The 48,260-nt window shown below is 73.7% G+C and carries 47 protein-coding genes; 19 read left to right on the forward strand and 28 right to left on the reverse strand.

Going from position 1 to position 48,260, the window contains the following annotated elements:
- Positions 1–190 precede the first annotated feature (190 nt).
- From QSK00_RS29705 to paaA, 8 genes are read right to left on the reverse strand one after another with little or no spacing between them, the layout of a single operon-like run.
- Positions 191–1,069: an enoyl-CoA hydratase-related protein gene (locus tag QSK00_RS29705; RefSeq protein WP_285597039.1), complete on the reverse strand. Its 879-nt coding sequence runs from the start codon at positions 1,067–1,069 to the stop codon at positions 191–193.
- Positions 1,066–1,464: a hydroxyphenylacetyl-CoA thioesterase PaaI gene (gene paaI, locus QSK00_RS29710; protein ID WP_285597041.1), complete on the reverse strand. Its 399-nt coding sequence runs from the start codon at positions 1,462–1,464 to the stop codon at positions 1,066–1,068. The genes QSK00_RS29705 and paaI overlap by 4 nt, the downstream gene beginning before the upstream one ends.
- Positions 1,461–3,485, reverse strand: a complete 2,025-nt coding sequence (gene paaZ / locus QSK00_RS29715; protein ID WP_285597043.1) for a phenylacetic acid degradation bifunctional protein PaaZ — start codon at positions 3,483–3,485, stop codon at positions 1,461–1,463. Before paaZ ends, paaI begins: the two co-directional genes overlap by 4 nt.
- Before the next feature lie 10 nt (positions 3,486–3,495).
- Positions 3,496–4,569: a 1,2-phenylacetyl-CoA epoxidase subunit PaaE gene (gene paaE / locus QSK00_RS29720; protein ID WP_285597045.1), complete on the reverse strand. Its 1,074-nt coding sequence runs from the start codon at positions 4,567–4,569 to the stop codon at positions 3,496–3,498.
- Positions 4,569–5,060 (reverse strand): 1,2-phenylacetyl-CoA epoxidase subunit PaaD, encoded by a 492-nt coding sequence (paaD, locus tag QSK00_RS29725; protein WP_285597127.1) that lies wholly within the window; start codon positions 5,058–5,060, stop codon positions 4,569–4,571. The genes paaE and paaD overlap by 1 nt, the downstream gene beginning before the upstream one ends.
- 5 nt (positions 5,061–5,065) lie before the next feature.
- Positions 5,066–5,980: a 1,2-phenylacetyl-CoA epoxidase subunit PaaC gene (gene paaC / locus QSK00_RS29730; protein ID WP_285597047.1), complete on the reverse strand. Its 915-nt coding sequence runs from the start codon at positions 5,978–5,980 to the stop codon at positions 5,066–5,068.
- Positions 5,977–6,321, reverse strand: coding sequence for a 1,2-phenylacetyl-CoA epoxidase subunit PaaB (gene paaB / locus QSK00_RS29735; RefSeq protein WP_026204343.1), 345 nt, complete (start codon positions 6,319–6,321; stop codon positions 5,977–5,979). Before paaB ends, paaC begins: the two co-directional genes overlap by 4 nt.
- A gap of 2 nt (positions 6,322–6,323) precedes the next feature.
- Positions 6,324–7,280, reverse strand: a complete 957-nt coding sequence (gene paaA / locus QSK00_RS29740) for a 1,2-phenylacetyl-CoA epoxidase subunit PaaA (RefSeq protein ID WP_285597049.1) — start codon at positions 7,278–7,280, stop codon at positions 6,324–6,326.
- Between the two features lie 101 nt (positions 7,281–7,381).
- Between paaA and QSK00_RS29745 the strand changes: the two genes are divergently transcribed.
- Positions 7,382–8,077, forward strand: coding sequence for a glycerophosphodiester phosphodiesterase (locus tag QSK00_RS29745; protein WP_285597053.1), 696 nt, complete (start codon positions 7,382–7,384; stop codon positions 8,075–8,077).
- An 8-nt stretch (positions 8,078–8,085) separates the two neighbouring features.
- Here QSK00_RS29745 and QSK00_RS29750 read toward each other — a convergent pair whose 3' ends face one another.
- Complete coding sequence (locus tag QSK00_RS29750) at positions 8,086–9,519, reverse strand: HNH endonuclease signature motif containing protein (RefSeq protein WP_285597055.1); 1,434 nt, start codon at positions 9,517–9,519, stop codon at positions 8,086–8,088.
- A gap of 118 nt (positions 9,520–9,637) precedes the next feature.
- Here QSK00_RS29750 and QSK00_RS29755 point away from each other — a divergent pair, with 118 nt between their 5' ends.
- Both QSK00_RS29755 and QSK00_RS29760 read left to right on the forward strand, forming a co-directional pair.
- Positions 9,638–10,489, forward strand: a complete 852-nt coding sequence (locus QSK00_RS29755) for a 3-hydroxyacyl-CoA dehydrogenase family protein (RefSeq protein ID WP_285597057.1) — start codon at positions 9,638–9,640, stop codon at positions 10,487–10,489.
- Positions 10,490–10,508: 19 nt separating this feature from the next.
- Positions 10,509–11,000, forward strand: a complete 492-nt coding sequence (locus QSK00_RS29760) for a hypothetical protein (RefSeq protein ID WP_285597059.1) — start codon at positions 10,509–10,511, stop codon at positions 10,998–11,000.
- Positions 11,001–11,007: 7 nt separating this feature from the next.
- On the opposite strand, the gene QSK00_RS29765 is transcribed toward QSK00_RS29760, so the two are convergent.
- Together QSK00_RS29765 and QSK00_RS29770 are read right to left on the reverse strand one after the other, a co-directional pair.
- A complete protein-coding gene (locus QSK00_RS29765; protein ID WP_285597061.1) occupies positions 11,008–11,718 on the reverse strand; it encodes a TIM barrel protein in 711 nt (236 codons plus the stop codon).
- On the reverse strand, positions 11,715–12,851 hold the full coding sequence (locus tag QSK00_RS29770; RefSeq protein ID WP_285597063.1) for an aminotransferase: 1,137 nt from the start codon (positions 12,849–12,851) through the stop codon (positions 11,715–11,717). Before QSK00_RS29770 ends, QSK00_RS29765 begins: the two co-directional genes overlap by 4 nt.
- A 77-nt stretch (positions 12,852–12,928) precedes the next feature.
- Here QSK00_RS29770 and QSK00_RS29775 point away from each other — a divergent pair, with 77 nt between their 5' ends.
- Complete coding sequence (locus QSK00_RS29775; RefSeq protein ID WP_285597065.1) at positions 12,929–14,569, forward strand: flavin-containing monooxygenase; 1,641 nt, start codon at positions 12,929–12,931, stop codon at positions 14,567–14,569.
- On the opposite strand, the gene QSK00_RS29780 is transcribed toward QSK00_RS29775, so the two are convergent.
- Complete coding sequence (locus QSK00_RS29780; protein ID WP_285597067.1) at positions 14,530–15,333, reverse strand: SAM-dependent methyltransferase; 804 nt, start codon at positions 15,331–15,333, stop codon at positions 14,530–14,532. The two genes, QSK00_RS29775 and QSK00_RS29780, sit on opposite strands and share 40 nt — an antisense overlap.
- A gap of 83 nt (positions 15,334–15,416) precedes the next feature.
- Here QSK00_RS29780 and QSK00_RS29785 point away from each other — a divergent pair, with 83 nt between their 5' ends.
- Positions 15,417–16,046, forward strand: coding sequence for an acyltransferase (locus tag QSK00_RS29785; RefSeq protein WP_285597069.1), 630 nt, complete (start codon positions 15,417–15,419; stop codon positions 16,044–16,046).
- A gap of 12 nt (positions 16,047–16,058) precedes the next feature.
- Here the strand turns inward: QSK00_RS29785 and QSK00_RS29790 are convergent, their stop codons facing one another.
- Both QSK00_RS29790 and QSK00_RS29795 read right to left on the reverse strand, forming a co-directional pair.
- Positions 16,059–16,889, reverse strand: coding sequence for an alpha/beta fold hydrolase (locus QSK00_RS29790; RefSeq protein ID WP_285597071.1), 831 nt, complete (start codon positions 16,887–16,889; stop codon positions 16,059–16,061).
- Entirely contained in the window at positions 16,880–17,773 is an 894-nt protein-coding gene (locus QSK00_RS29795; protein ID WP_285597073.1) for a LysR family transcriptional regulator, read from the reverse strand. The genes QSK00_RS29790 and QSK00_RS29795 overlap by 10 nt, the downstream gene beginning before the upstream one ends.
- An 82-nt stretch (positions 17,774–17,855) precedes the next feature.
- Between QSK00_RS29795 and QSK00_RS29800 the strand changes: the two genes are divergently transcribed.
- Complete coding sequence (locus QSK00_RS29800; RefSeq protein WP_285597075.1) at positions 17,856–18,743, forward strand: DMT family transporter; 888 nt, start codon at positions 17,856–17,858, stop codon at positions 18,741–18,743.
- 283 nt (positions 18,744–19,026) lie between these two features.
- On the opposite strand, the gene ppdK is transcribed toward QSK00_RS29800, so the two are convergent.
- Positions 19,027–21,702 (reverse strand): pyruvate, phosphate dikinase, encoded by a 2,676-nt coding sequence (gene ppdK, locus QSK00_RS29805; RefSeq protein ID WP_285597077.1) that lies wholly within the window; start codon positions 21,700–21,702, stop codon positions 19,027–19,029.
- Positions 21,703–22,101: 399 nt separating this feature from the next.
- Here ppdK and aceE point away from each other — a divergent pair, with 399 nt between their 5' ends.
- The 3 genes from aceE to lpdA all read left to right on the forward strand — a co-directional run bounded on the left by aceE (position 22,102) and on the right by lpdA (position 28,098).
- Positions 22,102–24,822: a pyruvate dehydrogenase (acetyl-transferring), homodimeric type gene (gene aceE / locus QSK00_RS29810; RefSeq protein WP_285597078.1), complete on the forward strand. Its 2,721-nt coding sequence runs from the start codon at positions 22,102–22,104 to the stop codon at positions 24,820–24,822.
- Between the two features lie 57 nt (positions 24,823–24,879).
- Positions 24,880–26,214, forward strand: a complete 1,335-nt coding sequence (locus QSK00_RS29815; protein WP_285597080.1) for a 2-oxo acid dehydrogenase subunit E2 — start codon at positions 24,880–24,882, stop codon at positions 26,212–26,214.
- A 96-nt stretch (positions 26,215–26,310) separates the two neighbouring features.
- Positions 26,311–28,098, forward strand: coding sequence for a dihydrolipoyl dehydrogenase (lpdA, locus tag QSK00_RS29820; RefSeq protein WP_285597082.1), 1,788 nt, complete (start codon positions 26,311–26,313; stop codon positions 28,096–28,098).
- Positions 28,099–28,169: 71 nt separating this feature from the next.
- On the opposite strand, the gene QSK00_RS29825 is transcribed toward lpdA, so the two are convergent.
- The 4 genes from QSK00_RS29825 to QSK00_RS29840 are packed head-to-tail and all read right to left on the reverse strand — an operon-like array spanning position 28,170 to position 31,070.
- On the reverse strand, positions 28,170–29,063 hold the full coding sequence (locus QSK00_RS29825; RefSeq protein WP_285597083.1) for an SMP-30/gluconolactonase/LRE family protein: 894 nt from the start codon (positions 29,061–29,063) through the stop codon (positions 28,170–28,172).
- A gap of 46 nt (positions 29,064–29,109) precedes the next feature.
- A complete protein-coding gene (locus QSK00_RS29830) occupies positions 29,110–29,520 on the reverse strand; it encodes a DUF1707 SHOCT-like domain-containing protein (protein ID WP_285597085.1) in 411 nt (136 codons plus the stop codon).
- Between the two features lie 47 nt (positions 29,521–29,567).
- Complete coding sequence (locus QSK00_RS29835; RefSeq protein WP_285597087.1) at positions 29,568–30,341, reverse strand: SAM-dependent methyltransferase; 774 nt, start codon at positions 30,339–30,341, stop codon at positions 29,568–29,570.
- Positions 30,342–30,350: 9 nt separating this feature from the next.
- Positions 30,351–31,070, reverse strand: coding sequence for an SDR family oxidoreductase (locus QSK00_RS29840; protein ID WP_285597090.1), 720 nt, complete (start codon positions 31,068–31,070; stop codon positions 30,351–30,353).
- Between the two features lie 71 nt (positions 31,071–31,141).
- On the opposite strand from QSK00_RS29840, the gene QSK00_RS29845 reads away from it, so the two are divergent.
- Positions 31,142–31,768 carry a TetR/AcrR family transcriptional regulator gene (locus tag QSK00_RS29845; RefSeq protein ID WP_285597092.1) on the forward strand — a complete coding sequence of 209 codons (627 nt, stop codon included), beginning with the start codon at positions 31,142–31,144 and terminating at the stop codon, positions 31,766–31,768.
- On the opposite strand, the gene QSK00_RS29850 is transcribed toward QSK00_RS29845, so the two are convergent.
- Genes QSK00_RS29850 through QSK00_RS29865 form a run of 4 tightly spaced genes read right to left on the reverse strand, consistent with a single transcriptional unit; the run spans position 31,735 to position 35,379 of the window.
- Positions 31,735–32,196: a cupin domain-containing protein gene (locus tag QSK00_RS29850; RefSeq protein WP_285597094.1), complete on the reverse strand. Its 462-nt coding sequence runs from the start codon at positions 32,194–32,196 to the stop codon at positions 31,735–31,737. The genes QSK00_RS29845 and QSK00_RS29850 overlap by 34 nt on opposite strands.
- Entirely contained in the window at positions 32,193–33,125 is a 933-nt protein-coding gene (locus QSK00_RS29855) for an NADP-dependent oxidoreductase (protein WP_285597096.1), read from the reverse strand. Before QSK00_RS29855 ends, QSK00_RS29850 begins: the two co-directional genes overlap by 4 nt.
- Positions 33,126–33,135: 10 nt before the next feature.
- Positions 33,136–34,083, reverse strand: coding sequence for a LysR family transcriptional regulator (locus tag QSK00_RS29860; RefSeq protein ID WP_285597098.1), 948 nt, complete (start codon positions 34,081–34,083; stop codon positions 33,136–33,138).
- A 15-nt stretch (positions 34,084–34,098) separates the two neighbouring features.
- Positions 34,099–35,379, reverse strand: a complete 1,281-nt coding sequence (locus QSK00_RS29865) for an acetyl-CoA hydrolase/transferase family protein (protein ID WP_285597100.1) — start codon at positions 35,377–35,379, stop codon at positions 34,099–34,101.
- 85 nt (positions 35,380–35,464) lie between these two features.
- Between QSK00_RS29865 and QSK00_RS29870 the strand changes: the two genes are divergently transcribed.
- The 3 genes from QSK00_RS29870 to QSK00_RS29880 all read left to right on the forward strand — a co-directional run bounded on the left by QSK00_RS29870 (position 35,465) and on the right by QSK00_RS29880 (position 36,918).
- On the forward strand, positions 35,465–35,773 hold the full coding sequence (locus QSK00_RS29870) for a tetratricopeptide repeat protein (protein ID WP_285597101.1): 309 nt from the start codon (positions 35,465–35,467) through the stop codon (positions 35,771–35,773).
- Positions 35,774–35,917: 144 nt separating this feature from the next.
- The gene (locus tag QSK00_RS29875; protein WP_285597103.1) at positions 35,918–36,097 is read left to right on the forward strand and encodes a hypothetical protein; all 180 of its coding nucleotides are present in this window, start codon (positions 35,918–35,920) and stop codon (positions 36,095–36,097) included.
- Positions 36,094–36,918 carry a tetratricopeptide repeat protein gene (locus tag QSK00_RS29880; RefSeq protein ID WP_285597105.1) on the forward strand — a complete coding sequence of 275 codons (825 nt, stop codon included), beginning with the start codon at positions 36,094–36,096 and terminating at the stop codon, positions 36,916–36,918. The genes QSK00_RS29875 and QSK00_RS29880 overlap by 4 nt, the downstream gene beginning before the upstream one ends.
- Here the strand turns inward: QSK00_RS29880 and QSK00_RS29885 are convergent.
- Together QSK00_RS29885 and QSK00_RS29890 are read right to left on the reverse strand one after the other, a co-directional pair.
- Positions 36,831–38,585, reverse strand: coding sequence for an acyl-CoA dehydrogenase (locus QSK00_RS29885; RefSeq protein ID WP_285597131.1), 1,755 nt, complete (start codon positions 38,583–38,585; stop codon positions 36,831–36,833). The genes QSK00_RS29880 and QSK00_RS29885 overlap by 88 nt on opposite strands.
- Positions 38,586–38,691: 106 nt before the next feature.
- Entirely contained in the window at positions 38,692–39,420 is a 729-nt protein-coding gene (locus tag QSK00_RS29890; RefSeq protein ID WP_285597107.1) for a FadR/GntR family transcriptional regulator, read from the reverse strand.
- 123 nt (positions 39,421–39,543) lie between these two features.
- On the opposite strand from QSK00_RS29890, the gene QSK00_RS29895 reads away from it, so the two are divergent.
- Together QSK00_RS29895 and QSK00_RS29900 are read left to right on the forward strand one after the other, a co-directional pair.
- Positions 39,544–40,971, forward strand: a complete 1,428-nt coding sequence (locus QSK00_RS29895; protein WP_285597109.1) for a glutamine synthetase family protein — start codon at positions 39,544–39,546, stop codon at positions 40,969–40,971.
- A 1-nt stretch (position 40,972) separates the two neighbouring features.
- Entirely contained in the window at positions 40,973–42,004 is a 1,032-nt protein-coding gene (locus QSK00_RS29900) for a carbon-nitrogen hydrolase family protein (RefSeq protein ID WP_285597111.1), read from the forward strand.
- 6 nt (positions 42,005–42,010) lie between these two features.
- Here the strand turns inward: QSK00_RS29900 and QSK00_RS29905 are convergent, their stop codons facing one another.
- The gene (locus QSK00_RS29905) at positions 42,011–43,267 is read right to left on the reverse strand and encodes a PucR family transcriptional regulator (RefSeq protein WP_285597113.1); all 1,257 of its coding nucleotides are present in this window, start codon (positions 43,265–43,267) and stop codon (positions 42,011–42,013) included.
- Between the two features lie 146 nt (positions 43,268–43,413).
- Here QSK00_RS29905 and lipP1 point away from each other — a divergent pair, with 146 nt between their 5' ends.
- Together lipP1 and QSK00_RS29915 are read left to right on the forward strand one after the other, a co-directional pair.
- On the forward strand, positions 43,414–44,346 hold the full coding sequence (gene lipP1, locus QSK00_RS29910) for a LipP1 family hormone-sensitive lipase (protein ID WP_285597115.1): 933 nt from the start codon (positions 43,414–43,416) through the stop codon (positions 44,344–44,346).
- 5 nt (positions 44,347–44,351) lie between these two features.
- Positions 44,352–45,848 carry a flavin-containing monooxygenase gene (locus QSK00_RS29915; protein WP_285597117.1) on the forward strand — a complete coding sequence of 499 codons (1,497 nt, stop codon included), beginning with the start codon at positions 44,352–44,354 and terminating at the stop codon, positions 45,846–45,848.
- Positions 45,849–45,852: 4 nt separating this feature from the next.
- Here QSK00_RS29915 and QSK00_RS29920 read toward each other — a convergent pair whose 3' ends face one another.
- Both QSK00_RS29920 and QSK00_RS29925 read right to left on the reverse strand, forming a co-directional pair.
- Positions 45,853–46,197: a hypothetical protein gene (locus tag QSK00_RS29920; protein ID WP_285597119.1), complete on the reverse strand. Its 345-nt coding sequence runs from the start codon at positions 46,195–46,197 to the stop codon at positions 45,853–45,855.
- 44 nt (positions 46,198–46,241) lie between these two features.
- Positions 46,242–47,030, reverse strand: coding sequence for an enoyl-CoA hydratase/isomerase family protein (locus QSK00_RS29925; protein ID WP_285597121.1), 789 nt, complete (start codon positions 47,028–47,030; stop codon positions 46,242–46,244).
- Between the two features lie 111 nt (positions 47,031–47,141).
- Between QSK00_RS29925 and QSK00_RS29930 the strand changes: the two genes are divergently transcribed.
- Together QSK00_RS29930 and QSK00_RS29935 are read left to right on the forward strand one after the other, a co-directional pair.
- Positions 47,142–47,564 carry a group I truncated hemoglobin gene (locus QSK00_RS29930; protein WP_285597123.1) on the forward strand — a complete coding sequence of 141 codons (423 nt, stop codon included), beginning with the start codon at positions 47,142–47,144 and terminating at the stop codon, positions 47,562–47,564.
- Positions 47,561–48,085, forward strand: coding sequence for a GrpB family protein (locus QSK00_RS29935; protein ID WP_285597125.1), 525 nt, complete (start codon positions 47,561–47,563; stop codon positions 48,083–48,085). The genes QSK00_RS29930 and QSK00_RS29935 overlap by 4 nt, the downstream gene beginning before the upstream one ends.
- The last annotated feature ends 175 nt before the right edge of the window (positions 48,086–48,260 follow it).

Here is a 48,260-nt window from a genome sequence, read left to right on the forward strand (position 1 = left end):
CGGCGACCGACACAACGACGCCCTCCGCGCCCTCAAACGACGCCTCGCCCGCGTCGTGTTCAACCTGCTCCTACAGACCGAACACACCCCAACCCCCGCTGCCGCTTGACATAGGAGCAGCTCGCGGACGGCGTCGCGCCGCGAGTGCGGCGGAGTGTGTCGCCGGTGGCGCACGGTGCCGCACTCGCGGTCAGGCCGGGGGCTCCACGTCGTCGGGGACGCCGGGCCAGGGGTCGACGAGGCCCAGGTAGTCGCCGGGCGCGGCCGTGAACGCCGGCGGCCGCTTCTCGAGGAACGACGTCACGCCCTCGGCCGCGTCCGGCCCGGCGCCCAGGGCGGTGATCACCCGCGTGTCCATCCGGTGCGCGTCCCACGGCGAGTCGGCGCCCAGCATCGACCACATCATCCGGCGGGTCAGCGCGACCGAGGTGCCGGACGTGTGCTCCACGATCTCCGCCGCGAGTGCCCGCACGGTCGCAGCGAGCTCGTCGTCGGGGACCACCCGGGAGACCAGCCGGCCGGTGAGCGCCTCCGCCGCGGGGAACACCCGCCCCGTCGCGACCCACTCCATGGCCTGCGAGATGCCGACGATCCGCGGGAGGAACCAGCTGGAGGCGCCGTCGGGGGCGATCCCGCGGCGGGCGAAGACGTAGCCGAAGCGGGCGGACTCCGCGGCGATCCGGACGTCGGCCGGCAGGAGCAGCGAGGCCCCGATCCCGACGGCGGGTCCGTTGACCGCCGCGATCACCGGCTTCACGCTCGCGGCGACCCGGAGGACCGCGACGCCGCCGAGGTCGCGCGGCACCCCGTCGATCGTCCCGGCCAGTCGCCGTCCGTCCCCGGCTGCCTCGTGGTCGAACGTCGAGCCGCCCCGCCCGAGGTCGGCACCCGCGCAGAAGGCCCGGCCGGCACCGGTGAGCACGACGACGCGCACGGCGTCGTCGGCGTCGGTCACGTCGAACGCGGCGACGATCTCCGTCGCCATCTCCGGGGTGAAGGCGTTCATCCGGTCCGGGCGGTCGAGCGTGATCGTCGCGATCCCGTCGGCCACCTCGGTGCGCACGCTCACGAGCGGAGCACCCGCGAGCGGCCGCGGAACTCCGCGATCACCCGCCCGTCGGTGGGCCGGGTGATCGTCACGTCGTAGACGCCGGACCGTCCGTAGACGGTCCGCTCGGTCGCGACGGCCTCGAGCACGTCGTTCTCCCGCGCCGAGGCGACGAACGTGATGTCGCCACCCGCGGCGACGGTGACCGGGCCGGGGGAGTTGCACGCGCAGGCGAACGCGGAATCGGCGAGCAGGAACAGGTAGCCGCCGTGACACATGCCGTGCCCGTTGACCATGTCGGAGGTGACCCGCATGGTCAGCCGGGCCTCGCCGTCGGCGGCGGCGTGCAGTTCCATGCCGAGCTTGCGGGATGCGGCGTCGTCGTCCCACATCCGCTTGACGGAGGCGGCGATCATGACTGCTTCGCCACCAGCGTGAGGACGTCGTACCGCGCGACGGAGTCGCCGTGCTGGTTCGTGACGTCGGCGTCCCAGCGGACCTCGCCGTACGCGGCGGTGTCGCGTGGCGTGATCTGCTTGGCGGTCAGCGTGATCGTCAGCTCGTCGTCGAACTTCACGGGAGTGAGGAAACGCAGCGCGTCGATCCCGAAGTTCGCGAGCACGGGCCCGGGCGCCGGGTCGACGAACAGCCCGGCCGCGAACGAGACCACCAGGTAGCCGTGGGCCACCCGCTCCCCGAAGAACGGGTTCTGCGCCGCGGCGTCGGCGTCCATGTGCGCGTAGAAGGTGTCGCCGGTGAACTCGGCGAAGTGCTCCACGTCCTCGAGGGTCACGCGGCGCGGGCCGCCGACGACGGTGTCGCCGAGACGCAGCTCCTCCAGGTGCTTGCGGAAGGGGTGGACGTCGGTCACCCGACGCTCGGTGCCCGGCACCCACCGCCCGGTGATCGCGGTCAGCATCTCCGGCGACCCCTGGATCGCGGTGCGCTGCATGTGGTGCGCCACGCCGCGGATGCCGCCCATCTCCTCGCCCCCGCCGGCGCGTCCGGGGCCGCCGTGGACGAGCTGGGGCATCGGGGAGCCGTGGCCGGTCGAGCTCCTGGCGTCGGTCTGGTCCAGCACCAGCAGCCGCCCGTGCCACGGCGCGACCCCGAGCACGACCTCGCGCGCGAAGTCGGCGTCCCCGGTCACGACCGACCCGGCCAGCGACCCCTGCCCGCGCGCCGCGAGCTCGATGACCTGCGCCGTCGAGGTGTAGGGCACCAGCGAGGACACCGGGCCGAACGCCTCGACCTCGTGGACCGCGGCGGAGTCGGGGTCGGCGGCGAGCAGCACGGGGGAGAGGAACGCGCCGCGCTCGGCGTCGGCGTCGGTCACGTCCACGGTGTCGGGCGACCCGAACAGCACCCGCGAGCCGTCGAGCAGCGCCTTCAACGACCGTCGGACCTCCTCGCGCTGCTCCAGCCCGGCCAGCGCGCCCATGCGGACGTCGGGGTTCGACGGGTTCCCCACGACGACGCGGCGCAGCTTCTCGGCGACGGCCTCGCCCACCGCGTCGAGGTGCTCGGCGGGCACGAACGCGCGCCGGATCGCGGTGCACTTCTGCCCGGCCTTGACCGTCATCTCCGTGACGAGCTGGCGCACGTACAGGTCGAACTCGGGCGTCCCCGGCGTCGCGTCCGGGCCCAGGATCGAGCAGTTCAGCGAGTCGGCCTCCGCGGTGAAGCGGACGGCGCGCGCGGCGAGGTTCGGGTGCGTCCGCAGCTGCCGGGCGGTCGAGGCCGAGCCGGTGAAGGAGACCAGGTCCTGCTCGGTGAGGTGGTCGAAGAGGTCGCCCACCGATCCCGCGACGAACTGCACGGCGCCGTCGGGCAGGAGGCCGGAGTCGACGATCAGCCGGACCAGACCCGCCGTCAGGAAGGCGGTGGGGGTGGCGGGCTTGATGATCGACGGGACGCCGGCGAGGAAGGCCGGCGCGAGCTTCTCCAGTGGGCCCCAGCAGGGGAAGTTGTAGGCGTTGACCTGGACGGCGACGCCGTGGAGCGGGGAGAGCACGTGCTGGGCGAGGAACGAGCCGTCCTTCGACAGCGGCTCGACGTCGCCCTCGACGAGGACGGAACCCGCCGGCAGCTCGCGCTTGCCCTTCGACGCGTAGGCCTGCAGGACGCCGATGCCGCCGTCGACGTCGAACTTCGAGTCGCCGAGGGTGGCGCCGGTGCGGGCGGAGAGGGCGTAGAGCTCCTCGCGGTGCTTGCGCAGGTGCCCGGCGAGCGCCTTGAGCAGCGACGCGCGCTGGTGGAACGACAGGTCACGCAGCGCGGGCCCGCCGGTGCTGCGGGCGTACGCCGCCGCCCCCGCCAGGTCGAGGCCGTCGGTGGAGAGGCGGTCCACCTCCTCCCCGGTGACCGCGTCGAACATCGGCCGGCCCTCGCCCGACCCGGCCTGCCAGCGTCCCGCCAGATAGCTCTCGACCGTCACGGACAACCCCTCAGACGTCGTAGTCGATGGTCAGTTCGTCGGAGACCGGGACCGACTGGCACGTCAGCACGAACCCGGCCTCGACCTCCTCGGTCTCCAGCGCGAAGTTGCGCTGCATCGCCACCTCGCCGGTGACGACCCTGGCCCGGCACGTCCCGCACACGCCACCCCGGCAGGCGAACGGGAGGTCGGAGCGGACCTTCTGCGCGGCGTCCAGGACGAACGAGTCGGCCGGGACGGTCGCGGTGACCTCGCGACCGCGCAGGATGATCCGCGCGGTCGCGCCCTCGGCCGGGGCGTCCTCGTGCCGCACCGGCTGCGGTGGCGGGGTGTCGACGTAGAACAGCTCCGCGTGCACCTTCTCGCGCGGGACGCCGAGCTCGGCGAGCTGCTCGCGCGCGCCGGTCACCATCTCCAGCGGCCCACACAGCCACCAGTGGTCGACCTGCGGGGTCGGGACGAGGTGCGTGAGCAGCGTCCGCAGCTTCTCCCGGTCCAGCCGGCCCGCAAAGATCTCGGCCTCGACCGGCTCGCGGGAGAGCACGTGGTCGAGCTGGAACCGCGCGCGGTAGCGGTCCTTCAGGTCGGCGAGCTCCTCGGCGAACATGACGGTGTCGGCCCGGCGGTTGCCGTAGAGCAGCGTGACGTGGGTGTCGGGGTGGGCGGCCAGGACGGTCGCGGCGATCGAGAGCACCGGCGTGATGCCCGAGCCCGCGGCGATGAGGGTGTGGTGCTCCCCGGGCTGCGGGTCGGGCGTGAAGCGACCGTCCGGCGGGCCGACCTCGAGGGTGTCGCCGACCGCCAGCCGGTCGACCAGCATCTCCGAGAACAGCCCGGTCTCCACCCGCCGCACCCCGATCCGTGGCGCCGCGCCCTCGGGCGCGCAGATCGAGTAGGAGCGGCGCTCCGTGGAGTTCGGACCGTCCTGGGAGAGCGTCAGGTACTGCCCGGCCCGGAAGGCGTAGTGCTCGCGCAGCGCCGCCGGGACGTCGAAGGTGATCGCGACGGCGTCGTCGGTGAGGTGCTCGACGGCGGCCACGCGCAGCGCGTGGAAACCGGTCTCGACGGCCGTGGTGGCGGTCATCAGATGTCCTTCATGTGCTCGAACGGCTCGGAGCAGGCCCGACAGCGGCGCAGCGCGGTGCACGCGGTGGGCCCGAAGCGGGAGAGCTCCTCGGTGTCGGCGCTGCCGCAGCGCGGGCAGTCCACGCGCTTCGGCGGGGCAGCCAGCGTGAGCGGCACCGGGCCGGTCGAGCGCGGCCCGATGTGCGCCGGCGGCGCGACCCCGGCCTCCGCGAGCTTGCGGCGGCCCTCGTCGGAGATGAGGTCGGTGGTCCACGGCGGGGTGAGGGTCACCCGGACCTCCACCGTCCCGAACGCGCTGAGGGTCGAGCGGAGGTCGGCGGCCATCGCGTCGAGGGCGGGGCACCCGGCGTAGGTCGGGGTGATGGTGGCGACGATCCGCCCGTCGTCGTGCACGACCGACCGCAGCACACCGAGGTCGGCCAGGGTGAGCATCGGCATCTCGGGGTCGGTGACCTGGGCGGCCGCCTCCCACACGTCGGCGGTCACCACGTCGCTCACCACGTCGCGTCCGGGTGAGCGCGGGCCAGCGACTGCATGACGGCGAGTACCTGCCCGAGTTCCTCGGTGTGCACCCCGTCCCGGCCCCCGCGACCTCCCACCAGCCCGACGGCCGGTCGGGTCGGCTCGGTCAGGGTCGCGACCGGCAGGACCTGCGCGAGGTCGGCGTCCACCGTGCCCCGCAGCGACGCCGGGTCGACGGCCACGCCCGCCTCGACGAGCCGGGTCTCGACGGGGTGCGCGAGGAACAGCTCCGTGACGAACGGCCAGACGTCGTCGAGCCCGGCCTGCATGCGCCGGTGGGACTCGTCGGTCCCGTCGCCGAGCCGCACGACCCAGCCGGCCGCGTACTCCCGCTGGTAGGCGAGCTCGGGGACGGCCTTGGCCGCGACGGCGGCGAGGACCGGGTCGGCCGAGCCGCGCAGCGTCGTCATGAGCGCGAGGCGCCACGAGGAGTAGACGAGGATCCAGGCCATCGTCCGGCCGAAGTCCCCGAGGTCCATCTCGGCGAGCGTGACGTTGCGGAAGGAGCGGTCGTCGCGGAAGTAGGCGAGGACGTCCTCGTCGGAGAGGCCGGCGGCGAGAGTCGGCGTCCGGAAGCGTGCCGCGGCGCCGAGGTGACCGGCGCGCGAGAGCAGCACGCGGGCCTGGCCGAGCAGGTCGAGCGCGATGTTCGCGAGCGCGACCTCCTCCTCGAGCTCCGGGGCGTGGGTGGCCCACTCGGAGAGGCGCTGCGAGGCGACGAGGGCGTCGTCGGCGAGCATGAGGCAGTAGGCGGCGAGGTCGTCGCGATCGACGCCGTCCGGCGCCGGAGCGGTGACCTCGACGACCGTCTCGTCGAAGCCCGCGCCGTACGCCCAGCGGCCGTCCTGATCGGCGTCGGCCAGGCCGTCGAAGACATGATCGTTCACAGGTGCGGCACGTCCTCGGGGATCTCGTAGAACGTGGGGTGGCGGTAGACCTTGTCGCCCGACGGCGCGAAGAACGGGTCCTTCTCGTCGGGGCTCGACGCGGTGATCGCGTCGGCGCGCACCACCCAGATCGACACGCCCTCGTTGCGCCGCGTGTAGAGGTTGCGGGCGTTGTGCAGGGCCATGTGGTCGTCGGGGGCGTGCAGCGACCCGACGTGCACGTGGTTCAGCCCGCGCTTGCCGCGGACGAACACCTCGTAGAGCGGCCACGTGCGGTCCGGCGTGACGCCCGGCCGGATCTCGGGCTCGCCCTCGGGATGCGCGGTGACGTCGTCGGCCATGCTCACGCTGCTACCCCTTCCCGACGTCGGGTCTCCTGCTTGGCGGCGTAGGCGGAGGCGGCGTCGCGGACCCACTGCCCGCCCTCGTGCGCGGCGCGGCGGTGGGCGAGGCGCTGGGCGTTGCACGGGCCCGCGCCCTTCACGACGGCGGTGAACTCGTCCCAGTCGATCTCGCCGAAGTCGTAGGACCCGCGCTCGGCGTTCCAGCGCAGGTCCGGGTCGGGGAACGTGACCCCGAGCTTCTCGGCCTGCGGCACCGACATGTCGACGTAGCGCTGGCGCAGCTCGTCGTTGGTGTGGCGCTTGATCCGCCACGCCATCGACTGCTGCGTGTTGGGGGAGTCGCCGTCGGCGGGGCCGAACATCATCAGCGAGGGCCACCACCAGCGGTTCACCGCGTCCTGCACCATCTCGCGCTGGGCGTCGGTGCCCGCCATCAGCGTCATCAGCAGCTCGAAGCCCTGGCGCTGGTGGAAGGACTCCTCCTTGCAGATCCGCACCATCGCCCGCGCGTAGGGGCCGTAGCTGGACCGGCACAGCGGGACCTGGTTGCAGATCGCGGCGCCGTCGACCAGCCAGCCGATGACGCCGATGTCGGCGTAGGTCAGCGTCGGGTAGTTGAAGATCGAGGAGTACTTCTGCCGCGAGTCGATCAGCTTCTCGGTGAGCTCGGTGCGGTCGACGCCGAGGGTCTCGGTGGCCGAGTACAGGTACAGCCCGTGACCGGCCTCGTCCTGCACCTTCGCGAGCAGGATGGCCTTCCGGCGCAGGCTCGGGGCGCGGAGGATCCAGTTGCCCTCGGGTTGCATCCCGATGATCTCGGAGTGCGCGTGCTGGGCGATCTGGCGGATCAGCGTCTTCCGGTAGCCCTCGGGCATCCAGTCGCGGGGCTCGATCCGGCCCTCGGCGGCCACGGTGGCGTCGAACGCCTCGGCCAGCTGCTGCTCGTCCCGGTCCACGTGCCCTCCCGAATGTTCGTTCGGTTACCGATGGTGCCCGACGGCGGGTCCCGACGCAAGCCGTTCGCCTCCTCGTCATCCCGCTCTGGTCGGATGCGGGGATGCCCGAGGTCATCGCCCACCGGGGAGCGTCCGCCGACGCCCCGGAGAACACGCTCGCCGCGATCACGGAGGCCCGCCGGCAGGGCGCCGACGGCGTCGAGGTCGACGTGCAGCGCACCGCCGACGGGGTGCTGGTGCTCCACCACGACGCCACTCCGCGCCGCACCACCGACGCCGCCGCGGAGCTCGCGGACCGGCCCCTGGGCGGGCTCACCCTCGCCGAGCTGCGGTCGCTGGACGCGGGCGCGGGGGAGCGCATCCCGACGCTGGCCGACCTGCTCGACGCGGCAGGTGAGCTCGACCTGTTCCTGGAGCTGAAGGACCCGTGGCACTACCCGGGCATCGGGCGCGAGGTGGTCGCGGCGCTGGCCGGGCGGCCCGCCGTCGTGATGTCGTTCGACGCGGGCGCGGTGCGGGAGCTGGCCGGTCCGGGAGTGATCGTGGGCCAGCTCCTCGCCGCCGCCCCCGACGCGGCCCTGCTCGACGACATCGCGACGTACGCCGAGCTCGTCACCGTCGATCACCGCGCGATGCACGCCGACCTGGCGGCCGCGATCCGCGACCGCGGCATGTCGCCGGGCGTCTACACCGTCAACGAGGGTGCGGAGATGCGCCGGATGCTCGATCTGGGCGTCGACCGCATCATCACCGACCGGCCTGCCGTCCTCGGCGAGCTGCTCGCCCTGCAGGTCTGATCGCTCCGTCAGGCCGCGACGGTGCCGGGTGGGCTGCCGCCTCCGGGGACGGGTCGTCGGTCGGGGTCGACCCAGCGAGGCGGTACGAACCAGGGTCGGCCGCCGATCATGCTGATCTCCCAGCCGCCGTGGTGGGCGAGGTGGTGGTGGTAGCGGCAGAGCAGGACGAGGTTGTCCGGATCGGTGTCTCCGCCGTCGACCCAGTGGCGGATGTGGTGGGCGTGGCAGCGGCGAGGGCGGCGGGTGCAGCCGGGGTGGGCGCAGCCGCGGTCGCGGATCGTCAACAGGCGGCGGAGGGCCTCGGTGACGGCGTAGGCGGCGCGGCCGAGTTCGACCGGTTCCCCGCGGGTGCCCAGGACGGCGGGGAGGATCTGGGCGTCGCAGGCGAGGCGCCGGGCGGTGGCGGGGTCGAGGGTGCGACCGGTGTCGAACTCGGCGTGGCCGACCTGGGCGCGCAGCCAGTCGAGGGGGATGGTGACCGCGATCTGGGCGCGGGCGGGGATCGGCAGCCGCGCGGCCCGGTGGGCGCCGGGACGTGCGGGAGGCGCCGGGGCCGGCGTGTCCGGCACGTCGGTGTCGTCGTCGACGAGGAACAGGCGGCTGCGGCGGCGTCTGTCGTCGGGTCCCTCGCCGTCGGGGTTCTCGCCGTCGTCATCGCCGTCGTCCTCGACGCCGGCGGGTCGGGGCGAGGAGGCGTCCCGGGGCTCGGGGTCGACGGGATCGATGAGCCCGGTGGGGGTGTGGGCGGCGGCGCAGAGGTCGAGCAGGGCTTCGGCGCGGCGGGCACCGAGGGGCCGGGTGTCGTCAGGGCCGGCGGGCCCGGCGAGGGCGTCGAGCGTCTCGAGGAGCAGCTCGACGTCGGCGGCGCCGTGGATGTGGCCGGTGAAGGCCAGCGTGCCGTCGCGGCGGTGGACGAGCAGCCACTCGTCGTCGGGCTCGTCGGGTTCGGCCGGCGCGGCCCCGTCGGGGTCGAGGGTGGCGAGCAGGCGGGCGGCGACGCGTTCGAGGCCGTGCGGGGAGAGCCGGCGGGCGGTCTGGGCGAGGAGGTCCTCGGCGGCGGTGACCTGGGCGGGTTCGATGTCCTCGATTGCGGTGATGCGCTCCATGGCGCGCACGAGGACGCGGAGGTGTTCCTCGCCGATGGCGCCGTCGGCGGCGGCCGCAGCCGAGGCGGGGAGGCGTGGGGGGAGGTCCTGGCCGGAGAGCGCGACCATCCGCAGGGTGGCCTCGGCGTGGCGCTGGAGGTGTCGGGCGTGGGCGTGGTCGATGCGCCAGAGTTCCTCGAGGAAGCGACCGAGGTCGCGGTGTCCGGTGGGGGTCCAGGCGGCGGTCTCGGCGAGGTCGCCGATCGCGGTGAGCAGGGCGTGCTCGGCGAGGCGGACGGCCGTGATGGCGTCGCGGGCCCGGTCGATCACCGCCTCGTCGGCGTCGCTCATGCTCATGTCGATCAGTCTAGACGGCGCTGACCTGCGACGACATCCGCTGTTCGAACGCATGTTCGAGTAGCATTCGTCATCCTCCGTCCTGTCGATCGGAGCAATCTGCGCCAGGGTGCTCGCCATGACGATTCCCGAGAGCGTCGGCGTGATCGGTGGCGGCACGATGGGCGCGGGCATCGCCCACGTCCTCCTGACGGTGGGGGCGGCCCGGGTGGCCGTGGTGGAGAGCGACGACCAGCGCGCCGACGCGGCCCGGTCCGCCGTCGGGACGAGCCTGCAGGGGGCGGCGGACCGCGGGAAGCTGCCCGAGGGGGAGAGCGTCGACTCGCTCCTGGGACGCACGACGTTCCTCGTCGGCCCCGGCGAGCTCCCCACCGACGCGGGCCTCGTCGTCGAGGCCGTCCCGGAGAAGATCGACCTCAAGCAGCAGATCCTGGGCGAGGTGGCCCGGCGGTGCCCGGACGCCGTGCTGGCGTCGAACACGTCCTCGCTCTCGATCGCCGCGATCGGCGCCGAGCTGCCGGCCGACCGCGTCATCGGCATGCACTTCTTCAACCCGGTGCCCGCGCAGAAGCTCGTGGAGCTGATCCGCACCCCGCAGACCGCCGACGCCGTCGTCGAGCAGGCGCGGCAGTGGGTCGGGGATCTCGGCAAGACCCCGATCGTCGTCGACGACTCGCCCGGGTTCGCGACCTCCCGGCTCGGGCTCGTCGTCGGGCTGGAGGCGATCCGGATGGTCGAGGAGGGCGTGGCGACCGCCGAGGACATCGACACCGGCATGGAGCTGGGCTACCGCTGGCCGATGGGGCCGCTCCGGCTGACCGACGTGGTGGGGCTCGACGTCCGGCTCGCGATCGCCGAGCACCTCGCCACGGAGCTGGGGGACCGGTTCGCGCCGCCGCAGCTGCTGCGGGACAAGGTGGAGCGCGGGGAGCTGGGGCGGAAGTCGGGACAGGGCTTCCACACGTGGTGACCCACTAGCGTCCGGGGGCGTGCGGCTCGACATCGAACCGGCGGTCAACAGCACCGTCGTGATGATGACCGTGCTGGCGCTGGCGATCGACCGCGGCGTCACGGGCTTCGGCGACGTCCTGTCCCTGAGCCTCGGCCCGCTCCTGGCGACGTTCGCGGCGCACTGGTTCGCCACCACGCTGAAGGCCGTGCACGCCGACCACGCCCTCCCGTCCCGACGGCGGCTGCTCGGACTGGGCGGGCACGCCGCGCAGTACCTGCTGCCGGGGCTGCTTCCGTTGCTGGTCGTCGCCGTGATCGCGACGACCGGCTTCGCGGGTGCCCAGGGGCCGGTCGAGTCGGCCCACGTCACGATCGACCTCAGCTGGGTCGGGCTGGTCGTCCTGGGGGCCGTCGGCGGGTGGCGGGCACTGCGCCGGTGGTGGGGCGCGCTGCTCGGGGCGGTGGGTGCCTTCGGGGTCGGGTTGGTCGTGGTGCTGCTGCGGATCCTGCTCGAGGGCGGCGCCCTGTGAACAGTGGTCAGGGCACGTTCTCCAACGCGACCCATCCCTCGTAGCCCACGGCCCGCAGCGACCGCAGCCACCGGGCGAGCGGCAGCGACCCGGTCCCCGGTGCCCCCCGACCCGGGGCGTCCGCGATCTGCACGTGCGCGAACTCCGCGCCACGGGCCGCGATGGCTGCGTCGACGTCCTCGCCGTTGACCGCGAGGTGGTAGAGGTCCGCCAGGACGCCCGACCCCGCCCCCAACCGCTCGACCAGGGCGAACGCGTCCGCAGCGGTGAGGATGGGGTAGTCGTCGACCGCCGACAGCGGTTCGATCAACAGCGTCGAACCCTGCGCCGCGGCCGTCAGGGCCGCCGTGGCCAGGCGATCGAGAGCGGCGTCCGACACCGGTCCGCGCCCCACCAGCGTGTTGTGCATGGTGCAGCCCAACCGTCGCCCGATCTCCAGGCCGACGGTCAGGGAGTCCGCGAACTCCGCGGGGCTGTCGCCCGCCACGCCCCGCTCGCCCGCCGCCATGTCCCCGCCGAACAGGTTCATCGCGACCAGCTGCACGCCCGCGTCGGTGATCGAGGCGCAGAACGCGTCGACCTCCGGCTCGCCCGGGCCGGCGGAGTCGAAGGGCCACCAGGACTCGACGACGTCGAAGCCGTCGGCCCGCGCCCGGGCCGGGCGCTCGAGGACCGGGACGTCGGGGTAGCGGATCGAGACGTTCAGACCGAGGCTCACGCGCCGAACTCCTCGAGCCGGGCCACCAGGTCGTCGACGTCGGTGAGGTTCCCGACGCTGACCCGCATCGTGCCGTCGTCGACCGCCTGGAAGTCCGTCCCGGCCATCACCAGCACCCCCTGCTCCTCCAGCAGGGCCGTCACGACGTCCGGGGTGGGTGTCCCGCGACGCGGGTGCCGGACCCACGCGAAGAACCCGCCGAGCGCCACGACCTCGAACCCGCCGGGGCGCTCACGCAGGGCGGCGGCGAACGCCTCGCGACGGGCGCCGACCTCGGCGGCCCGCGCCGACCGCCACGCCTGCGCCCGCGTCAGCCCGGCCCAGGCGGCCTCCTGCCCGACCCGCGGGGCGCCGATCGCCACGCAGTCGAACAGCTTGAGCGCCTGCCGTCGCAGCGCCTCTCCACCGACCAGCGCCCCGACGCGGTACCCGGCGAGCGCCAGGTCCTTGGAGAAGCTGTGCAGGGTGACGACGGTGTCGCGCCAGCCCGGCGCGGAGTACAGCGTGTGCGCCGCGGTGGCCCGGAAGACGCGGTAGGTCTCGTCGAGGACCAGGGCGACGTCGTGGCGGCGGGCGAGGTCGGCGAAGGCGGCGAGCTCCTCGGGTGGGATGTCGAGCCCGCTCGGGTTGCCCGGTGTGACCAGCACGATCGCGCGGGTGCGGTCGGTGAGGAGTGCCTCGGCGTCGGCGGCGCGCGGCACCAATGCCTCGTCGGGCTCGACGATGACCGGCTCGACACCGCGCATGCGCAGCCACATCGCGTGGTTGAAGTAGGTCGGACGCGGGGTGAGGACCTCGTCGCCGGGGCTGCAGAGCGCGTCGGCGACCAGGCAGAACGCCTGGTTGCAGCCGGCGGTGACGACGAGGTCGTCGGCGGTGACGTCCCCGCCGTGGTCGGCGCGCAGGTCGGCGGCGAACGCCTCCCGCAGGTGCGGCAGACCGGCCTGCGCGGCGTAGCGGGCGTCCTGCGCGACGGCGGCGACGTGCGTGACGACCTCCGGTGCGGGCGGGTACGCGGGGGCGGCCCGGGCGAGGTCGAGCAGCGGTCGGCGTCCACCCGCCGTCGTCACCCGGGCGTAGGTGGCGGCCATCGGCGAGTCGACCCCGGCGGCGACGCGGTGGGAGAGGCGCACGGTCAGGGCGAGCGCAGCGACGGGGCGGTCATGGAGCCAGGATGCCGGGAGCGCGATCGTGGGGCACCCTCGGAGGCATGGGTGACGGCGGGCACACCGATGTTCTCGTGATCGGCGCCGGGTTCTCCGGCCTCTACGCGTTGCACCGGCTCCGGTCGCGGGGCTTCTCGGTACGGGTGCTGGAGCAGGCCGACGGGGTCGGCGGCACCTGGTTCTGGAACCGTTACCCGGGCGCGCGGTGCGACTCCGAGAGCTACTACTACTGCTACTCGTTCGATCCCGAGCTCGAGCAGGAGTGGACCTGGACCGAACGCTACCCGGGGCAGGAGGAGATCCGCGGCTACCTCGAACACGTCGCGGATCGGTACGACCTGCGCCGCGACATCGAGTTCGGCGTGCGGGTGACGTCGGCGGCGTGGGATTCGGGCGAGCGCAGCGACGGGGGATCGAGCGGCGCCGGGTGGACGGTCACCACCGAGGACGGCACGTCCCGACGGTGCCGGTGGCTCGTCACGGCGGTCGGCTGCCTGTCGGCGGCGAACGTGCCCGACATCCCGGGTCTCGCGGACTTCGCGGGGGAGTGGCACCACACCGGACGCTGGCCGCACGGAGGCGTGGAGGTGAGCGGCAGGCGTGTGGGGGTCGTGGGGACCGGGTCGACGGGCATCCAGGCCATCCCGGTCCTCGCCGAGCAGGCGGGCCATCTCACGGTGTTCCAGCGGACGGCGAACTACTCGATCCCGGCCCGCAACGCCCCGCTCGACCCGGACGACATCGAGGCGACGAAGGCGGAGTACCCGTCGATCCGGCGGCGGCAGCAGGCCTCCACCAACGGGCACCCGTTCACTCTCTCCGACGTCGACATCCTCGACCTGCCCGCCGACCAGCGCCGCGAGATCTACCAGAAGGCGTGGGACCGGGGCGGGCTGCAGTTCCGCGCCGACGTCAAGGACCTCCTCACCGACCGCGCCGTGAACGACGACGCCAGCGACTTCATCCGCGAGAAGATCCGCGAGACGGTCCACGACCCGGCGACCACCGAGACGCTGACGCCCCGCGACCACCCGTTCGCGACGAAGCGCCCGCCCATCGACACCCACTACTTCGAGACCTACAACCGGCCGAACGTGTCCCTCGTGGACGTGAAGGCCGACCCGATCGCGGCCGTCACGCCCCGGGGCTTCCGCCTGGAGTCCGGCGCCGAGCACGCCCTCGACGTCATCGTGTTCGCGACCGGGTTCGACGCCCTGACCGGCCCGCTGCTCTCCTTCGACATCCGCGGGCGCGACGGGGTGTCGCTGCGCGACGCCTGGCGCGACGGTCCGCGCACCCACCTCGGGTTGGGCGTCGCCGGCTTCCCCGACCTGTTCACCATCACCGGCCCCGGGAGCCCGTCGGTGCTGACGAACATGCCGGTCGCGATCGAGCAGCACGTCGACTGGATCGCCGACCTGCTGGTGCGGCTGCGGGAGACCGGCGAGGTGGCGGAGCCGACCCCGGAGGCCGAGGAGACCTGGGCGGTCGAGGTGGCCCGGGCGGCGAACGCGACGCTGCTCGTGCAGGCGGCGAGCTCGTGGTACCTGGGCGCGAACGTGCCCGGCAAGCACCGGGTCTTCCTGCCCTACGCCGGGGGCTACGCCCGCTACCGCGCCACCTGCGACGACGAGGCCGCGGCCGGCTACCCGGGGTTCGCGCTCGCCCGGCCGACGGCGGCATAGAGCCCGGTGGCCGCCGCCGTCGGGTGCGGGGTGGGCCAGTGGACGACGTCGACGACACCGGGCGGGACGAGCTCCAGGTCGCCGAGGAGGGCGCGGACGGCCGTGCGGTCGCGCCGGGTGGGCTCGGAGGCGGTGCCGCGGTAGGCGTCGATCCCGGCCCGGACCCGCGCGGCGAGCTCCGGGTCGTCCTGGTCGGCGCTGGAGTGGCTGAGCGCGAGGACGCTTCCGGGCGCCAGTCGCGCGCGGTAGCGGGCGAGCACGTCGGCGACCGGCTCGGGGTCGTCGGGGACGAAGTGCAGCACCGCGACCGCCAGCACGGCGACGGGCTCCCCGAGATCGAGCAGAGCGCTCGCCGCCGTGAGGACCGCGTCGACGTCGCGCAGGTCCGCGCGGGTGGCGGTCGCGCCCTCGACCTCGGCGAGGATCTGTCGGGCGTGGGCCGCGGCGACCGGCTCGACGTCGACGTAGGCGACCCGCGCCGCGGGGTCGTGGCGCTGGGCGATCTCGTGGACGTTGCCCACCGTCGGCACCCCGGAGCCGAGGTCGAGGAACTGGCGGATGCCCTGTCCGAGACACCAGGTGACCACGCGGCCGAGGAAGTCCCGGTTCGCCCGCGCGACGGTGACGATCTCCGGCATCCGCGCGGCGACCAGGTCGGCCTGGGCGCGGTCGGCGGCGAAGTGGTGGGCGCCGCCGAGGAAGTAGTCGTACATCCGGGCCGCGTTCGGACGCTCGGTGTCGATCTCCGGGAGCTCAGGGGCCATGGCCCCATCCTGGCGAACGGGACATCCGAGCACGAATCACTACGTCGGGTAACGACCTCGAAGTCTCGACCGACGATCGAGGTATGGGCTGGGCCGAGAAAGTGGTGGGCGAGTTCCGGGTGTCGCCGTGGCGCACGCTGGCGCTCGGCCATCCGAGTCGGATCACGGCCTCCCGCCGGTTCCGCGTCTGCCACCGCGACCGGATCCGGCTGATCACTCCGGAGGCCCGGCTCCGCCTCGGCACCCACCCGTTCGGCTTCGCCCGCGGCGATCAGGGCGGGCTGCTCCGGCTCGACGGCGACCTCGAACTGCGGGGCAACGTGCAGGTCGGTGTCGGGGCGGCCTGGACGGTGGGGGAGGGCGCTCGGCTCGTGATCGGCGACCGCACCTACTTCTCCCCGAGCACCCGGATCGTCGCGATGAACGGCATCACGATCGGCGACGACTGCGCGATCTCCTGGGACGTCCAGCTGCTCGACGAGGACTTCCACGAGGTGATCGTCGACGGCGACGTCCGCCCCACCGGTGCGCCGATCACGATCGGGAACCACGTGTGGATCGGCTCGCGCGCGACGGTGCTCAAGGGTGCGGTCATCCCGGACGACACGTCCATCGCCTCCGGCGCGGTGGTGGCGGGCGTCTTCACCGAGCCCGGGACCGTCCTCGCCGGCTGCCCGGCGAAGGTGGTCCGGCGCAACGTGGTGTGGACCTGATCCACCCGCAGGTCAGTCCACGCGCTCCGCGTGCAGGTCGACGAGGCGGGTGAAGATCTCCGGGTACTCGAGGTTCGTCAGGTGCCCGGCGCGGGGGAGGACGGCGAGGTCGGCCACCGGGAGCGTGCGGCGCAGCATCAGGGTGGCGTCGAGGGCGTCGTCGTCGCGGTCGCCGACCACGAGCAGCGTCGGGACCGTCATCGCGACGAGCCGGTCGGTCAGGTCGTAGAGCGACGGCCGGGCTGCCTGGACGCCCCGCATCGTGAGTGCCGCGCCCACCGGGTCGTGCTCGGCGAGGACCCGCAGGTGCTCGTCGTGGGCGTGCTCGTCCCGCTCGCGCAGCGACCGGCGTGCCGGCCGGTTGCCGTAGTCGGCGGCGACCGCGGCACTGCCCTGCGACTCGTACGCGGCGGCGAGGGCGAGCGCGTCCGCGCGGAAGGCGTCGGCGCGGTCGGGGGCCGCGCCGTACCCGCAGCCCGCGACGACGAGGCCGGTGCACCGGTCGGGGTGGGTCAGGCCCAGGTGCAGCGTCGCGAACCCGCCCATCGAGTTCCCGACGACGAGCGCCTGCTCGATCCCCAGCGCGTCCAGCACCGCGACCGCGTCGGCGACGGCCCGCTCCTGGGAGTAGGCGGCCGGATCGGTCGGGACGTCGGAGTGCGGATAGCCGCGGGCGTCGTAGGTGATGCACCGGTACCGCCCCGCGAGCTCGCCGAACTGCGGCGCCCACGAGCGGTGGTCGCCGCCGAACTCGTGCAGGAACAGGATCGGCGGGGACTCTCCGCCCTCTCCGCCCGTGTCGTACACCGCCAGGCCGACCCCGTCGTCGGTCGTCACACGCACGTCGCCGACACCCCTTCCAACGTCTCCAGGGCGGCGATCACCGGCGGCGTGTGCGCGGCGGCGTCCCGGACGACGGCCATGATGGTCCGCACCGGGGTCGGGCGCACCACCCGGACGGTGCGGAGCTCCGGCGGGAGTCCCCGGGCTCCGAGCTCCGGCAGCACCGTGATGCCGATGCCCGCGGCGACGAAGGCGATCGCGGTCGGGTAGTCGGCCGCCTCCACGTGGAAGGTCGGGCTGAACCCGGCGGCCGTGCAGGCCTCGAGCAGGACGGCACGGCACGCCCCGCGGGCGGCGTCGTTGTCCACCCACTGCTCGCCGACCAGATCCGCGAGCTCCACCTCGGGCGTCCCGGCGAGCGGGTGGGTCCGGGGCACGACCGCGACGTACGGGTCGTCGAGCAGGTGATGGGCGGAGAACCCGGCCCGCGGGGACCACCCCTGGCGGGCCACGGCGACCTGGACGTCGGGCCGCGCGGCCGGATCGTCCGGGATCCACTCGAGCAGGGACAGGTCGAGGCGGACGTGGGGGAACTCGGCGGTCAGCCGGCTCACGACGTGCGGGAGCCAGGCCGAGCCGGCGGAGGCGAAGTAGCCGATCGACACCGACCCGGTCCGGCCGGCCCGCAGGTCGGCGATCACGGTCTCCGCCTCCCCGAGCTGCGCGAGCACCGCGTCGGCCTGCTCGGCGAGGGCGAGCCCGGCCGCCGTCGGGCGCAGCCCCCGCCCGACCCGCTCGAAGAGGGGCAGGCCCGTCTCGCGCGCCAGGGCGGTGATGTGCTGGCTCACCGCGGACGGGGTGTAGCCGAGGTTGTCGGCGGCCGCGGCGACCGTGCCGCTGGCCACGACCGACCGGAACACGCGCAGCCGCTGGGTGTCGAGCACGCGCCGACCGTACAGTCGAACTGAATCGTCGTGAAGGATCCTTCGCTGGTGCTCCCGGGTCCGGCGGAGCAGGGTCGGTGCCGTGATCACCAGCGCCCCGACCCGCCGTCGGGAAGACCTGCTCGCGGCGTCGGCCGCGGGTGTCACCGTGCTCCTGTGGGCGTCCGCGTTCGTCGGGGTCCGCAGCGCCGGCCACCACCTCGATCCCGGCGCCCTCGCGTTCGGCCGGATGCTCGTGGCGAGCGTGGCCCTCACCGCCGTCGTGCTCGTCCGCGGGGTCCCCCGGCTGCCGCGGGGACGGCGGCTGGGCGGGATCGTGCTGTGGGGCGTGGCCTGGTTCGGGGCCTACAACCTGGCCCTGAACGCCGCCGAGACGCACCTCGACGCGGGGACCACCGCGCTGCTCGTGAACGTCGCGCCGGTGCTCGTCGCGATCCTGGCGGGTCTGTTCCTCGGGGAGGGCTTCCCGCGGCGGCTGCTCGCCGGGCTGGCGATCGCGTTCGGCGGGGTCGTGCTCATCGCGGTCGCGACGTCGAGCGGGCGGGCCGACGGGCTCGGTGCCCTCCTCGGCCTCGCCGCCGCCGTGCTCTACGCCGGGGCGGCCACGGCGCAGAAGCGGCTCCTGGCGGACACCGACGCCCTGACGATGACGTGGCTCGGCGCGGTCGCGGGCACGGTGGTGCTGCTGCCGTGGGCTCCGTCGCTCGGCACGGGTCTCGTCGCGGCCCCGTCCGGCACCGCCCTCACCGTGCTCTACCTGGGGCTCTTCCCGACCGCCATCGCCTTCCTGGCGTGGGGCTACGCCCTCTCGCGCACCAGCGCCGGCCGACTCGCCTCGACCACCTACGTCGTGCCCGCGCTCGTCGTCGTGCTGTCGTGGCTCCTGCTGACGGAGGTCCCGACCCCGCTCGCCCTCGCCGGTGGCGCGCTGTGCCTCGTCGGGGTGGCGGTGTCGCGGTCACGCCGGTGAGCGCGGCCGCGATCCGGCCACGCGGCCGAGAGGATGAAGCCGTCGGCCTCGCGGCCGGGGAACGACGCTCTCGAGCATCGGTCGGCCGGCGCAGGCTCACCGTGTCGCGGGCTCCTCACCGCCGTCGCCCACCTTGTCGTTGTGATTCACCACGACAAGGTGGCGCGGTCCGGTCGGCAGGCCGCGACAGGGCCGCCGACGGGCTGCTGATGGCCCGCCGACGACGTGGCTTTCCTGTCACTGGGTGCCGGCAACGACGCTTTCCTGCCACCGAGGGCGGGGGCTACCCGTGCTGCACCGCCGCCCGGCCGGCCTCGAGCCGGGCGACCGGCACGCGGAACGGCGAGCAGGACACGTAGTCCAGGCCGGCGCGGTGGAAGAAGTGCACCGAGTCGGGGTCGCCGCCGTGCTCACCGCAGATGCCGAGCTTGAGGTCCGACCGCACCTCGCGGCCGCGCCACGAGGCGATCTCCACGAGCTCCCCGACGCCGACGGTGTCGAGCGACTCGAAGGGGGAGACGCCGAAGATGCCGTGGTCGAGGTAGGCCGAGAAGAACGAGCTCTCGACGTCGTCGCGGGAGAAGCCCCAGGTCGTCTGCGTGAGGTCGTTGGTGCCGAACGAGAAGAACTGCGCGACCTCGGCGATCTGGGCGGCCACCAGTGCGGCGCGGGGCAGCTCGATCATGGTGCCGACCTGGTGCTCGACGGGGGCGCCGTTCACCAGCGACTCGGGCTCCTGCACCACCTCGGCGATCTCCGCCGCCACCGCCTGCAGCTCCTGCACGGTGCCCACGAGCGGCACCATGATCTCGGGGAGGACGTTCAGGCCCTCATCGGCCAGGGCCGCGGCGGCGCGGGTGATCGCGCGGATCTGCATCGCGAACAGGCCCGGCACCTGGATCCCGAGGCGGACCCCGCGCAGCCCGAGCATCGGGTTCTGCTCGTGCAGGCGGCGCACGTTCTCCAGCAGCGCCTCCTGCTTGTCGGTCAGCTCGCCGCGCTCCCGGGCGACCGCGACCTCCACCGACAGCTCGGTGAGGTCGGGCAGGAACTCGTGCAGCGGCGGGTCGAGCAGGCGGATGGTGACGGGGAGCCCGGCCATCGCGCGGTAGAGGGCGGTGAAGTCCTCGATCTGCATCGGGAGCAGGGCGGCGAGGGCCTTCTCGCGCTCCTCGGCCGTCTCCGCGAGCACCAGGTCCTCGACCAGCGAACGGCGCTCGCCGAGGAACATGTGCTCGGTGCGGCACAGGCCGATCCCCTCGGCGCCGAACCGGCGGGCCAGGCCCGCGTCCTCGCCCGTGTCGACGTTGGCGCGGACCTTCATCCGCCGCCGGGCGTCGGCGTGGGACATGATCCGGTCGACGGCGACGACGAGCTCGTCGTCGGGATCGACCTCCCCGGTCTCGAGGTAGGAGACGACCGGGCTCGCCGACACCGGGATCTCGCCGAGGTAGACCTCGCCGGACGTCCCGTCGATGGAGATGACGTCGCCCTCGACGACCTCGACCCCGCCCGTCGTCGTGAACCTCTTGCCGCGGACGTCGACCTCGAGCTCCTCGGCGCCGCAGACCGCGGTCTTGCCCATGCCGCGGGCGACCACCGCGGCGTGCGAGGTGCGGCCGCCCCGGCTGGTGAGGACACCCTCCGCCGCGATCATGCCGCCGAGGTCGTCGGGGTTGGTCTCGCGGCGGACGAGGACGACCTTCTCGCCGCGCTTCGCCCAGGCGATCGCGGTCGCCGAGTCGAAGACCGCCCGGCCGCCGGCGGCGCCGGGGGAGGCGTTCATCCCCGTCGTCAGGAGCTCCTTCTCGGCGTCCGGGTCGAAGCGGGGGAACATCAGCTGCGCGAGCTGGTGGCCGGTGACGCGCAGCAGGGCCTCGTCGAGGTCGATCAGGCCCTCGTCGACGAGCTGCGTGGCGACGGTGAACGCGGCGGCCGCGGTGCGCTTGCCGACGCGGGTCTGCAGCATCCAGAGCTTGCCGCGCTCGATGGTGAACTCGATGTCACAGAGGTCGCGGTAGTGCTGCTCGAGCGTGGTCATGATGCCCATGAGCTCGTCGTAGGAGCTCTTGTCGAGGCCCTCGAGGTCGGTCAGCGGGAGGGTGTTGCGGATGCCCGCGACGACGTCCTCGCCCTGGGCGTTCTGCAGGTAGTCGCCGTAGACCCCGCGGGTTCCCGACGCCGGGTCGCGCGTGAACGCGACCCCGGTGCCGGAGTCCATCCCGAGGTTCCCGAACACCATCGAGCACACCGACACCGCGGTGCCGAGATCGGCCGGGATGCGCTCCTGGCGGCGGTAGATGTTCGCCCGCTCGGAGTTCCACGAGTCGAAGACGGCCCGGACCGCGAGGTCGAGCTGCTCGCGCGGCTCCTGCGGGAAGTCCCGCCCGGCGTGGTCGCGGACGATGGCCTGGTAGGTCTCGACGAGGGTGGCGAGGTCGCCGGCGTCGAGGTCCAGGTCGTTCTTCGAGCCCTTGGCCGCCTTCGCGGCCTCGAGCGCGTCGTGGAAGTGCTCGGCGTCGATCCCCAGCACGGTCGCACCGAACATCTGCACGAGGCGGCGGTAGGAGTCCCAGGCGAACCGGTCGTCCCCCGCCTGGGCCGCGAGACCGTGCACCGAGGAGTCGTTGAGCCCGACGTTGAGGACGGTCTCCATCATCCCGGGCATCGAGAACTTCGCGCCGGAACGTACCGAGACCAGCAGCGGGTCGTCGGCCTGGCCGAGGTGCTTGCCCATCGTGGCCTCGAGGGCGGCGAGGTGCTCGCTGACCTCGGCGGCCATACCGTCGGGCTCGGCGCCCTGCGCGAGATAGGCGCGGCACGCGTCGGTGGTGATCACGAAGCCGGGCGGCACCGGCAGACCCAGGTTCGTCATCTCGGCGAGGTTCGCCCCCTTGCCGCCCAGCAGGTCGCGCTGGTTCCGGTCGCCCTCGGCGAAGTCGTACACGAACTTGGTCATCGCCCACCCCTCCTGCTGCACGCGTGGCCACGCTGCGATGACGCTGACACCTCTCGACCCGCGGGGCCATGCCCGATCGGGTGGTGGGTGCTTCTCAGGCTCGATCCAGACCCCTCCGATCGGAGGGGCCGCGGCCGCCGGAGCGCCCCGGACGGGGGGTCGCGGTGCCCGAACGGCCCAGTGGTCGTGGTGTCCGGAGCAGTCGCCGGCACTCACTCGTTCGGAGGGTGCGCGGTGGTCGCGGCGGGGGGCGCACGGTGACGGAGGGTCCGAATCTCAACGGAGCCTCAGCGCCCGCGCGTACGACTTTCGCGGTGACGTGACGCACGGCAAGGTGGGTGACGCCGACACCCCACGCGCACTGGAGCCCCCACCAGGGGCCGGAGAAGGACCGACTGCATGCTCGCCGACGAGACCGCCGTTCCGCGCGACCCCGATCCCGAGGGCACCGACGAGTGGCGCGAGGCCCTCGAGTCCGTGTTGGCGGTGGAGGGCCCGCAGCGCGCCCACGACCTGCTCGACGAACTCATCGCGCAGGCCCGCCGGGCCGGCGCCCCGGTGCCGTACTCGGCCACCACGCCCTACGTGAACACCATCCCCGTCGCCGACGAGCCGCCGCACCCCGGCGACCGCGCGGTGGAGCACCGCATCCGGTCGGCGATCCGGTGGAACGCGGTGGCGACCGTGCTGCGGGCGAACGAGGAGTCCTCCGAGCTCGGCGGGCACATCGCGAGCTTCCAGTCGGCGGCCACGCTCTACGACACCGGCTTCCAGCACTTCTGGCACGCGCCGACCGAGTCCCACGGCGGCGACCTGGTGATGATGCAGGGCCACTCCTCGCCCGGCATCTACGCCCGCGCGTTCCTCGAGGGCCGCCTCACCGAGGAGCAGATGGACGCCTTCCGGCAGGAGACCGGGGGGAACGGCCTGTCGTCGTACCCGCACCCGTGGCTCATGCCGGACTTCTGGCAGTTCCCCACGGTATCGATGGGCCTCGGTCCGCTCATGGCGATCTACCAGGCCCGCTTCCTCAAGTACCTGCAGGGCCGTGGCCTCGCGCCGACCGACGACCGGCACGTCTGGGCCTTCCTCGGCGACGGCGAGATGGACGAGCCCGAGTCGCTGGGCGCGATCTCGCTGGCCGGGCGGGAGCGTCTCGACAACCTGATCTTCGTCGTCAACTGCAACCTGCAGCGCCTCGACGGCCCGGTGCGCGGCAACGGCAAGATCATCCAGGAGCTGGAGGGCCTGTTCCGGGGCGCCGGCTGGAACGTCGTGAAGGTGATCTGGGGCAGTCGCTGGGACGAGCTCCTCAAGCGCGACTCGACGGGCCGCCTCCACCAGCTCATGGAGGAGTGCGTCGACGGCGACTACCAGACCTTCAAGTCCAAGGACGGCGCGTACGTCCGCGAGCACTTCTTCGGGCGCTACCCCGAGACCGCGGCGCTGGTCGAGGACTGGTCGGACGAGGAGATCTGGGGCCTGACCCGCGGCGGGCACGACCCGTCGAAGATCTACGCCGCCTACTCCGCCGCGGTGAACGAGCCGAACCGTCCCACCGTCATCCTCGCGAAGACGGTCAAGGGCTACGGGATGGGCGAGGCCGGCGAGGGCCAGAACATCTCCCACCAGCAGAAGAAGATGGCGGGGGAGCAGCTCACGATTTTCCGCGACCGGTTCGACCTGCCGATCTCCGACGACGAGATCGACGCACTGCCCTATCTGAGCTTCGCACCGGATTCCGAGGAGGCCGTGTACCTGCGCGAGCACCGCGAGGCGCTCGGCGGCTCGCTGCCCCGGCGGCGGACGCGGTCGGAGTCGCTGGAGGTGCCCGAGCTCTCCGCGTTCGGCGCGCAGCTCGCCGACTCCGGGGACCGGCGGATCTCCACGACGATGGCCTTCGTCCGGGTGCTCAACACCCTGCTGCGGGACAAGAAGATCGGCAAGCGCGTCGTCCCGATCGTCCCCGACGAGTCCCGCACCTTCGGCATGGAGGGCATGTTCCGGCAGTTCGGGATCTTCTCCCGCGTCGGTCAGCTCTACACGCCCGAGGACGAGGGCCAGCTGATGAGCTACAAGGAGGCGGAGAACGGCCAGCTGCTCCAGGAGGGCATCAACGAGCTGGGCGCGATGTCGTCCTGGATCGCCGCGGCGACGGCGTACTCCACGAGCGACGTCCCGATGATCCCGTTCTACATCTACTACTCGATGTTCGGCTTCCAGCGCGTCGGCGACCTCGCCTGGGCCGCCGGTGACCTGCGGGCCCGCGGCTTCCTGCTCGGCGGCACGGCCGGGCGGACCACGCTGAACGGCGAGGGCCTGCAGCACGAGGACGGGCACTCGCACCTGTTCTCGTCGGTCATCCCGAACTGCGTGTCCTACGACCCGACCTTCGCCCACGAGGTCGCGGTGATCGTGCAGGACGGCCTGCGGCGGATGTACACCGAGCAGGAGGACGTCTTCTACTACCTGACCCTGATGAACGAGAACTACCACCACCCGGCGCTGCCCGGGCTCGGGGACGACGCGGCCGAGGCGGCGACCCGCGAGGGGATCATCAAGGGCCTCTACCTCCTGCGCGACGGCGGACCGGCGCGCAAGGGCCGGGGGAAGGCGAAGCCCCGGGTGCAGCTGATGGGCTCCGGCACGATCCTCAACGAGGTCCTCGCCGCGGCCGAGATGCTGGAGTCCGACTGGGGTGTGGTCGCCGACGTGTGGAGCGCCCCGAGCTTCACCGAGCTGCGCCGCGACGGCATCGACACCGAGCGCTGGAACCTCCTGCACCCGACGTCGGAGCCCCGGAAGTCGTGGGTCGAGCAGCAGCTCGAGGGCCGGCCCGAGGGCCCGGTGGTCGCCGCGACCGACTACATGCGGGCCTTCCCCGACCAGATCCGCCAGTTCGTCGTCGGGCGCCGGTACGAGACGCTCGGCACCGACGGGTTCGGCCGCTCGGACTACCGCGCGGCGCTGCGGGACTTCTTCGAGGTCGACCGCCGCTTCGTCACCGTCACGGCGCTGTCGGCCCTGGCCCGCGACGGGAAGATCGAGGCCTCGGTGGTCGCGGACGCGATCGCGCAGTACGAGATCGACCCCGAGCGCCCCGCGCCGGCCCACGCCTGACCCCCGATGCCCGCACAGAGAGGCATGCAGAAGATGTCGGCGCCAGCCGCAACCCAGGTGACCGTCCCCAACATCGGCGACTTCTCCGACGTCCCGATCATCGAGGTCCACGTCGCGCCCGGTGACACGATCGCCGTGGACGACCCGCTGCTCACCCTCGAGTCCGACAAGGCGACGATGGACGTGCCGTCCTCGCACGCCGGCACGGTGCGCGAGGTCCTGGTCTCGGTCGGGGACCCGGTCAGCGAGGGCACCCCCGTCGTCGTGCTCGACGAGGGGGAGGGGGAGCCGGCCGAGGACACCTCCTCGGCGCCCGCGCCGTCCGGCGCCGCCGCGCAGGCCGACACCGAGGCCGCCGCGCAGGAGCCGGACACCGAGCGCGGGACGCCCTCGGCGCAGAGCACGTCGAACGGTGCCTCGAAGGGTTCCTCGAACGGCAGCTCCGCCCCGACCACCGCGACCCCGGCGGCCTCCGAGCTGCCCGCCCACGCGGGCCCGAGCGTGCGCAAGCTCGCCCGGGAGTTCGGGATCGACCTCGCCCAGGTCAGCGCGAGCGGGCCGAAGGGCCGGATCACGAAGGACGACCTGCTCTCGTTCGTCCGCGGCGGCGACGGGGCCTCGGCGCCCGCGGCGGCCCCGGCTCCGGCCCAGGGCTCGGGCATCCCCGAGATCCCCGCGCAGGACTTCTCGGTGTTCGGCGAGGTCGAGACGCAGCCGCTCTCGCGCATCACCCGCATCTCCGGGCCGTTCCTGCACCGGTCCTGGCTGAACGTCCCGCACGTCACGCACAACGACGACGCGGACATCACCGACACCGACCGGTACCGCAAGGAGCTCGACACCGCCGCGAAGGCGGACGGCTACCGGGTCACGCTGCTGGCGTTCCTTATGAAGGCCAGCGTCTCGGCGCTCAAGGCCTTCCCGACGGTGAACTCCTCGCTGACCCCGGAGAAGGACGCGCTGATCCTGAAGCGCTACTACCACATCGGGGTCGCGGTGGACACGCCCGGCGGGCTCGTGGTGCCGGTCATCCGGGACGTCGACCGCAAGGGCATCGTGGAGCTCTCGAAGGAGCTCGGCGAGGTCTCGGCCCGGGCCCGCGACGGCAAGCTGACCGGCGACGACATGAAGGGCGGCACCTTCACGATCTCGTCGCTCGGCGGCATCGGGGGCACGGCGTTCACGCCGATCGTCAACGCGCCCGAGGTGGCCATCCTCGGCGTCGTGCGCTCGCGCGTGGCGCCGGTGTGGAACGGCACGGAGTTCGAGCCGCGCACGCTGCTGCCGCTCTGCTTCTCCTACGACCACCGCGTCATCGACGGCGCCCTGGCCGCCCGCTTCACCCGGCACGTCGCCCACACCATGGGCGACGAGCGCCGCCTGCTGCTGTAAGCCGCGCCAAGCAGATGCGCACGCCCGCGCTCCTCCGTCACGCGGTCGTGCGACCTGCGGCGCGAACCCCCTCCGGCTCTCCAGGGAGATATCGCTGTGGCTGACACCGTCGTCGTCGAGGTCCCCGACATCGGCGACTTCACCGACGTCCCCGTCATCGAGGTCCACGTGACCGAGGGCAGCGAGATCGCCCTCGACGAGCCGCTGCTGACCCTCGAGTCCGACAAGGCGACGATGGACGTCCCCGCCGAGGTGGCGGGGACCGTCACCGAGGTGCGGGTCGCGGTCGGCGACCGGGTCTCGCGGGGGAGCGCCATCCTCGTCGTGACCCCAGCCGGCGGTGGGTCGGAGCAGACGTCCACGCCCGTCCCGACGAAGAAGGCCTCGACGCAGACCGAGAAGCCCGGGGCCCAGGAGCGGAACCGCACCGCCCCGACCCCGGCGTCGGACGGCGCCGAGGACCGCCACGTCGGGCTGCTGGTCCTCGGCGCGGGACCCGGTGGTTACACGGCCGCGTTCCGGGCGGCCGACCTCGGGCTCGAGGTGCTCGTGGTGGACTCCCGCGACACCCTCGGCGGCGTGTGCCTCAACGTCGGGTGCATCCCGTCGAAGGCGCTGCTGCACGCCGCGAAGGTGATCGCCGAGACCAAGGAGATGTCCGAGCACGGCGTCTCGTTCGGGGCGCCCACCATCGACCTCGACAAGCTCCGCGACTGGAAGGACGGCGTCGTCGGGAAGCTCGTCGGCGGCCTGGCCGGGCTCGCGAAGCAGCGCAAGGTCTCGACGCTGCAGGGCGTCGGCCGCTTCGTCTCGCCCCACCGCGTCGAGGTCACCACGGCCGACGGGTCGACGACGACGGTCGGGTTCGACCAGGCGATCGTCGCAGCGGGGTCGGAGCCGGTGCAGCTGCCGTTCGTCCCGCACGACGACCCTCGCGTGCTCGACTCCACCTCCGCCCTCGAGATCGCCGAGGTCCCGGAGCGGCTCCTCGTGCTCGGCGGCGGCATCATCGGCCTGGAGATGGCGACGGTGTACGCCGAGCTGGGCTCGAAGATCACCGTCGTCGAGCTGATGGACCAGATCATCCCGGGGGCCGACAAGGACCTCGTGAAGCCGCTGGCCAAGCACATCGGCTCCCGCTACGAGAACGTCTTCCTCTCCACGAAGTGCACCGACGTCGAGGCCACCGACAAGGGCCTCGTCGTGTGGATGGAGGGCAAGAAGGCGCCGGAGCAGGACACCTTCGACGCCGTGCTCGTCGCCGTCGGCCGCGTGCCCAACGGCAAGGTCCTCGGGCTCGACGCGGCCGGGGTCGACGTCAACGACCGCGGCTTCCTCGCCGTCGACGAGCAGATGCGCACCAACGTGGCGCACATCTTCGCGATCGGCGACATCGTCGGGCAGCCCATGCTCGCGCACAAGGCGGTGCACGAGGGCAAGGTCGCCGCCGAGGTGGCGGCGGGGAAGAAGAGCGCGTTCGACGCGAAGGTCATCCCGTCGGTGGCCTACACCGACCCCGAGGTCGCGTGGGTGGGCGTCACCGAGAACGAGGCGAAGGCGCAGGGCCTCTCGTACGGCACCGGCACGTTCCCGTGGGCGGCGTCCGGGCGTTCGCTGTCGCTGGGCCGCTCGGAGGGCTCGACGAAGCTGTTGTTCGACACCGAGACCGACCGGATCATCGGGGCGGGGATCGTCGGGCCGGCCGCGGGCGACCTGATCACCGAGGCCGCCCTGGCCATCGAGCTCGGGGCCGACGCCACCGACATCGGCCTCACCATCCACCCGCACCCGACGCTGTCGGAGACCGTGGGCATGGCGGCCGACGCGTTCGAGGGCACGCTGACCGACCTGTACCTGCCGAAGAAGAAGCCGGCGAAGGCCTGACCGCTCCGAACGAGCGGCACTTTCGCAGCATCGATGTGCGCGACAGTGCCGCTCGTCCGGGTCGGGGAGGGTCAGGCCGACGGCACGTCCACCGTCACCGCCTGCACGGCCGCCTCGCGGACGTCGCGACGGTTGTGCTCGAGGAAGTCCGGGGCCGTGCACAGGTAGAGCGTCCGGCCGTCGGACCCGCCCAGCCCGCACGCGTACACCCCGGTGCCCGGCTCGACGGAGTCGACGATCTCGCCGCCCTCGCGCACGCGCACGGCCCGGCCGCCGAGCGCGTCCGCGACCCACAGGCAGCCCTCCGCGTCGAGCGTCGGCGAGCAGCCGTCGGGGGCGACGACGAGCTGGCCGCCGAGCACCGTCTCGAGGTCCGACGCGGTGGGCAGGTCACCGAACCGCGCCCAGTCGCGACGGGGGCCGAGCGACCCGTCGTCGTGGATGTCGAAGGCGCTGATGCGGTTGCCGAACGTCTCGTCGACGATCAGCGTGCCGCCGGAGACGACGCTGCCGTTGGGGAACCACAGGTCGTCGGCGGCCGCGGTCACGGTGCCGTCGGCGTCGATGCGGTACACCGTCGTCGGGGTGACCGCCTCACCGCCCATGAGGTCGAACCCGAAGTTGCCCACCCACGCCCGGCCGGTGGCGGGGTCGACGACCATGTCGTTGAGCTGCGCGGGGACCCGGCCGGACAGGTCGGCGTGCGTGACCACGGTCCCGTCGTGCTCGCGACGCAGGACCCGCTGGTCGCGGGCGGACACCGCGAGGAGCCGGCCGTCGGGGAGCCAGCCGATCCCGGAGGGCTGGGCGGGGATCTCCAGCTCGGTGCGCAGGTCCGTGCCGTCCTCGGCCGCCGAGAGCACGCGGTGGGTGTAGAAGTCGACGAACCACAGCCGGTCGTCGTGCCAGCGCGGGCACTCGGTGAAGGACATCCCGTCGACGACGGTGCGGATCTCGCGGCTCACGTGTGACCTCCTGGCCTCGGCGGTGGGGCGGGAGGAACGTACTGCCTCAGAAGCGTCGGCGGATGTGTCCCAGCGGGCCCATGAGCAGGAAGAGCAGCGGGAACAGGGCGAACCCGGCGGCCTGCCCGGTGATCACCAGCGCCACGAGCCCGATCCCGAGCACGATGGGGATGAGGGCGACCGGCCAGAGCGTGTGCCGCACGGGCAGGTGCGGCGCCATGGGGACCACCTGCCCCGCCGGGGCGAGGTGCGGCTCGGGGAGGTCCCGGAACAGCGCGTCGAGTTCGTCGCGGTAGACCGCCGCGCCCGCCGTGGCGGAGCGGTCGCTGTACTCGGCCACGTCGAGCCGTCCGGCCTCGAGGTGCTCGTCGAGGGCCTTCATCGCCGCCGTCCGCTCGTCGTGGCCGACCCGCAGGCGGGGCGTCTCGGCCGGCCGGTCCGCCTGGTCGTCGTCCATGTCCCCATGGTGCGCCCGGATCGGCCTGCGTGCCGTGAGGTCGACGTTCAATTCCGGGCGAGCAGGCCGTAGACGCCCACCGGGGCCGCGTCGTCGTCGGGCCAGCGGGCCACGTCGACGAGCCCGGGCGGCACGAGGTCGAGCCCGGCGACCAGCGCGGCGATCTCGTTCCGCGACCGGAGGGTCAGCTCCGTCGCGCTCCCGCGCATCGCCTCGGCGACGCCCGCGATGGCCGCCCCCACGGCGGGGTCGTCCTGGTCGTCGCTGTTGTGGCTGATCGCGATGGCGCTGCCGGGCGTGAGTGCCTCCCGGTACCGCGCGACCACGGCGGCGGCATCGTCGGGGACGAAGTGCAGGACGGCGACCATGAGCACCCCGACCGGCCGGGACAGGTCGAGCAGGCCCGCGACGCCGGGGGCCTCGAGGACGGAGTCGGGGTCGCGCAGGTCGGCGCGGGTCACGCTCACCTGCGGCAGGTCGGCGGTGATCTCCTGTGCGTGCGCCACCGCCACCGGCTCGAAGTCCACGTAGGCCACGCGGGCCCGCGGCGCGATCTCGTGCACGTTGCCCACGGTGGGGACCCCCGAGCCGAGGTCGAGGAACTGGTCGATGCCCTCGCGGAGGCACCACCGCACTGCCGCGCCGAGGAAGGCGCGGTTGGCCTGGGCGGAACGCGCGATGTCCGGGTAGGCCGCCATGGTGCGGGACGCCTGCTCGCGGTCGACCGCGAAGTTGTGGGACCCGCCGAGGATGTAGTCGTAGACGCGCGCCGCGTTCGCGCGCTCGAAGTCGACGCCGGCGGCCAGGAACTCGTCGGTCACCCGCCCACGCTAGCCCTGGGCGGTCGGCCGCACGACGATCTCGCCGACGTCCACCCCGGGCGGCTGCTCGATGGCGAAGGCGATGGCGCGGGCAATCGCGTCGGCGGGCATCCCGATCTCGTCCATGCGCTCGCGGGCGGCGGCCCGGGCGCCGGCGTCGGGCACGGAGTCCACGAGCTCGGTCCGCGTCATCCCCGGGGACACCGCCGTGACCCGCAGGTCGGGACCGGCCTCCTGGCGCAGCGCCTCGGACAGCGTGCGGACCGCGTTCTTCGTCGCCGCGTAGACGGCCTGGCCGGGCACGATGCGCAGGCCGGAGGTGGACACCACGTTCACCACGTGGCCCGATCCCTGGGCGCGGAAGTGCGGGAGAGCGGCCTCGATCCCGTAGAGGACGGCCCGCAGGTTGACGTCGATCATCTCCTCCCAGTCCTCGACCGCCTGGTCCTCGAGGGGGGCGATGCGGGCCACGCCGGCGTTGGAGACGAGGACGTCGAGCCGGCCGTGGGCCTGCACGGCGAGATCGACGAGCGCCCGGACGTCCTCCCGTCGGCGGACGTCCGTCGGGCGGATGCGGGCTTCTCCACCCAGCTCGGCCGCGAGGGCCTCGAGGCGGTCGGCGCGGCGCGCACCGAGGGCCAGGCGCGCCCCCTGTGCGTCGAGCAGTCGGGCGGTCGCCTCCCCGATCCCGCTGCTGGCTCCGGTGATCACGACGACGGGTGCGTCCACGGTGCGCTCCTCGATGCGATAAGGCTATCACTCGCTAGAGTAACAGCCCTCTCACATCACTGGAGGCGGCGATGCCCGGAGGACCCCGGCAGCGGGGCCGCTACCACCACGGCGACCTGCCCTCGGCGCTGCTCGACGCGGGGCTCGAGCAGCTCGCGACGGCGGGTCCGGCCGGCTTCTCGGTCGCGGAGGTGGCTCGACGGGTGGGGGTGAGCACGGCCGCCCCGTACCGGCACTTCACCGACCGCGACGGCTTCCTCGCCGCCGTCGCCGCCCGGGCGGCCGAGCGCCTGGCGGCCGCGGTCGTGGCGGCCGCGACCGACGACGACCCCCGCGACCGGCTCGCCGCCGCGGCGGGCGCGTACGCGCTGTTCGTCGCCGAGCACCGCACGGGCTTCGACGTGATCTACGCGTCGGCGCTGCGGGCGGCGCGGGACGCCGACCTCGCGGCGGCGGGACGCGCGGTGATGGCGCTGTTCCTCGAACCCGCCCGGGAGATCGCCGGGGACGGGGCGCTCGGGCTCACCGAGCAGGTGGTGGCCCTCGCGCACGGGTACGGGACGTTCGACGCCGACGGCTTCCTCACCGCCGACCGCGTCACCGCCGAGCCGACGGCGACCCGGGCCCGGCGGGCGGCGCGCGCGCTGATCGCCGGGTGGGACGGTCAGCGGGGCGGCCCCAGCACGACGTTGCCGTAGCGCTCCGCGACGGCCGGGTCGGGTCGCACCTCGAAGCCGTCCGGCCGGGGCGTCGACCGGTCCCGTCCGGTCGCGCGGAACATGCCCTCGATCCCGCCCGGCGTGCTGATCATCAGGATGTCGGCGCGCTCGGAGGTGACGCGGTAGGCGTGGCCGACCCCGCGGGGGAGGAAGACCACACCGCCCTCGCCGAGCTCGTACTCCTCGTCGTCGCACCACACGAGCGCCGAGCCACCGAGCAACAGGAAGATCTCGTCCTCGGCGCGGTGGAGGTGGTACGGCGGCGCCTCGCCGCGGCCCACCGCGAAGCGGCCCATCATGAGCTGTCCGTCGGTGGCGGCCGAGTCGAGCAGCATCGTCAGCGTCCCGCCGCCGAGCCACTCCAGCTGCTGGTGCTCGGCGGCCTGCGAGAGGTACAGGCGGCTCACGGGATGAGCACGATCTTGCCGTGGGCGTGGCCCGCCTCGAGCTCGGCGTAGGCGTCGGCGACCTTCTCCAGGGGGTAGGTGGCGGCCACCGGCACCTCCAGCTCACCTGCGGCGACCCGGGCGGCGAGGCCCGCGAGCACCGTGACGTCCGTGCCCACCACGCTCGCGTCGGTCCGCGCGCCGGTGCGGGCGGCGGCCGCGAACCCGATGATCGTGTCGATGCGGTCCGGGGCCACTCCGAGCTCGACCGCGAGGTCCACGTAGGGGTCACCGTAGGCGTCGAGGAACCCGTCGATCCCGTCCGGGGCCGCCGCCCGGAGCCGGTCGGCGAGGCCCTCCCCGTAGGCCACCGGCTCGGCGCCGACCGCGCGCAGCCACGGGTGTCGTGCCTCGCCGGCGATCGCGAGGACCCGCGCCCCGCCCGTCGTCAGGAGCTGGACCGCGAGCGAGCCCACCCCGCCCGCGGCACCTGACACCGCGACGGTGCCCTCCGCCCCGACGGCGCGCGCCGCCGCCCAGGCGGTGGCCCCGACGACGTAGAGCGCCCCGGCGACCTCCCACGGCAGCGCAACCGGGCGGGCCACGAGCTGCGACGCGGGGACGGCGACGTGCGAGGCCTGGCTGGAGCGGGACCACGACCAGCCCAGCACCTCGTCGCCGACGGCCCGGCGCGTGACCCCCGCACCGACGGCCGTGACCACGCCGGCGAGGTCGCTGCCCTGGCCCGAGGGGAACGTCGAGGGCGCCTGCTCGGCCAGCGCGCCCTCCCGGATCGCCGCCTCGCCCGGGTTGATCCCGGCGGCGCGGACCTCGACGACGACCTCGCCGGGCCCGGGGACCGGCATCGGGACGTCGACGACGGCGAGGACGTCCCGCCCGCCGTGATGATCGAAGCGGACGGCGCGGGCGGTGCTCCCTGGACGACTCACGCGGGCGACGCTAGGCCGGGTCACCCGGGAGATCGAACGGTTGCCGCCGATGTCCGACATCGCCGCCGTCGATGGCCGCGCCCGCCGTGAGGAGCTGCTCGCGCAGCCAGGCGTGGGCCGGGTCGGCGGTCAGCCGCGGGTCCCACACCATCACCATCGCGAGCGGCCGGAGCGGGATCGGCGGCGCCGCCGTGCGCAGGGCCCCGTGGGGGTCGAGGGCGCGGACCAGGCACCCGGGCACGAGGGCCACGAGGGGCGTGCCGCGCAGCAGGAGCGGGACCGCCGCGAAGGCCTCGGTGGTGACGTCGGGGCGCCGTTCGAGGCCCTGCTCGGCGAGCTGGCGCTCCAGCAGGGTGCGCCCCGGCGTCGCGACCGTCGCGTAGGGCATCGTCAGGAACCGCGCGACGTCCACGTCGTCGATCGCCGCGTTGGCGGCGTCCGCGGTCAGCCGGAAGTGGTCGGTCCAGAGCGTCGCGCGGGCACGACGCGCGTCCTCCCGCGCGATCTCCGCCGGCCGGACGACGACGTCGGCGAGGTCGTCGCCCGCGGGGGAGGGCCGGATGCGCAGGCGCACGCCCGGGGCCCGGCCGGCGAGATCGGCGAGCAGCGGCCGCAGCAGGGCCACGGCGACGTAGTCGCTCGTCGCGACGGTGAACGTCCGCTCCGTGCGCGCCGGGTCGAACGCGACCGCGCGACCGAGGACGGCCTCGACTCCCGCGACGGCGTCGCGGACCGGGCCGACGAGGCCCTCGGCGACGGGGGTCAACGTCGAGCCGCGCCCGCGCCGCACCAGCAGCGGGTCGTCGAAGTGGGCGCGCAGCCGCGCGAGCGAGCCGCTCATGGCGGGCTGGCCGACGCTGCACCGCCGGGCCGCGCCGGACACGCTGCGCTCGGTCAGCAGGGCGTCCAGCGCGGGCAGCAGGTTGAGGTCGACCCCGGCCAGGGAGGTGGCGCGCACCGGCCCATCCTCGCCCTACGGCAGCAGCTCGAACCGCGTCGCCTCGTGGCGCAGCGCGTCCCGGTGCTCGGGCGCCGCGATCGCGATGAGCTCCCGGGCGCGCTGCGCGATGGAGCGCCCGCGCAGGGACGCCACGCCGTACTCGGTGACGACGTGGTCGACGGTGTTCTTCAGCGTCGTGACCACGCTGCCGGCGGTGAGCTGGGCGCGGATGCGCGACATCCCCGACGAGGTGGCCGCGTGCGTGACGAGGAAGGCCCGGCCGCCGGGGGAGTACATCGCGCCGCGGGCGAAGTCGGACTGCCCGCCCGAGGACGACCAGTAGCGGCCCGCGATCGTCTCGCTGGCCGCCTGCCCCACGAGGTCGACCTCGGTGGTGGCGTTGATCGAGACGAAGTTCGGCTCCTCGGCGACGACGCGGGGGTCGTTGGTCCACTCGACCGGCAGGAACGCCACGTCGGTCCGCCCGTCGAGCCAGCGGTGCATGGCCTCGTCGCCGAGGGAGAAGGTGGTCACGTGCTCGCCCGGCCGCTGCTTCTTCCGGGCGCCGGTGACCACGCCGAGGTCGACGAGGTGCGCCAGCCCGCTCGCGAGGCACTCGGTGTGGATGCCGAGGTCGCGGTGGCCGGTCAGTGCCGCGGTCACCGCGCCGGGGGTGCCCCCGACCCCGATCTGCAGGCACGCCCCGTCGGGGACCATGTCGGCCACCAGCTCGGCGATGGCGTGGTCGGCGGGGGAGGGGTCGCGGTGGCGCACCGGCGGCAGGGCGCGGTCGGTCGCGATCCAGCCGGCCACCTGGTCGGCGCGCAGCAGGTTCTCCCCGCGGGTGAACGGCATCGCCGTGGTGGCCTCGAGCAGGAACGGCACCTCGCCGATCATCGAGGCGACGTAGTCGGCGTTGGTGCCCAGACTGAACCGTCCGTCGTCGTCGGGACCCGCCGCCGCGGCGAGCACGACCGTCCGCTTCGTGGCCTGCCGCAGGAGCAGGGGCAGCTCCGAGAAGTGGTTGGGGACGAGGTCGCAGGTCCCGTTCCGGAAGGCCTCGCGCGAGCCCGGGCCGAGGTAGTAGTCGACGTGGCGGAGACGGTCGCCGAACTCGCCGCGGATGTAGGGCCGCTCGACGAACGGGTCCATCCGGTGCACGCGGACGCCGTCCAGCTCGTCCGCGATCGACTCCAGCAGGTCGAGCAGGGTCTGCGGCTCGCCCTGCCCGATCGGCACGATCACGTCGGCGCCGGGCGGGACCAGCTCGCGCAGCCGCGCGCGGGCGTCGTCGGGGGACAGCGGGGCGGTCATGATCGACGCGTACCCGGTGCACCCCCGGGAACACCGCGCGGCCCCGTCCGGTTGGTGGCTCCACACGTCGACCCAGGAGGGGGACATGGAGGCCACGCTCTGGGACCGGGGCACCTTCCACGCGGAGCTCGGGCAGTGGATCGACGCCGCCCGTGTGCTCGCGGAACTCGTCGAGTCCGAGCCGGACGCGTCCGCGGCGCGGCTGCTGCTCGCCCGCGCCTACTACCACTCCGCCCAGCTCACGCGGGCCGAGGAGCAGGCCCGACGGCTGGTCGCCGACCGTCCCGACGACGGCTACGCCCACCTGCTGCTCGGGCGCTCGCTGCAGCGCCAGGGGCGCCACGACGAGGCGGCCGGCCCGCTGCGGCTGGCGTCCGCCCTCGGCGCGGTGTGATAGCCGGTAGCTGGGCCGTGTGAGTGAACGACACGCCGTCTCCGGTTGCGCACTACTCAATGTGATCGATCCGCGTCACGCCGCTGACGTCCGTCCGTCGCCGGTCGATATCCGGCTCGTCGAGGGAAACGGCGAGGGAGTGGCATGACGCAGGTGTACGAGCCGTGGGTGGTGGTCCTGTCGGACCCGCAGACGGGCGGGCTCGAGAGCTACGGGCCCTACTCACGGGAGGAGGCGGAACGGCTGCGCCTGTGGTGCTCGGCCGAACTGGACCTCGACGGCCTCGGGGACGTGGTCGTGCTGGCCGCCCGGATGCGGTCGTGACGGGGGCGGGCTGGCTCACGCCACGCCGGCTCGTGGTGGTCGACGGCGGGATCGGGCGTCCGTCGTCGACCCACGTCGTCGCGGAACGGACGACGGCGGCCGTGGCGGGCGCGCTCCGCGCCGCGGGTCCGACGCTGGTGACGACGGAGCGCGTGCTGCCGCGCGATCACGCCGTCGACATGACGGCGGCGATCGTCACCGGTCGGACGCCGCCGGCCCTCGCGGCCGCGCTGGACGTCGTGCGGGGGGCGGACGCGGTGGTGGCGGTGGTCGGGCCGACGTCCCTGCTCGCGACCTTCCTGGGTCTGATCGCGGACCTCCGCGACGTCCCGGTCCTGGTCGCGGGTCCCGACGCCGGGCTCCGGCTGCCCGGCGCGACCGTGGTCACCACGCCCACCGAGCTCGCGGACGAGGTGGCACGGCGCACGGTGGGGAGCCCGCCGTCGCCGGTGGTGCCGCCGATCCCGGCGGTCCCGGTGCCGGCGGAGGAGGATCCCGACGACGGGTGGACCGTCGCGTTGCGCCACGGCGAGCGCGGGGAGTGGAGCGAGGCCGCGCGGCTGCTCGGACCCGTCGTCGAGGACGACCCCTCGACGACGATCCCGCGCATCCTGCTGGTCGAGGCCCTGATGGGCTCGGCGCAGTGGCGTCCCGCGGCCGCGCACCTGCGGGTGCTCATCGCCGAGCACCCGGCCGACGCCTACGCCCGGGACCTGCTGGAACGCTGCTCGGCTCAGCTCGGGTCCCACTCCAGGGTGGTGGTGTCGAGCGAGTCGAGCAGGTCGAACCACGGGCCGGTGCGGGGCAGCTCGAACCGGTAGAAGAAGCGGGCGGCGGACCGCTTGCCCGCGGCGAACGCGTCGTCGCGGGTCCCGACGGCGACGAGCTGCTCCAGCCAGATCCAGGCGGCGACCACGTGGCCGACGGCCTCCAGGTAGACGCTCGCGTTGGCCAGGGTGACATCGGGGTCCCCGGCCGCGTGCAGCGTCGCCGTCGTCTTCTCGATGCGCACCAGCGCCGCCTCGAGCGCCGCGGCGTACTCGGGGTGCTCGCCCGCCCGCTCGATCGTCCGGCGGATCGTCGTGAGCAGCAGCTCCAGGCCGGCGCCGCCGCGCATCACGGCCTTGCGGCCGAGCAGGTCGATCGCCTGGATGCCGTGCGTGCCCTCGTGGATCGGGTTGAGGCGGTTGTCCCGGTAGAACTGCTCCACCGGGAAGTCGCGGGTGTAGCCCGAGCCGCCGAGCACCTGGATCGCGAGGTCGTTGGCCGCGAGGCACCACTGCGACGGCCAGCTCTTCGCGATCGGGGTCAGGACGTCGAGCAGCAGCGCGGCCTCCGCCCGCGACCCGTCGTCGGGATGGGTGTCCTTCTCGTCGACGAGGCGCGAGCAGTACAGCCCGAGCGCCATCCCGGCCTCGGCGTAGGACTTCTGCGCGAGCAGCATCCGCCGGACGTCCGCGTGGCGGGCGATCGGGATCATCGGCGTGCTGACGTCGCGCCCGCCGACGGCGCGGCCCTGCGTGCGGGTGGTCGCGTACTCGAGGGAGTGCAGGTAGCCGGTGACGCCGAGGGCGGTCGCGCCCATCCCGACGCCCACCCGGGCCTCGTTCATCATGTGGAACATGGCGGCCAGCCCGCCGTGCTCGGCGCCGACGAGCCAGCCGACGGCCCCGTCGCGCTCGCCGAAGTTCAGCAGCGTGTTGACCGTGCCGCGGTAGCCCATCTTGTGGTTGATGCCGGCGAGGACGACGTCGTTGCGCGTGCCGTCGTCGAGCATCCTCGGGACCGCGATGAGGCTGATGCCCTTCACCCCGGCCGGACCGCCCGGGATCTTCGCGAGCACCAGGTGGACGATGTTGTCGGTCAGCTCGTGCTCGCCGCCGGAGATCCACATCTTGGTGCCGACGACCCGGTACGACCCGTCGTCCTGCGGTTCGGCGCGGGTGGTGATGTCGGCGAGGGACGACCCGGCCTGCGGCTCGGAGAGGCACATCGTCCCCGACGTCGTGCCGTCGAGCATGCCCGGCACCCAGGCCTCGATCTGCTCCGGCGTGCCGTGCGCGAGGAGGAGGTTGACCGCCGCCGTCGTCAGGAACGGGTAGGACGCGGTGCCGATGTTCGCGGCCTGGAACCACGCCAGGGCCGCGCGGGCGACCGTGAACGGCAGGCCCGTGCCGCCGTGCTCGGCCGGTACCGACGCGGCGATGAACCCGGCCTCGGCGAACGCCCGGATCGCCTCCTGCACGCCGTCGACCAGCACGACTTTCCCGTCGGGGCCCTGGTGCGGCTCGGCGAGGTCGGCGGCCCGGTTGTGCGGCTCGAAGCGCTCCGTGGCGATCTGCTCGGCGAGGTCGAGCACCGCGTCGATCGTCTCGCGGTCGTGCTCGGCGAACGGCGCGCGGTCGAGGAGGTCCCCGACGCGCAGCCAGTCGTGCAGCAGGAAGTCCAGGTCGGCGCGGTCGAGGATCCGGGAGGTCACGCCGACCATCATGCCGCCGCTCCCCGCGGCGCCGCCTCCGCGAGGGCTACGTGGGGCAGGTCCCTGGGCGGTCCGGGAGGCCTGGTGCACCTCTCGCGGCCGGGGAGAACGTGGATCAGGTGCGTTCCCGGCTCCCGGCCTCGGCCTGCCCCTCCAGGACGGGCTCGGTGGTGCCGACGAGGTGGGCGAGCATCGCGTTCCCGGCGTCGGTCGGCTCGTGCGCGCGGATCGCCGCGAGGATGACGCGGTGGTCCCGCAGGGAGCGGGCCGGCTGCCCGGGGCGGCCGAGCGAGGTGGCCGACGTGCGGTCGAGGGCGTCCCGGATGCCGTCGAGGAGGCCCACGAGGACCGGGTTGTGCGAGGCGCGGGCGACGCCGAGGTGGAACCGGCGGTCGCCCGCGTGGCCGGGGAGGCCGTCGGCGATCTCGTCGGCCATGAGGTCGAGCGCGGCCTCGAGCTCCGCGAGGTCGGCGCCGGTGGCCCGCGCGGCCGCGACGCGGGCGCACTGCGTCTCGAGCGCCTGGCGGGTCTCCCAGATGTAGGGCAGGGCGAGGCTGGTCTCGTGCGTGTCGCCGACCAGGACGCGGACCGGCTCGGGGTCGATCCGCCGGAGGAAGAGGCCTTCCCCGTGCCGGGCCTCGACCATCCCGTTCGCCCGCAGCGTCGCGATGGCCTCGCGGACCGAGGACCGTCCGACGCCGAGCGCGGCCGCGAGTTCCCGCTCCGAGGGAAGGCGGTCGCCCTCCGCCAGGCCGTTGGCCGCGATGTACTCGCGCACCGAGCCGACCACGCGTTCGAACAGTCCCTGGCGCCGCAGCGGCCGCATCGGTCCCGGTGTCGCCATGCGCGCCTCCTCGTGGTCCGACCAGTGTAGGGGGACGCACGGGACCGGCGGAGCAGCCGTAACACCGCGGCAACCGGAGCCCGGCTAGATCACTGGTCTGACCACCAGACCAGTGGAGGCGACATGAGCTTCGTCAGCAGGCACGGCATCCGTTCGCCGGAGGAGGCGGCGGCCGCGGAGGAGCTGGCGGCCCGCGTCCGGGCACTGGACCTCCGTCAGGTCCGCATCAGCTGGGGCGACCAGCACGGCATCCTGCGGGGCAAGACGGTCGAGGTGGGCCACTTCCTCGCCGCGCTGGAGGAGGGCAAGGACTTCCAGACCGCGACGCTGATCTTCGACACCACGAACAACCCCGCCGTCGCGCCGTTCGCGGCCGAGGGGTTCGGCGACCCGCGGATGACCGGACTGCCCGACGGCGTGCTGGTGCCGGACCCGACGACCTTCACCCTGCTGCCCTGGGTGGAGCGGACCGGCTGGATCCTGTCCGACCTGTACTACCGCAACGGCGACCGCGTGCCGTTCGACACCCGCGGGGTGCTGCAGCGCCAGCTCGCCGCGCTCGAGGCCGAGGGCTTCGGGTACACGACCGGCGTCGAGCTGGAGTTCTACGTGACGCGGATGGTGGACCCGCGCCACGGCTTCGCGGACTCGGGCTGGCCGCCCGCGGCGCCCGAGGTGACGGCCCTGTCGCACGGCTACCAGTACCTGACGGAGAACCGTGGGGACGAGGCCGACGCGATCCTCTCCGTCCTGCGCGACCACGTCGTCGCCCTCGGGCTACCCCTGGCGACGGTCGAGGACGAGTGGGGGCCGGGTCAGATCGAGTTCACCTTCGACCCGCTCCCGGCCCTGCGCAGCGCCGATGCGGTCCTGCTCGCGCGGAGTGCGATCAAGCAGGTCTGTCGCCGCCACGGCTACCACGCGACGTTCATGTCCCGCCCGGCGTTGCCCCACATCGTCTCGAGCGGCTGGCACCTGCACCAGTCGCTGTCCGCCCCCGGGGTGGCCAACGTGTTCCCCGGGGAGGGCGACGCACTGCTCTCCGCCACCGCCCTGCACTTCCTCGGCGGCCTGCTCGCCCACGCGCCGGAGTCCTCCCTGCTCTCCACCCCGACGGTGAACGGCTACAAGCGCTACATCGCGAACTCCTTCGCGCCCGACCGGATCGCCTGGGCGGAGGAGAACCGCGGCGCGATGGTGCGGGTCTCCGGGGCCCGGGGCGACGCGACGACGCACCTGGAGAACCGGGTCGGTGAACCGGCGGCCAACCCCTACCTGTACATGGCGTCGCAGCTGATCTGCGGACGGGAGGGGATCGCGCGGGAGATCGACCCCGGGCCCTCCGCCGACGAGGCCTACGACGCCGACCGGCCGCTGCTGCCGCCGTCCCTGGAGGCCGCTCTCGCGCACTTCGAGACCAGCGCGCTCATGCGCCGCGAGCTCGGCGACCCGTTCGTCGACTACCTGGCCACCGTCAAGCGCAGCGAGGTGACGCGGTTCAACGCCGCCGTCACCGACTGGGAGCAGCGCGAGTACTTCGAGGTCTTCTGAGATGGCCCCCGAGATCCCCGAGATCCCCGAGATCCCCGAGATCCCCGAGATCCCCGAGCTCCCGGTGCTCGCCGAGCACCGCGTGGAGGCCCCGCGGCGGCGTCCCCTCTGCCTGGCCCTCGCGCAGCTCGCCGGACCGTGGCTGGACCTCCGGGCCCGGTTCGACCGCCTCGTCGCGGCCGCCCGGCTCGCCCGCGACCGGGGCGCGGACGTGGTGGCCTTCCCGGAGACCTACCTCGCGGGCTATCCGTTCTGGCTGCCGCGCACCGGTGGAGCCGCGTTCGAGGACCCGGACCAGAAGGCCTGCTACGCCTACTACCTGCAGAGCGCCCTCGAGATCGGCGGGCCGTACCACCGGGATCTGGAGACCCTCGCGGGCGACCTCGGCCTGACACTCGTCGTCGGGGTCTCGGAGCGGGTGGGCGGGACGGTCTTCTGCACGCTGCTCACGGTGCGGCCCGGTGCCGGCACGGTGGTGCACCACCGCAAGCTCGTCCCGACCTACGACGAGCGGCTGGTCTGGGCCCACGGTGACGGCGCCGGTCTGCGGGTGACGCGCGTGGAGGGTGTCGGCGTGGGCGCGCTGAACTGCTGGGAGAACTGGATGCCGCAGGCCCGGTCGGCCCTGCACGCCCAGGGGGAGGAGGTCCACGTCGGCGTCTGGCCCGGCTCCTCGCGCCTCACGTCCGACGTCACCCGCTTCGCCGCCGTGGAGGGTCGGATGTTCGCGGCCGCGGCCTCGGGGCTCTACCGGGTCGAGGACGTCCCGGACGACTTCCCCCTGGCCGCGGCGTTGCGGGACGCGGGCGATCCGGGGTTCGACGGCGGCAGCGCGGTCGCGCGTCCCGACGGCAGCTGGCTCGTCGAGCCGCAGGCCGGGCGGGAGGGGCTCGTCGTGGCCGAGCTCGATCCCGACGAGGTGGCGGCCGCGCGCCTCACGTTCGACCCCGCCGGCCACTACGCCCGCCCGGACGTCTTCCACACGACCGTCGACCGTCGACGCCGGACGACGACGGGCTTCGTCGACGGGTGAGCCGGCTCAGCGCCGCGCGCCCAGCCACGCACACGCGAGGAGGGCCAGCTCCACGTCCAGCCGGTCGTCCCCGACCGGCCGGCCGCGCACCTCCTTCGCCCGGCGCACCCGGTACTTCACCGTCGAGGGGTGCACGCCGAGCCGGCGCGCGGTGGCAGCGTTGCTGCCGCCGGTCGCGAGGAAGACCCGCAACGTCTCGCGCAGCCGGGCGCTGGTCGCGCCGGGTTCGGCGAGCGGGCCGAGGACCCGCCGGACCCAGGCGGTGGCACCGTCGAGGTCGGCGCACAGCAGGGCGACCGCGCCGACCTCGTCGAACAGCGTCACCGCCGGTGCGTCCGCACCCGCCGCGAGGGTCACCGCGCGGGCCCGCAGCGCCTGCTCGTGCGTCACGCGGAACCCCTCGACGCCCGCCGCGGGGGCGCCGCAGGCCACGCGCACCGGCTCGCCGGACCGCCCCACCACCGCGGCCACCGTCGCCCGGGACACCTCGACCACCCCGGGCAGCCACACCCAGGCGCTGGTGGTGTCCCACGGGACGACCAGGGCCCGGCCGTCGGCGTCGAGCGCCGCGGCCAGGGCGTCGGCGCAGCGTTCGAGCGTGACCAGCGCCGGACCCGCCGTCGGGACCCCGTCGAGCCAGAGCACGAGCCCGAGGTGCTCGCGCCCGAAGCGGTAGCCGAGGACCGCTTCGACGGCGAGCCGGTCGTCCGGGCCGGTCGGGGCCCGTCGGTCGAGGACGTCGCGGATGCGGGCGACCCGGATCGCGTGGCGGTTCTCCAGCCAGCGGTCGCGCTCGGCCTCGTACACCGCCACCACGTGCTGGGAGACGTGGTCGACGTACTCGAACACCGTGAGGACGACGTGCTGGGACACCGCGGCCACGTCGTCGGGTCCGACGCACGCGAACGCCCACTCCATGAGGTGGGCCTGCCCGAGCCGGTAGGCGCGGACCAGCGCGTTGACCGGCACCCCGCGCTGCGCGAGCCGCCGGGCGTACTCGATCGCGGCCGGTGGGGCCTCGATCGCCCGCGGCGGCAGGCCGTGGGCCAGCATGTGGACGATCGTCTCGACGTTGCCCTCGACGCTCGCCCCGAGCAGGTCGATCAGGCCCGGATCGCCGCGCAGCTCGTCGATCCGCGCGGCGAGCAGGTCCCGGATGGCGTCGCTGATCTCGCTGCGGTGACGGGCGAGGGCCGCGGCGACGGCGGCGGCCGGGGCGGCCCCGTCGTCGGGACGGCGCAGGGTGCCGCCGAGCTCCTGCACGCGACCACCGCCCTGTGACTGCCGCCACCTCGACGGTAGCTCCCCGCCCGCGGACGAACCAGCCTCCGCGGTTGGTCTCCGGGGGACGAAGCGCCCGAGGTGTGGTCCGGGTCACGGTGGAGGCTCCCGACGACGGAGGAGGACGCGTGCCCCTGCACCCCGAGGCCCAGGCTCTGCTCGACGCACTGGCGGAGATGGGCAGCCCGCCCTTCGAGTGCATGACGGTGCCCCAGGCCCGCCAGGCCACGGCGGCGTTCCTGGACCTGCAGCCGCCCGCGGAGGAGGTCGGCACCGTCTCGGACCGGGCCATCCCCGGTCCCGGCGGCGACATCCCGGTGCGGATCTACGTGCCGTCGGGCGAGAAGATCCGCGGCGTCCTGCTGTACTTCCACGGCGGCGGGTGGGTGATCGGTGACCTCGAGACCGTCGACCGGCCGTGTCGCAGCATCGCGAACGCCGCCGACGTCGTGGTCGTCTCGGTGGACTACCGGCTCGCGCCCGAGCACCGGCAGCCGGCGGCGTTCGAGGACTGCTACGCCGCGACCCGGTGGGTCGCCGAGCACGCCGACGAGCTGGACGTGGACCCGACGCGGCTCGCCGTCGGCGGCGACTCCGCGGGCGGCCACCTCGCCGCGGCGGTCTCGCTGCACGCCCGCGATCACGGCGGCCCGGCGATCGCCTTCCAGCTGCTCATCTACCCGGTCACCGACTTCGCGTTCACCACCCCGTCGCACGCCGAGAACGGCGAGGGCTACCTGCTGCAGCGCGCGACGATGCAGTGGTTCTGGGCGCACTACCTCGGCGCGACCGACCCCGACAAGGACCAGACCGTCTTCCCGGCCCGGGCCGCGACGTTCGCCGACCTGCCGCCCGCCTTCGTCGCCACCGCCGAGTTCGACCCGCTGCGCGACGAGGGCGAGGCGTACGCCGCGTCGATGCGCGACGCCGGCGTCGACGTCACCGCCACCCGCTACGACGGCATGATCCACGGCTTCCTCTGGACCCTCGGCGCCACGCCGTCGGGCGCCCGGATGGTCGACGACGCCGTCGTGGCCCTGCGATCCGCCCTGGAGAAGTGAGGACCATGACCGTCACCGAGACCCGTCCCGAGCCCACCGACGCCGGCGCGGTCGAGCACGTCGACGTCCTGGTGGTCGGCGCGGGCGTCGCCGGCATCGGCGCCGGACACCACCTGCGCACCGAATTCCCGGACCGCAGCTTCCTGATCCTCGACGCCCACCCCGACCGCGGCGGCACGTGGTGGACCCACCGCTACCCCGGCGCCCGCTCGGACTCCGACCTGTTCACCTACGGCTACCGGCACAAGCCGTGGCGTGGGCCGTCGATCGCGTCGTCGGGCGAGATCCTGACCTACCTCGACGAGGTCATCGACGAGGACCGGCTGGGGGAGCGGATCCGCTACCGGCACCGCGTGGTCTCGACCAGCTGGTCGTCGGAGGAGAACCGCTGGACGGTGGATGTCCATCGGGAGGACACCGGCGAGACGGTGCAGGTGAGCTGCCGGTTCCTGTGGATGTGCCAGGGCTACTACAAGCACGACGAGCCGTACGTGCCGGAGTTCCCCGGCCGCGAGCGCTTCCGCGGCGCAATCGTCCACCCGCAGAGCTGGCCCGCGGACCTGGACTGGACCGGGAAGAAGGTCGTCGTCATCGGCTCCGGCGCGACCGCGGCCACCGTCGTGCCGGCGATGGCGGAGACCGCCGAGCACGTGACGATGCTGCAGCGCACCCCGACGTTCATGATCGCGGCGCCGAAGACCCACGAGCTCGCGATCCAGCTCCGCGCCCTCGACATCCCGGAGGAGTGGACCTACGAGATCCTGCGCCGCACGTACATCGAGCAGTTCAACGAGCTGACGCGGCTCTCGGCCGAGGACCCGGACACGGCCCGGCAGTACCTGCTCGACGAGATGCGGCCGCACCTGCCCGAGGGCTTCGACATCGAGAAGCACTTCAACCCGGCCTACCGCCCCTGGCAGCAGCGGATCGCCCTGCTCCCCGACGGCGACATGTTCGCGACGATCAAGGAGGGCCGCTCCTCCGTCGTCACCGACACCATCGAGACGTTCACCGAGACCGGCATCCGCCTGTCCTCCGGCGAGGAGCTCGAGGCCGACGTCATCGTCACGGCCACGGGGTTCAACCTGTCCTGCTTCGGCGACGTCGCCTTCACCGTCGACGGCGAGCCGGTCGACTTCTCCGAGCGGGTCACGTGGCGCGGGATCATGATCGACGGCGTGCCGAACATGGCCTTCGTCTTCGGCTACTTCCGGCACTCCTGGACCCTGCGGGCCGACCTGGTCTCCGATCTCGTGGTGCGGCTGCTGCGGCACCTGGACGACCTCGGGGTCTCGTCGGTGACGCCGGTGGCCGGACCCGACGTCGAGCTGCGGCCCTGGTCGGACCCGGAGAACTTCAACCCCGGCTACGTCGTCCGGTCCCAGGACCGGATGTTCAAGCAGGGCGACCGGGCCCCGTGGACCCACATGCACGAGTTCGCGGAGGAGCGGCACACGCTGCCCGCCGCCGATCTCGACGACGGGTCGCTCAAGTACGGCTGAGCCGTCACGCCGAGGCCGCCCAGAGGACGAGCCCGGCGAGCACGAGGCTCGTCGCCAGGACGACCCAGCCGGCGAGGGCGTGGGCCAGCGCGCCCCACGCGCCACGGCGGGCGCCGAGCGCCGCGACGACCACGGAGCCGAGCACCCCCAGCGCGATCACCACGAGGGCGACGAGTTGGGGGAGCCCGGTGCACAGCAGCGCGGCGCTGCTCGCGGTGCACGAGTCCGCCGCCATCGCGATCGGCAGCAGCGCGACCATCCCGACGAGCCCGCCCGCGGCGAGGAGCACGGCCGCGTGCACGGCGGCGAGGGTCACGACGGCGGGGCGGGGCCGGGTCTCGAGCAGCATGGTCGGGACCCTGCTCGCGCCGACCCGTCGTCGGGACCGGGGAACTACTCAGGCACCCCGGTAGCGCGGCGGCCGCTTCTCGGCGAACGCCGCCGGGCCCTCCACCGCGTCCTCGGTGCGCATGACGCCGAGGAACGCGGTGTGCTCGCGGGCCATCGCGGTCTCGTGGTCGAGGCCGAGCCCGTCGAGGACGCGCTCCCGGGCCGCCCGGACTGCGAGGGGACCCTTCGCGGCGATCGAGCGCGCCAGCGCGCGGGCCGCGGGGACCAGCTCGGCCGGCTCGACCACCGGTTGACCAGCCCGGACCGGTACGCCTCGGCGGCGTCGATGGGCTCGCCGGAGAGGACCATCTCCATCGCGAGTCCCAGCGGGACGGTTCGCGGCAGCCGCACGGTGCCGCCGGCGCCGGGGATGATCGCCCACTTCGTCTCGGCCAGCCCGAAGGTGGCGTTCGGCGAGCAGAGCCGGATGTCGCAGGCCAGCGCCATCTCGAGCCCGCCCGCCAGGGCGTGCCCGTTGACAGCGGCGATCAGCGGCTTGAACCGGGTGGTCGCGGTGAAGCCGCCGAAGTTCCAGGGCGGGTCCTCGCCGGCGCGGACGGCCTCGCGGTAGGCCGGGATGAGCTTCTTGAGGTCCGCGCCCGCGGAGAACGTCGTGTCCCCGGCGCCGGTGAGCACCGCGACGAGCCGGGCGTCGTCGGCCTCGAAGTCCGCGACCGCGGCCCCGAGGTCGCGTTGGTGCTCCGGGTCGAGGGCGTTCCGCGCCTCCGGGCGGTCGATCGTGATGACGACGACGCGGTCGTCCTCGGGGTCGGCTTCGACGCGGATCGGCACGGGCGCCAGCGTCGCGGACGGCCGGTCCGCGCGGCAACGCCCCGGTTGTGCGCGACCGAATCGGATGTCAGAGTGTCGTGGATCACCAACGATGCTGTGGAGGCCACCACCATGAGCAGCACCTCTCTGTTCGAGCGTCTCGGCGGGACCTACGCGATCGCCGGCGCGGTCGACGTCCTGGTCGACCGGCTCTTCGAGAACGCGGGAGTCATCGCGAACCCGGCGGTCGCCGAGCACCACGTCGCGGCCAACGGACCCGGCTACAAGTTCCTCGTGACCGCCTGGTCGATCGAGGCGGCGGGTGGTCCGAAGTGCTATCCGGGCCTCGACATGATCGCGGCGCACACGAAGCTGCACATCACCGACGAGCAGTTCAACGCCGTGTACTACGAGATCGAGGCGACGCTGCGCTTCCTCGGCGTCCCGGAGGCCGAGACGAAGGAGTTCATGGCGATCATCGAGCACTACCGGCCCGAGGTCACCCAGCAGCAGAAGGTCGAGCAGGCCGGGACGCTGGAGCCCGCCGTCGCGTGAGTGAGGAGTCGCTCGACGTCGACCTGCAGCGGGCCTCGGCCGCCTGGCCCCGCCCGCTGCGGGTCGGCCTCGTCGACCCCGACCCCGACCCCGCCTGGCCCGACGAGGCCCGGCACTGGGGCGTGCGGCTCGGTCTGCCCGTGCACCACGTCGGCGCGACCGCCGTGCCCGGTCTCCCCGCGGTCCCGCAGATCGACCTGCTGGTCCTGGTCGACGATCCCGACGACGAGGTGCTCCACCTCGCCTTCGAGGCACGCGACCTCGCCCCCCGCGGCCCGGGCGTGTGGCGCCGTCCCGCTCTGTCCGACGAGGCGTGTCCCACCGCCGTCGAGGTCCGCCTGCTCCGGCCGGAGGACCCGGCCGTCGAGCCGTTCCTCCGGTTCCGGGACCTCCTGCGCTCCGACCCGCACGCGGCGCAGCGCTACACCGACGTCCGGCGCGGCCTCGCGGGCGACTACGACGACCTGGGCGTCTACCGCCGGGCGAAGGGCCCCGTGATCGCCGCGCTGCTCCGGGGCTGAGCCGGGTCCGCCCTCGTCCGCGAGGTGCACAGGAGGCAGGTCTCGCGGCGGCGGATTCAAGGAGCGGACGCAACATCCTCGAGTTGAGGGTGGGTGTCGGTGTGGGTGGTGTCGCTGTTCCGCGGTGGGTGCGTCGGGAGTTCTGGCGGGCTCGCCGTGACGGTGTGGATCACGG

The organism is Actinomycetospora sp. NBRC 106378, assembly GCF_030269685.1.
Lineage (GTDB): Bacteria > Actinomycetota > Actinomycetes > Mycobacteriales > Pseudonocardiaceae > Actinomycetospora.

Coding starts and splice junctions, on each gene's coding strand:
- QSK00_RS29915 (WP_285597117.1), top strand. CDS start 44,352: ATGACCGTCACCGAGACCCGTCCCGAGCCCACCGACGCCGGCGCGGTC.
- QSK00_RS29775 (WP_285597065.1), top strand. CDS start 12,929: ATGGGTGACGGCGGGCACACCGATGTTCTCGTGATCGGCGCCGGGTTC.
- ppdK (WP_285597077.1), bottom strand. CDS start 21,702: ATGACCAAGTTCGTGTACGACTTCGCCGAGGGCGACCGGAACCAGCGC.
- QSK00_RS29900 (WP_285597111.1), top strand. CDS start 40,973: ATGGCCCCCGAGATCCCCGAGATCCCCGAGATCCCCGAGATCCCCGAG.
- QSK00_RS29745 (WP_285597053.1), top strand. CDS start 7,382: ATGCCCGAGGTCATCGCCCACCGGGGAGCGTCCGCCGACGCCCCGGAG.
- aceE (WP_285597078.1), top strand. CDS start 22,102: ATGCTCGCCGACGAGACCGCCGTTCCGCGCGACCCCGATCCCGAGGGC.
- QSK00_RS29780 (WP_285597067.1), bottom strand. CDS start 15,333: ATGGCCCCTGAGCTCCCGGAGATCGACACCGAGCGTCCGAACGCGGCC.
- QSK00_RS29930 (WP_285597123.1), top strand. CDS start 47,142: ATGAGCAGCACCTCTCTGTTCGAGCGTCTCGGCGGGACCTACGCGATC.
- QSK00_RS29845 (WP_285597092.1), top strand. CDS start 31,142: ATGCCCGGAGGACCCCGGCAGCGGGGCCGCTACCACCACGGCGACCTG.
- QSK00_RS29755 (WP_285597057.1), top strand. CDS start 9,638: ATGACGATTCCCGAGAGCGTCGGCGTGATCGGTGGCGGCACGATGGGC.
- QSK00_RS29830 (WP_285597085.1), bottom strand. CDS start 29,520: ATGGACGACGACCAGGCGGACCGGCCGGCCGAGACGCCCCGCCTGCGG.
- QSK00_RS29890 (WP_285597107.1), bottom strand. CDS start 39,420: ATGGCGACACCGGGACCGATGCGGCCGCTGCGGCGCCAGGGACTGTTC.
- QSK00_RS29785 (WP_285597069.1), top strand. CDS start 15,417: ATGGGCTGGGCCGAGAAAGTGGTGGGCGAGTTCCGGGTGTCGCCGTGG.
- QSK00_RS29895 (WP_285597109.1), top strand. CDS start 39,544: ATGAGCTTCGTCAGCAGGCACGGCATCCGTTCGCCGGAGGAGGCGGCG.
- QSK00_RS29885 (WP_285597131.1), bottom strand. CDS start 38,585: ATGGTCGGCGTGACCTCCCGGATCCTCGACCGCGCCGACCTGGACTTC.
- paaE (WP_285597045.1), bottom strand. CDS start 4,569: ATGACCGCCACCACGGCCGTCGAGACCGGTTTCCACGCGCTGCGCGTG.
- QSK00_RS29750 (WP_285597055.1), bottom strand. CDS start 9,519: ATGAGCATGAGCGACGCCGACGAGGCGGTGATCGACCGGGCCCGCGAC.
- paaB (WP_026204343.1), bottom strand. CDS start 6,321: ATGGCCGACGACGTCACCGCGCATCCCGAGGGCGAGCCCGAGATCCGG.
- QSK00_RS29875 (WP_285597103.1), top strand. CDS start 35,918: ATGACGCAGGTGTACGAGCCGTGGGTGGTGGTCCTGTCGGACCCGCAG.
- QSK00_RS29920 (WP_285597119.1), bottom strand. CDS start 46,197: ATGCTGCTCGAGACCCGGCCCCGCCCCGCCGTCGTGACCCTCGCCGCC.
- QSK00_RS29865 (WP_285597100.1), bottom strand. CDS start 35,379: ATGACCGCCCCGCTGTCCCCCGACGACGCCCGCGCGCGGCTGCGCGAG.
- paaI (WP_285597041.1), bottom strand. CDS start 1,464: ATGATCGCCGCCTCCGTCAAGCGGATGTGGGACGACGACGCCGCATCC.
- QSK00_RS29870 (WP_285597101.1), top strand. CDS start 35,465: ATGGAGGCCACGCTCTGGGACCGGGGCACCTTCCACGCGGAGCTCGGG.